This window comes from Stenotrophomonas sp. SMYL11, from assembly GCF_036320005.1.
GTDB lineage: Bacteria > Pseudomonadota > Gammaproteobacteria > Xanthomonadales > Xanthomonadaceae > Stenotrophomonas > Stenotrophomonas maltophilia_A.
On sequence record NZ_JAWIRS010000012.1, the window covers coordinates 45,981 to 102,451 of the forward strand.

Consider the following 56,471-nt stretch of genomic DNA (forward strand, 5'->3'; position numbering starts at 1 on the left):
CCGCATGGCCGGGGGTCCCCCCCCCCGCCCGCCTCGGCCGGGGGGGCCGGGGGGGGGGGGGGGGGGGCGCGCCCCCCCCCCCCCCCCACGGCCTTGCTCCTGGTACGTATCACGCGGAGTGTGGAAGGGATGGAAGACGCGGCCCGGATGTTCATGAATCCCGACATGGAAGTGACCGAGTTCGATTCGGACTCGGGAAAGCCGATGATGCTGTGCGTCATCCCGGCTGGTGGGGAACCGGTCCGTCTGGCAGTGCCTGCCATCTACGTTGAGCTGCTACGCCAGTTTGATGGTGAACGTACCCGCGATGAAGCCATCGCGTCATTCCGCGCGATACATGGGGAGGCATTCGAAACAGCCTGGCTGCAGCGGCTGATAGAGACATCCCTGCGCCCGCGCGGAATGCTGGTCGAGCAGGGCCAGGACCCCATGTTGGCCGGCGCGCCGGCACAGCCCCGCCGTTCGTTTCTCTTCGTCAAACTGCCGGTCATTCCCCCAGCGATCGTTGATCCGATTGCGCGTGTTCTCGGGTTCCTGTTCCATCGACCGATGCTGATTGCCGGCCTGCTTGCATTTATCGCCAGCCATGTTTACGTCTACGGGGTGCTGGTGCATGGGCAGCATGTCAACTTCAACAGCCTGGACGGTGGTTCGATCCTGCTGCTGATGCTGCTCTCTACCTTGGGAACCATCTGCCACGAATTCGGCCATGCCAGTGCAGCAGCGCATTTCGGATGCCGTCGCATGACCATTGGCTGGGGCATCTACATGGTTTACACCGTGCTGTGGACCAACGTGTCTGAAGCCTGGAAGCTTCCGCGTCGCCAGCGTGCCATCGTCGACATAGGAGGCGTGCATTTCGAGTCGATGTTCCTTCTACTGATGCTCGGGCTGCACCTGGCAACGGGTAACCCCATCTTTCTGTTCGCATTCATCTTCATCGATCTTTCCATCGCCAACACCTTCAATCCCTTCCTGCGCATGGATGGGTACTGGCTGATAAGCGATCTGTTCGGTGTGGTAAACCTGCGTCAGCAACAGAACCTGCTGCTTCAGGTAGCGGCGCACCGCTTGGTTGGAGCACCGCCGCCGGCCTCCCGACCCACGCTGAGTCCACGGGCGACCGTAGCGCTGGTGATCTATACGATCTTGGGGACGGTGTTCCTGGCGTACATCATGTATGCCATCTTCACATTTGCAGTGATGAGCGTGGCGGTGGAGTACCCCGGCATGCTACGCGCGTTCTGGGTCCAGATGCAGTCCGGCGCGGATCTAATGGCGTTGCTGGGAAGCGCGTTCGAGCTTCTATGGCGGGCACTGATTCTTACGGCGGCCACGGTGACGATCTGGAATTTGTCCCGCAGCGGCATCCGGACCGCAAGCAGAATCGTCTCGATGCGCAGCCCAAGGGCAGCCGCAGATGTTTGAGCGCGGCGTCGCGGTGGCAGGGTCGGCAACCCACGCAGCACCACCGGAGCTGCGATATGTCATGAACAGCGCACTGGTGATCGAGCAGAGCACTGCCCAGCACGTGATTCTGCTGGATATGGATACCAGCAGGCGCACCAAAGTCACTACGCCGCTCTATCAACTGGTCCGGAGATTTGCAGCCGCAGGAACGGCTAGCGCCGTGCTGGGTGAAACATGCGACCGCCGATTACGCGGTGCGCTCGATGCGTTGCTGGCTCGGGGGCTGTTGCAGGACGCGGATGCGGCCCCGCCTTCGCTGCCCCGCCGGCGACTGAACGTGGCCTACCGGTTCTGTAACGCGGCAGCCTGGAGCGAGAAGACGAAGTACGATTTTGTCGTGGTGGGCGCACCGTACGACATGGCGGGCGACAGGGAATGCCGCTTGGCACCCATCCACGTACGGCAGAAATCCTTGGATTACCCCTACAGACTGGATGTCCACAGCGCGCAGCCGGTGGGGTGGTTTGACTGCGCCACCGGCGGCTGGATCCTACGCGGCGCGAGCATGGCCGATGCAGGAGACGTCCCGGTCGATCATGCCGCCGCTGCCGTGGATGCCGAGGTTGCAGTCATCTCAGTGCTTGATGAGGTATGCGCACGCGGTGCAGTACCGGTGGTGTTGGGGGGCGATCAGGCAGGTGCAGAGGCGGTCCGGAGATGGTGCGCGCGGAATCAGCACACCGCGGCAGCAAGGATTGGCGCAGGAGAGAGCGAGACGGACAACGCAACGCATGGGCCGCACGCGCCCGGCTGGCTTCATTTCGATGTGCTTAATGCCAACGGTGAGCCCGAGGCGGTGGGCACACGGCTTCAGGGGGCCACGACGATACTGCTGAGCATTGATGCTGCCGCACTGCACGACTGCTACGTATCAGGCCCTGCCTCGACGCGTGAGTTGCGCATGGATGTGGCGCGGCAGGTGATTGCTGAAATCGGTCGGACGTGCAGGATCGTGGCCATACACCTCTCCGGGTGGGCGGCTGGCGGGGCCGCGTCGGACGTTACCAGCGCCGCCGCCTGTGACCTTCTGCTGCATGCGATGGATGCCGCTCTGGATACGGAGCGCCCATGAACGACATCCGCGATGATGCGGCAGGCCTTTTTGGCTGGTCGTTTCCCCCCGCGTCCGATGCCGCAAGCAGATTGTGCGTGCTGGGGGCACCATCCGATGCAGGCAATGCTGTCAGGCGGGGTGCCGCCGACGCCCCAAGCGCGCTTCGCACCGCATCCCATCGATGCACCACGCTGACTGGCGCGGGATGGGATCTTGGCGATCTTCCGCGAGTGCCCTGCGAACACCCCGAACGCTACATGCAGCGTCTTGGCGATGCCATCGGCCGGATCGTCGATAGCAGCCATATCCCGTTGCTGCTCGGAGGTGACCACTCACTCAGCTTCGCGTCCATCGAGGCTCTGCAGCGGCATGCCCCGCTTTGCGTGGTCTGGCTGGATGCGCATACGGACTTCAGCCCGTGGCAGGCCGGCAGCAGCCACAACCACCGCCAGGTGCTGCGCCGTGTCCTCACGCTGCCCGGCGTCTCGCGTGTCATCCAGATTGGCTATCGTGGCATCACTGTAGGCGATGAACGCCAGTTGGGTCCCCGCGCAAAGGTGATGACGACCCAACAGGCGCGTAGCCAACCGGTCGGCGCACTGCTGGAGTCGATACCGGCAGACATGCCGATCTACCTGTCGCTGGACATCGACGTCATTGATCCACAGTGGATTCCTGGAACCAGCGCCCCGGTGCCCGATGGGCTGCCGCCTGGCCAGGTGCTGGAGATCGCGTTGGCCTTGGTGGAGACCGGACGGCTGGTTGGCGTGGACCTCATGGAACTGAACCCCCGACTGGATATCAATGGAAGAAGCACTGACCTGGCCTGTCATCTGCTGGAGCGCATTGCCGGCATGTGGCCACGGGATCGGGCGATCAGTGACGAACTGAAAGGGAGCGGAGCAAGATGAAGGCGATGCAGATTCCGTCGTACGAAGTTGCCGAGTACTCAGCGCTGCTGAAGGAGGACCCGGACGTGCTGTCGGCGCATCCCTGCGTGGTGCGCGGGTTCGTGGAGCAGTGGTCAGCGGCGCGCAGCTGGTTGGAAATCGACCAGCTGAAAACACTGTTCGGCGCGCTGCCGGTAACAGCGGGGGCGCCCCAGTTCACTACGCACCGGGATCAGCGCATGTGCCAGGTACAGACCAGCTATGGCACCTATCTGGACTATGTACAGCAGCCTGAACGGATTGCAGAGCTGTTCCCAGAGCCGTGGCGAAAAGGCAGTCTGGAGGAACTGCGGCACATGCAGCTGCCGCTGTACTGCGGCAACCTGCGCCTTGTCCGCCATGCGGCAGAGCCGGTGCTCGAGCAGATCCAGCCGCTCGTCCCGGGCGGCATGGAATGCCTGAATGACCAGATCCCCTACTACTACCAGTCCGGGAATCATGTGTGGCTGTATGTCAGCCGCGCAGGCGCCCTGACGCCGCTGCATCAGGACAACAATGCCGTTATCGCCTACCTGGCCCAGTTGAGGGGGCGCAAGCGAGCCGTACTCTACGCGCCGTCCGACAAGGCGTACTTCCATACCTCCGGTGTGGGGTACATGGATCCGCTTGCGCCGGACGAACAGCAGTTCCCCCAATGGCATCTGGCACAGCCATGGGTGGCCACGCTCGAGCCAGGCGAACTGCTCATCTGGGGCGCCAACTGGGCCCACCATGTCATCACCGAAGAGGACTCGATCACGGTCAGCTTCGACATCGTCAACGCGACAAACCTGGATGCCTACGCGCGATCGTTTGACTGGCAGCATGAGCTCGGTCACTTCGCGAAAAAGAACGCCGACATGATCCGCACGCGGAGCGACGATTCACGCCTGCATGCCGCACTGGATGCTGGCATAGAGGCGCCCATCGGCCGCGCATTCATGCAAGCCACACTGCATGCAGCTCTGCGAGCCAACCCGGCCCATGCAGGCGCTGCCGTGCGTGAACAACTGCGACGTACTCTGGAAGAGGCCTGAACGATGGTGCAGACAGGCAAGCACAGTGCCGACACTACGCTGGGAATCCACCAACCGCTTCGGCTTTCGCGTTTCCTGCAGCTGGAGGCCCTGAGTGAGCGGGACGCGACCCTGTTCCTGTCTCACGATGGTGCGCGGGTGCGGATACCCAAGGCGCTGTATGCGCTGCTGATGCGTTTCGAGCAACCGCAGCGCGTAGACACCGTTGTGACTGGGCATTCCCAGGCGGAAAAGCTGGCAGAGGCGCTGCTGAACCTGGCGCGCAAGGGCTTTCTGCATGATGCCGGGATGGAGCAGGCCGGGCGCGAACGATGTGTCACCGATCCGCCCCAACGAATGTTCGATTCCCCGGCATTCAAGCCGGACATGACGCGCGTGAAGATGGTGGTCATCGGTGTGCCGAGTGACCATGCAGACCCACGATGCGCGGGTGGTCGGGCTGCACCGATGGCGTTGCGTGAGCTTTCATTGCATCTGTTGCACACGATCAATCGACGCACCGGCGGCGGACACGGCTGGTACGACGCAGATGAACTGCGGCCGCTGCTGCGCGGCGTATGTCTGGCTGATGCCGGAGACGTGTTCGTCGATCCCGGCGAAAGCCAGCATGCGGTTTTCCGACGGATGGCGCAGGTATTGGCCGGATTCGGCGATGCACTGCCCATCGTGGTTGGCGGTGACAGCACGGCGTGCTGGCCGGTGCTGACCCGATATGCGTCGCAGGAACCCGTCTGCCTGCTGAGGATCGGCGGGCCTGCACAGCGCGGGCCTGCGCAGGATGGGGTTGTTTCAGCCGCCACGTTGCTCGCCAGGGCGATTTCCCTTGACGGTGTCGCTGGCACGCTGCAGGTTGCGGCTACGGGTGGGCCGGGTCCATGGAAGCATCCCGATCATCGATACATGGATGCGTCCGTGCTGCGTGCAGGCAACTACGACCAGACACTGCATGAGTGGCTGGCAGGCAAGCCGGTCCACCTGGGTCTGAATCTGGACGCGTTGGACGCTCCCGGTGAACCGCTTGCCGACGAGCGGTTGCGCTATCAGGAAGTTGTCGACTTCATCGCGTGTATCGGCGCCCAATGCCGCATCGTGAGCATCGACATCACCGGTATGACGCCGATGCGCCCTGGATGGAATGTCGTGGCACCCACAGCACTCCACCTCCTGGTGCTGGCGATGGATGCCGCGCATCGCCGGGCTGCACAGGGAGTTGAACAGCATGATGCATGACCTGTTGGAGGCCGCAAACCCCGGCCTTTTCGGATGGTCCCGCGATGCCGGTACCATCGATCCGCGTATTGTAGCGCTCGGGGTTCCAAGCGATATAGGCAACGGCGGGGGTTCAGGCGCGCGTCTGGGCCCTGCCGCTATCCGTGCAGCGTCTCTGGCGCTGGCCGCGCCTGCCTTGCAGGCACTCGACCTGGGCGACGTGCGGCGACTGGACGAGATGGATTGGTCTGATGCGATCCAGCGTATCGAAATGATCGTAGGAGCAGTGATCGAGGCAGGTGGCTTGCCGCTGATGCTGGGCGGGGACCATTCGATCTCCTACTCGGCGATAGGCGCCATCGCGCGCCGACATCGCGTCAACATCGTCTGGTTCGATGCCCATACGGACTGCTGTGCATGGCAGGGCGGGGCGACGCACAACCATAAGCAGGTACTGCGACGCTGCGCATCCCTGCCCGGTGTGGGTCGCATCGTGCAGGTCGGCCACCGTGGCATCACCTACCACGACGAGCGCCACCAGGTGGCCGCGCTGCAGGTTGTTCCTGCCAGGCAGGCGCGAACGCTGCAGGCGGAAGCGCTGATCGATCTGCTTCCCGCGGCCGAACCGGTCTATCTGTCGGTGGACATCGACGTGCTGGATCCCCAGCTTGCTCCTGGCACGGGTCATCCAGTACCGGGCGGATTGGATGTTGGCACGGTGTGCAGGCTGGCGGCGGCGATCGCGCGTTGCCGCCCGCTTGCAGGCCTGGACCTGACCGAGGTCAACCCACTGTTGGACATCAACGGCAGCACCGCGATGGCAGCAGCCACTGTCCTGGACAGCGTGGTGCGCGCACTGCCGCAGCAGCCCAGCCCTCGCACAGCGCAGCGTATCGACGTGTTTGAAACGGAGGCGGGCACATGAAAGAGCGGGCCATACCGGTAATGGATGAACGCGAGTTCAAGGCCATGATGACCCGCGACCCAGAAGCGTTGCATCGCCAACCGTGCATCGTGACGGGCTACATCGAACGCTGGCCGGCCTTTGGTGAGTGGCAATGCCTGGACCACTTGCGGGCAAAGTTCGGCGCACTGGCAGCATTTGCCAAGGCACCCAATTTCGTCACCAACACCAGAGCGTCCCTGGTCAGCGTGGAAACCACCTTCGAACAATACCTGGACTACATCGAGCATCCAGAACGCGTGGAAGAGATCTATCGTGATTGCTGGCTCGAGGGCGACCACGCGTCGTTCGAGGCGCAGGGATTGCCGCTCTACTGTGGCACGCTGCGCTTGGTCCATGCCGCCACAGATCCCCTGTTCGACCTGCTGGCACCGCTCGTACCCGAGCCGATGCAGCCTTTGAATGCCTCGTTGCCCTATTACTATTCGCTCTTCAACCACCTCTGGCTGCTGGTCAGTCTGCCCGGATCGCTGACTCCACTACACACAGACAACAACGGGACCATCGCACTGGTTTCCCAACTGACAGGACGCAAGCGCGCCATCCTGTACGCACCGCACGATCTGCCGCACGTGAGAAACCCAAAGGTGGGGTTCATGGATCCGCTGTCACCCGACCCGGTCGACCATCCGACCTACCGGCAGGCCGTGCGCTGGACGGGCGACATCACCCCCGGCATGACGTTGTTCATTGGCACCCAGTGGGCCCATCACGTCACCACCATCGAGCCTTCCATCTCGGTCAGTTTCGACGTTGTTGATGCGACCAACATCGACCGCTACGCCGCTTCAAAGGACTGGGCCCGCGTCTTTGGCGAGCGCGTTGCGCGGCAACCGGCAGTTGCTGCGAAACTGGGGCTGGACCCCGAAGCGCTGGTCGAATGCGATCCGGTCATTGTCGGCCGCCGTGCCATGCAGGCCGTGCTACGCGCCTCGTTGGCCGAACCGGGATTGGATGCGGTGCACCGGCAGGCGCGTCAACGCTATCTGGCGGGTATCCCCGTCGAACCTGTCGGTCCTGCCGTCGATGCGAGAGTGTCCGATTCCGGACGCCGCAGTACGAATTCGGGCATCGAATGCTGTCCGAAAAGGTCGTGGGGATAGAGATATCCATCAGCGCCAGCCCTTCGCGCGCTTGGCACGATGTGTGCTTACTCCTTTGCCATGGACAGAATAAAGAGTACCAGTACCGCCTGGTGGCGGCGGAAGAAGGTGGTGTGGACCGGTGCCGCGGCGCTTTTGCTGTTGGGCGTCGGGTCGGCCACCGCGATGATGGGCAAGGCGTCGCCCGCCGTTGAGCGCACGTCCCTGTGGATTGATACAGCGGTGAAGGGCGAAATGCGCCGCGAGATCCGCGCCAATGGCATCCTGGTGCCAAGGCAGATCCGTTGGATCACCGCAGGCGCGCCGGCCTCCGTGCAGGAGACGCTGGTGGACCCAGGTGCCATGGTGAAGGCAGATACGATCATCCTGCGGCTGGCCAATCCAGAGCTGGCGTCCAAGCTGCAGCGTGCGCAGGCTGCCTTGAACGGGGCCGATGCGGAGGTGGCGGCGGCAAGGACCTCGCTGGCCTCGCAGTTGCTCGATCAGCGTGCGGCACATGTGCAGGCCGACTCGGAGTGGCGTATCGCGGACATCAAGCTGCGTGCGAACAAGCGCGCGCTCGACGCGGGAGTGATCTCCAACATCGAGTTCCGCCAGAGTGAAATCACCGAGCAGCAGACCGGCGCACGCGCAAGCCTTGAAGCGCAACGCGTTGAGTCCTTCAAGAGCAACATGCAGGCACAGCTGCGGGCGGCGCAGGCGCGGCGTGACGAACTGGCGAGCGAGCTCAACCTGGTGAGCCAGCAACTGGCCTCGCTGGAGGTTCGCGCGGGTATTGATGGCATCCTGCAGCAGGTTGACGTTGAGCCGGGTCAACAAGTGGAACTCGGTGCCAAACTCGCACGGGTAGCGCGACCGGATGAACTCATCGCGCGCCTGCAGGTGGCCGAGTTGCTGGCCAAAGACCTGCGGCTTGGTTTGCCGGCTACCGTCGATACACGCAATGGACTTGCCAAGGGCCACGTCATCCGTATCGACCCGGCTGTGCGCAACGCTACGGTGACAGTGGACGTTGCGATGGATGGCGCGATGCCCGCCGGTGCACGGCCGGATCTCTCCGTAGACGGCCGGATCCTTCTGGGCACGCTGTCCAACGTGGTCAATATTGGCAGGCCGGCCTCGGCCGTGCCAGGAGCGGAGTCGACGCTGTTTGTGATACGTGCGGGTGAGAGCACCGCCCTGCGCACGCCGGTGCGCTTCGGCGCAGTGTCCAGTGACCGGGTAGAGGTGGTGCAGGGGCTGGCGCCGGGTGACCAGGCGGTGCTGTCTGATGCAAGCCAATGGAGCGACCATGACAGCCTCAGGCTGCGGTGAAGACAGGAGAGAAGGGTGATCACGATGGATGCAATGCTGCTGCAGCTTGAAGGCGTGTCACGGGTGTTCCACACCGATGACATGGAGACCCACGCCCTGTCGGACATATCCATGGGGATTTCCGCAGGCGAGTTCGTCGCGATCACGGGACCGTCCGGCTGCGGAAAGAGCACGCTGCTGTCCGTGCTTGGGTTGCTGGACAAGCCCGACGGTGGACGCTATGTCCTGGACGGGGTGGACGTCGCAGGGCTGGGGCAGAGCGAACGGGCCCGGGTGCGCAACCAGAAGATCGGCTTCATTTTCCAGGCGTTCAATCTGATCGCAGACTTGACCGTGGAAGAGAACGTGGCACTGCCGCTCACCTATCGCGACGGGTACGACAAAGCAGAGGCCCGTCAGCGCGTGCGCGAGGTGCTGGAGCAGGTGGAGATGAGCCATCGAACACGGCACTATCCGGGACAGCTTTCCGGCGGCCAGCAACAACGTGTCGCGGTCGCACGCGCGCTGGCAGGCAGGCCACGCATTCTGTTCGCAGATGAGCCCTCGGGCAATCTCGACAGCCGCAACGGTGAATCGGTGATGCAGCTGCTGGAACAGTTGAACAGGGACGGTGCGACGTTGTGCATGGTGACGCATGATGTGGCGTTCGCGCAGCGCGCCGGCCGCCTCATCCACATGCTCGATGGCCGAATCCTGGATGAGGATGCTGCGGTGGATCTGCGTGATCCGCGTTCGGCGTCGCTGGCCGCTGTGGCAGGAGTGCCAGCGTGAACGTCGCCGCACTGCTTGACGACGTGCTACAGGCCTGGCGTGCGTTGGTCCGCAAGCCCGGCTTTGTGCTGCTGGCTACCCTGACGCTGGCCCTCGGCGTGGCGACAGTGACAACGGTGTTTTCGCTCATCGACCAGGCGTTGCTGCGCCCGTTGCCCTTCCCGCAGCCCGAGCGGTTGGTGACCATTGGCATCGAAAGCGAGCCGGGACAGACCGTCGCCGCGCCACGATACCTCAACCATGTTCGACAGATGCCCGGTGTGCAATCGGCAGGCATGATCATGGGCTGGACCAACAATGCCAACGTCGCCTTCCATGGTGACGCTGAAGTTGCCCGTGCGCTGCAGGCTGACAGAGGTTTCCTGGACGCGTTGGCGCTGCCGATGGCGGTGGGCCGCAATTTCAACGATGCGGAGAACACGCCCGGTGGGCCCCAGGGCGTGATCGTCAGTCATGCATTCTGGAAGTCGCATCTCGGAGCGGATTCAGCGGTGGTAGGCAAACCACTGCTTGTGGAAGGTCTGGCGGTGCCCATCGTGGGTGTGCTGTCGGAGCACTTCCAGTGGCCTGACACGTTCGACATCATCCAGAACATGCAACTGGACTCCGCAACCCGGGACCTGTCGACCAATCAGCTCATCGTTGCCCGGCTGAAGCCAGGGGTCCCTGTCGATACCGCTGCGGCGCAGGCCAGTACGGTGCTCAACGCCATGATGAATGAGGGGGCCGGGGCAAGCGAGAAGCAGCGTGCCTACCTGCAGCGCAATCCGCCCACCGCTTTGCCGCTGGAAGGCAGCGTGTTCGCACACCGAAGCGGCGAGGCTTTGTGGATGTTCCTGGGTGCTGGCCTCTGCGTGCTGGCCATTGCAGGGATCAACCTTGCCAGCCTCATGCTGCTGCGCGCGCTGTCCAGAACCCACGATAGCGCGGTGCGTACTGCATTGGGAGCATCGTCGATGCGGCTGGGACTGCCGCCGGTGGCCGAAGGGGCATTGGTCGGATTGCTCGGAAGCGCTGCCGGCCTCGCCATGGCGTGGGCGGGGCTGCAGGCGTTCGGGCGGCTGGTCCCAGCCGAATGGATGCGGGGGCAGCCGGTAGCCCTCACCGCGACGGCCATCGTGGTTGCGTTGCTGGCCGGCGTGCTCACCGCAGTGCTGGCCGCCTTGCTGGGCGTATTTAGGGCGAGGCGGGTGAACTGGTCGCGTGAGCTCGCAAGCGGTGGACGCACGGGCTGGGGCAAGAGTGCTACCCGCACGAGCAGGGCATTGGTAGTCGCACAGGTCGCGGTGGCCGTCGTGCTGCTGACGGGAGCGGCGCTGTTCGCCCGCAGCCTGCAGAAGCTCGAAGCGGTGCCGCTTGGTTTCCAGTCCACCCAGGTCACGACCTTTACCTTGGCGTTGATCAAGAACCGCTACAGCGAAGTGGATGCAGCGGTCGCGCAGACCGAGCGTATTCTTCAGCGCCTGGGACGCGTGCCGGGCGTGTCCGCCATCGGCGCGTCCACGAACCTGCCCGCAGGGTCGCAGTTGAACTACAGCATGCAGTTGCCCAGTGGTGCCACCGTTGACAGCCAGTACCGCCTGGCCAGTCCGGATTTCCTGAATGTGTTCAATGTGCCACTGCTGACCGGGCGCGGTTTCGAAGAATCCGACCGCGCGGGTTCCGAGCCGGTCTGCCTGGTCAGCGCCACGTTCGCCTCGCGTCACCTTGGTGGAGATCCGTTGGGCCAGATCGTCACCATGCCGATGGAGGGAGGCCAGGACATCCGGATGCGGGTTGTCGGTGTGGTGGGCGATGTGCGCCAGTTCGGCCCGGATAAGCCCGCGCCGGCTACGGTGTATGCGCCATTGGCACAGATGCCGGCGGACATCTGGGCACTACTGCGCGAGTTTGGTCCACTCAGCTACGCCGTACGGATGCGCTCCAACGATCTGGGCCAGGCCGAGGGGGCGCTGCGCACTGCGCTTGCGGAAGTCGCACCGCAGCAGCCCATCGCCAACGTGCAGCCGATGCAGGCCGTGGTGGCCAGTGCAACCGCCGCCCAGCGGCTTAACCTGGTGATCATTGGCGTGTTCGCCGCGTTGGCACTCTTGCTCGCATCGGTGGGCCTGTACGCCGTAATGGCCGTGGCCGTGGCGGGTCGCAGCCATGAATTCGGCGTGCGATCCGCGCTGGGTGCAACCCGCAGGCGGCTGGTGACGCAGATTCTCGGCGAATCCGGCAGGCAGGTGCTGCTGGGCATGGCGATCGGGCTCGCGTTGGCGATGGCCGTATCGGGCATGCTTCAGAAGCATCTGTACGGTGTGGGTGCCACGGACCCGGTAGCCATCCTGCTGGTGCTGCTGGCACTCGCCACAGCGGCGCTGCTGGCCAGTGTGGCACCGGCACTGCGCGCTGCGGCGGTTCAGCCGATGCAGGCATTGCGCAACGACTAGTACACAACGTCGGTCCCCTGGCTCTGGAGAGTCAGGGGACCTTGGCTTAAAGTGCTGCAATGGTTGATTCGCCTTCCGCCCATGCGCCGGTGCTGATCGTTGACGACGATCGTGATGTCCGTGAGGCACTGCAGCTGCTGCTCAAGGTCTCCGGCTACACCTCGGTGGGAGCGGACTCTCCGGCATCCGCACTCGCGCGCCTGCAGGAAATGTCCTTCCAGGCGGCGCTTGTCGACATGAACTACAGCCGGGATACCACGTCGGGTGGTGAAGGGCTGACACTGATCGCGGAGATGGTACGGCTGCGGCCGACGTTGCCGCTCATAGCGATGACGGCGTGGGCCAACATCCAGATGGCTGTGGAGGCGATGCGCAGTGGCGCAACCGACTTCATCGAGAAGCCATGGCAGAACGCGCGCGTGCTTGCGGTGCTGGAGGCCGTGATCGCCGCGGCACGCGTGCGCGGCAACGTCGGCGCGGCCATCGACGACCTGCGGCTACCGGACGATGCAGGCGTGATCGCGGAGTCCGCGTCCATGCGGCGGGTTCTGGACGAGCTGCACGCGGTGGCCGGCAGCGACGCAAGCATTCTGTTGCTGGGCGAGAACGGCACCGGCAAGACACTGCTTGCGAGCAGGCTGCATGGCGCGTCGCGGCGCGCGAAGGCACCCTTCGTGCGCGTGGACGTGGGTGGGCTGGCGCCAACGTTGTTCGAGTCGGAGATGTTCGGGCACGTTCGAGGCGCTTTCACCGATGCACGCAAGGACCGTGTCGGGCGCTTCGAAATGGCTGATGGGGGAACCCTGTTCCTGGACGAGATCGGCAATCTGCCTCTGGAGCAGCAGCCCAAGCTGTTGCGTGCCATTGAAGATGGCCAGTTCGAAAAGCTGGGCACTTCGCTGACACGGCGGGTGGATGTGCGGCTGGTCTCGGCCACAAATGCGTCGTTGCGCGACCTGGTGGATGAAGGCCGGTTCCGGCGGGATCTGCTGTATCGCCTCAATACCATCGAGATCCATATCCCTGCGCTCCGTGAACGCAGCGAGGACATCCTGCCGCTGGCGCGCAAGTCTCTGGAACACTCGTGCCGGCGCTACAACACGCCGGCGTTGCCGTTCTCGGCCGCGGCCGAGCGGGCGTTGCGCGAACACACATGGCCGGGCAACGTGCGCGAGCTTGAACACGCCATGGAGCGGGTTGCTCTGCTGGCCAGGGGCCCGCGGGTGGAGGTGGAGGATCTACGTCTGACGCCTGCGCAGTCCGCTCCACCCCCTCTGGCGAGCGGCGCCCTGGGAGGCATTACGCTGGAAAGCGCTGAGCTGCTTCTGTTGAGGCAGGCATTGCAGACCAGTGGCGGCAACCTGCAGAGCGCGGCGGAACAGCTGGGCATCACGCGCCAGAGCCTCTACCGGCGCCTGGAAAAGCATGGCCTGAGGGGCGGTGATGATCTGGCCGGGTGAGCATCGCCGGTTCGTGTGGATCGCTCTGCCTGCATTGGCCGCACTGGCGGTGGTTCTGTGCGCCGGAGCACCTGGTTGGCGCGAGTCTGTCACCCTCTTCGTCATCGTCGTCGCACTGACCTTGCTGGCCTGGCAAGCGCTTGGCCGGCATCCTGGCAGACTGCGAACGGTCGCCAATCTGCTGCACGCCCTGCACCGCGGTGATTACGCTGTGCGCGCAGTGGTTCCCGCCGGATCCGTTGACATGGCACAGGCGGTGGAGGCAGCCAATGCATTGGCCGAACGTCTGCAGCGCCTGCAGCGTGAAGCCCAGCAAGGCACCCGATTACTGCGCAAGACGCTCGCCGAGCTGGATACTGCGGTATTCGTGTTCGATGGAGACGGGACACTTCAGCTGGTCAACCCTGCAGGTGCGTACGTGATGCAGCAGCGAGCGGAGCGCCTGCTGGGCAGGACGGCGCAATCGCTCGGTCTGGCGGCGCACCTGCAGGCCGACGCCGGCTCCATGCAGCAACTGGCGTTGCCGGCTGGATCCGGTCGTTGGCAGGTGAATACAAAGGTGATCTGGAGCGGTGACACTCCTGGCCGATTGCTGATTCTCCAGCCGGTGGAGCGAGTACTGCGGCAGGAAGAGGCTCAAGCATTCCGCCGGTTGCTGCGGGTACTTGGGCACGAGATCAACAACTCCATGTCGCCGATCGCGTCGATGGCCGAAACGCTGCAACTGTTGCTGGGTCGCCAAGCTGAGGATGCCTCGCCGCCCGATCCTGATGTGTTGCGCGGGCTGGAAGTCATTGAGGCGCGCAGCCGCGCTTTGCAGCGCTTCGTGGGTGGCTACGCCCGGCTCGCTGCACTGCCGGATCCGCGGCCGTGCGCAACTGACCTGACTGCATTGTGCAAAGCGGTGGTGGCGCTGCTGGAGGCCCCTGCACTTGTACTGTCGTTGGGTGAAGCGGCAACAGTATGGGTGGACCGTGATCAGCTGGAGCAGGTGCTGATTAATCTCGTCAAGAATGCGGTGGAGGCAAGCCCGCATGGGCAGGTGGAGTTGCGGTGGATCCTGGACGGCAATAGCGCTGTGATCCAGGTGCTCGACGACGGGCCTGGACTACCGGCCAGCGGCAACATCTTCGTGCCGTTCTTTAGTACCAAACCCGGCGGCGCGGGGATCGGCCTGGTGCTGTCGCGAGCGATCGTCGAAGCCAATGGTGGCGATCTGCAGTTGGCACAGCGACAGGATGCGGCTGGGGTGGTTGCCAGCATCCGGCTACCCCGCCACGATCCGGCCAGTCGACGTTGAGGTTTCCGCCCGGCGCGCATGGCCGTCCCTTGGTGCTTCGGATACCCCTTGATGAAGTACACGGCGGCGGACGAATCCATCTGCAGGGAGAGCCCGTCGCTGCGCCAATGCCCATTGAGCGGACTCTGCGGGCCCGGCGGGCTGCCGATGCTGCCGGGCGAGCCGACCGCGGAACAACGTGCGCAGAGCGAACAGCGCCAGCCACTGCAGGATGCCGCGTTGAAGGAAGACAGCGCGCTCTGCGAGTAATGTGGTGCCGGCGGTAGCGCCGGGCCATGCCCGGCGGAACAGCAGGCGATGTTCCCTGCGTCACCCTTCCGGCCGCATGCGTGCGCTGACCTGCGCGGTCAGCGACAGGCTGGCCATCATCAAGCCCTCCATCACGCGGTCGCCCACGTACTCCTCGTCGGGACCGTTCTGGCGCACGCGCTCGGCGGCCAGCAGCATTTCCAGCGCCACGCGCAGCCCGGCCAACGCGCAGTCCGCGTCGGCCAGCGCCATGCGGCGGCCCGGCATCTGATGACGTTCGGGCCAGGGCTGGCCGTCGGCGGCCGCGCCCTGGCCGATGCGGTCGAGCGTGGCGATGAAACAGTGCGGATCGTGCGGGTGCGGTGCTTCCGAGGGCGCGTCCGCGTTGGCGGGCACATACTGCGCGCGCAGGCGGGAGGATTCGGGTGTGCTCATGGCAAAGGCTCCGTGCAGGACAGACGGCAGCCGCCACGCAAAGGTGGCGGGCGGAGACGTGGCTCGAAAACCGGGACAGTGCGTACAAGGCCGGCAGGCACAAGGCCTCCACGCTCCGCCCACCATGACCGGCAGACGAATTGCCCGCCGGCGCCACACTGGGTGACGCCGACGGGCAGGCGCAAACAACGTACGCATTGCCACGGGTTTTCGATGCCCGGCCACCCTTTTCCGGTGGCACGTCATCTGTACCGCCGTCGCTGCGCAACGCCAATCAGACAAGTTGCAAACAGCGTTCGATCGAAGACGCTTTCGGCATTCTTGCATGCTGTTAAGCCGTCGCAGACGCAGGCGCCGCAACGGCCGTAGCGGCATGGGGAATATGCGACATGGGTCGAAGTTGAGAGTGTTGCGCTCTGCTACGTCACCGGGCCGATGACGACAAGGCAGGTTGGAGGCAGCAAGATCGCCATGTTGGACTATCGAACAACCCTGATCGTCCAAAACACTGCGCTTCAGCAGAAGGGCTGCCTGCTTTCGGAGCAGGCGCAGACGGTGTTGTGCCTACTGGAGGACAGCGGTGGAATACTCTTCCATTGCAATGGTGTCGCAATTCGCACTTTAAGGGTCAGAGCCTGTTCGCTATAAACGGCTCTTCCTTTCCATGGCTGCGCACCATGAATCTGAGAGATTTGTTGGTCTCTGCTGCCTATTGCGACTACCTATGTGAACTGGAATCGCATCTGATCGGGCACCCTTTCAACCAAGACGCACCCATCAGGGCCGTCATTGTCCGCTTGCATGAAGAATGGATGGGGTACGCCGAGGTGACACCTGAAGCGCTGCTGGGCCTTATTGAAGCGGAACGTGTTCAGACCATCAGATACATTGCGCAGAAACTCACTGCATACATGGAAGCGGAAGGAGGGCCAGACAATATTGTCAATGAGCCCGCAAACCTGCACATGCCCATTGGTCATCTGATCGAGTACTGGTTGCACCGTGGCGAGGGCCCAGATCTAAGAAACTATCTGAGAAAAGTCCGCATGCCCGGCGCCACTGCCTATGCCAAGGAGACGGCAGTGATGTTCCGGATTGCCCGAGCGACCGACTTCAGTCAGTAGACCCGGGCCGTGGGATCCACGACCAACGCTGCCTGATGGATCACGCACCACAGTTCAAGCTCGTCTCTGAGCTGAGGCCAGAGATCGGCCGCCCACGAGGGGGCGTTGTTTCGGAATGCTTCTTCGGAAGGCAGGTAGGCCGTCAACCTGCCCATTGCCAGCTCAAGCACGAACGAGCCATGCGGGCCTGTGCAGACCAGCTCTTCTTTCCATCGCGCGCTGAATTCGAAGACGGACATGCAGATCTGACACCTGAACCAAGCTGTCCCCCGAAGCGGGTACCACCGGCGTGGAGTGTACGCCGGCGCCGCTACTTGCTCGCGCGCCGCGCACTTTTCTCGTCTTCGTTCTTTGCATCATGGGTCGAAGTTGATGACGTGGCGTACGGGTACTACACCAAGCCGATGACGACAGCGCGGAGTGAAGAGCGTAGATCGACTTCGACGCACTCCGGTATGTCAGCGCTCTTCGCGTCTCTCGTACCAGCCTTGAGTACGGTTCACGATCCGCACCACGGACAGCATCACCGGCACCTCGATCAGCACACCCACCACCGTCGCCAGCGCCGCCCCCGAATGCACACCGAACAGTCCCACCGCTGTCGCCACCGCCAGTTCGAAGAAGTTGCTGGCACCAATCAACGCCGAAGGACCGGCCACGCAATGCGCCACGCCCAAACGACGATTGAGCAGGTAGGCCAGGCCGGAAGTGAAATAGACCTGGATCAGGATCGGTACCGCAATCAGCGCGATCACCAATGGTTGTTCAACGATCTGCCGGCCCTGGAACCCGAACAGCAGCACCAGTGTGAGCAGCAGCGCGCACAACGAGACGGGCCCCAGCTTGCGAAGCACCCGCTGCAACGCCGCCTCGCCGCTACGCATCAGGATCCAGTGCCGCAGCAGTGCAGCCACCAGCACTGGCACCACGATGTAGAGGCCCACCGACAGCAGCAGCGTATCCCACGGCACGGTGATCGCCGACAGGCCCAGCAGCAGTGCCACCACCGGCGCGTAGGCAACCACCATGATTGCGTCGTTCAACGCCACCTGGCTCAGGGTGAAGTTGGCATCGCCACGGCACAGGTTGCTCCAGACGAACACCATGGCGGTACAGGGCGCCGCTGCCAGCAGGATCAGCCCGGCGATGTAGCTGTCGATCTGCTCCGACGGCAACCAGTCGGCGAAGGCATGGCGCAGGAACAGCCAGCCCAGCAGCGCCATTGAGAACGGCTTGACCGCCCAGTTGATGAACAGCGTTACGCCGATGCCCTTCCAGTGCTGCTGCAGCTGGCGCATCGCACTGAAGTCGACCTTCAGCAGCATCGGGATGATCATCAACCAGATCAGCGTGGCAACCGGCAGGTTGACCTTGGCCACTTCGGCGGCGGCCAGCACCGCGAAGGCATTGGGCAGGACGTGGCCCAGCAGCGTGCCCATCGCAATGCACAGCACAACCCACAGCGTCAGGTGCCGCTCGAACAGGCTCATGGCCGTGGCACCGTCACTGCGCGCCGTCGGTCGGCAGCAGCTGGCCGATCCGGTCCAGCACGTGCTGCAGCGTTTTGCGTTCGGACCACACCGGTTCGGGCAGTGCGAGCAGCGCGCGCAGGCGGGTTTTCACGATGGCATGAGCCAGCGCGAAGGCTGCGGCCTTGTCGGCATCGCTGCCCGCTACGGCGGCCGGATCGGGCAGACCCCAGTGACAGCGGATGAAGTCACCGAACACTACAGGGCAGGCTTCGGCAGCAGCGGAGTCACACACGGTAATCACCAGATCCATCGGGGCTGCATCCACGAACTCGTCCCACGACTTGCTGCGCAGCCCTTCAATGGGCATTCCTTCGGCCTGCAACTGGGCGAGCGCGAATGGATTGACCTGGCCGGTGGGCTGGCTGCCGGCACTGAAGGCGGTGAAGCGATCGCCGCCCCACGCGCGCAGGGTGGCTTCGGCAAGCACGCTGCGGGCGCTGTTGCCGGTACAGAGGAACAGGACATTGCGCGTCATGGAGCAACTGCCTTGAGGGGAGGGGATCTGTGCAGGTTCAGCACTTGCATGCAGGCGCAGTGGGCACGCATTGCTCGGTCGGCGAGCCCGCGCAGCAGTTGTGCGTCAGGTACTCGATCAAGCCGTTCATCGCATCGAAGTTGGCGCGGTAGCAGACATGGCGACCTTGGCTTTCGCTCTCCACCAGGCCGGCCTGCACCAGCTCCTTCAGGTGGAAGCTGAGTGTGGCCGGCGGTACCTGCAGGGCAGTTGAGATGTCGCCGGCCATGCGGCCTGCCAGGCCGGCCTCCACCAGCAGGCGGAAGGCGGCCAGTCGGGTGCCGTGGCCCAAGGCGGTCAGCGCAGCGATTGCATTCGATGTTTCCATATTTCTAGAATAATCGAATGAATGAGCCAGTCACAAGCCCTGACCTGCCAAACCTGGTGGAATCGTCATTGCCTCAGCCCGATCATCACCAGCGCGCCTATCCCCAACCAGTCGTCGGTGGCCAAGGCCTGGCAGGAATTCGATGACGACGGACGAATGAAGCCCTCGCCGTGCTACGACCGCGTGGTGGACGTGATGGAGGAGCTGGTGAAGTTCACGCTGCTGACGCGTGGCAGGGCGGACTACCTGGTGGACCGTTACATCGAGCGGAAGGGCGATGCGGTTGCGGCCGCACTCGCTCGGGCAGCCGGCGCCGCCGCTTCCTGAGTTCCGTTACGCAAACGCGCTCTATTTGCTCGCGCGCCGCGCGCCCTTCTCTTCTTCGTCCTTTGCATCGCCCCGGCTCTGCGCGAAATCCGGGAACGTCTTCGCGATCGAATCCTTGTCCGGAAGGATGTAGAACACACCGCCCTTCTCGAACGTGGATTGCACGATCTGCTCGTAGAACGCAGGCGTGACGTTGATGCAGCCGTGCGTAACGCGGTTGTCGTCCGGCGAAGGTGATGCCAGACGTTCGGCGCGCTTCTCTTTCGGCGTGCCCGGCGGCAGCGGGTGCATCGAAACCGCGGAATCGTAGTCCACCCACAGCACGCGACCGGCATCGTCTGAGGGGCCGTAGCCACCAATGAAACGGCCCGCCGGGGTGGTGCGGTCATGGCCTGGAATCGCACTCAGCGCGAGCTTGGCGACGCCGGGTGCGGAGTGATCACCGATGGCCGAACCGAACAGCGCCGGTGCTGCACCGCGCAGCTTGCCGTCTCCACCGAAGACCAGTACCTGCGCAGCCGCCTTGTCCATGATCGCAAATGGATAACCCTGGTTGTCCTTGCTGGCGACCACCCAGCCGGCCAGTTCGATCACTGTTTCGGACACGCTCTGGTCGGGCGGAAGTTCATCAACGGCGGCACTCCGCTGTTCAGGCGCTTCCTTGTCCTTGCCCTTGGCGTTGGCTGCGCCGCTGCACGCTACGGCCAGTGCCAACATCAACGCAGCAGGGAGGGCACGACGTGCAGGGGAGGAGGAGGTACGAATGGGACGGCTCCTTGCAATGCAATCTTGGGTGGAAGGACGCCAGTGGCCGGCGAAGGCCACTGGTTCCCGATACAGAGGTGGATCAATTCAAACAGTGAGGGAGCGATCAGCCGCGCGGCTTGCGGCCGACCGGTGCCCTTTCGAGCTGCTGTACGCGGCCTTCGATCTGGTCCAGACGCTGGTTGGCCTGCTGTGCCGACTGGTTGGCGGACTCGGCACTCTGGGCAGCACCCTGCACCTTGACGTCGAGCTGATCGAGGCGCGAGTTGATGGTTGCGAACTCGTCCTTGTAGGTGGCGCAAGCCCCGAGGCTTACGGTGGCGATGAGCGCTACAGCAAGTGCGCGGGCCGTCTTCATGTGTTGCGGGTTCAGGTTCATTGCACTCCCTCCTTCGTCTGGGGAAGCTGGAATATAGCGGCGTTTGTTCCCGGCGCTACCAAACGCTTTCAGCTGGAATTTGAGTACGTGGATGGGCTGTGAAGGCCTATGAATCAACAAACCTTAACAAGCGGGATCAAGCGATCTGATCTGCACCGGCGTATCGCCTTGTGCCTGTTAAACATCACCCATTCACCTGTATGAAGCCGGCATCACGGCATGTGCGTCTGCGTGCTTTCGCCTGCTCCGCACGCAGGTTGCCATCCACTTGCTTCCAGCAGCGCTGCAGCGTTCCCAGGCTGGACATCCAGCAGTTCGGCGATGGCGTTGTGCGTGTCGGGCGCGCGCGCAACATAGGCATGGGCAATGCGGTAGCCGATCCAGTAGCCGAGATCTCCACGGCGCGCATCGTCGCCGGGGCCGTTGTACAGCCACCTCGAAAGATCGGTGCCCATGCTGTCCTGCAGGAACGCGCGCTCCAGCGCACACTCACGACCCTGCGTCCAACGCTGCAGATGCGCGTTGGCCGGTTGCCCGGAGATCCGCTCGGTCACGTACTCGGCGCCGCCTTCCAGCAGCGTCTGATAGAGCAGGGTGGGCTGCTCGACCTCCACGCGTGCACCAGGCTGTTGCACGTGCACATACTCATGGGCGATCAGATGCACGAAGCGGTCACTCACATCGGCCTGCATCCAGTCGGCGTTGCACAGCGCTTCCAGGCCGATGACCACGCCTGCTTCGGTGGTCACGCCACCACTGTTGCCGCGGCCCACCAGTACGGTGACCGGAGGAAAGCGCGCAGACGGCAACAGGGCGCCCAGTTGATCGACGGCAGCGGCGACGCGCGTGCGGATCGATGGCAATGCGGTCGCGCAGGTTCTCGCTTTCGCAAACAGTGCCGGCTTGTCCTGGATGGCCCGGGCCAGCCGCTCCATCGAGCCGATACGGCTGTCGGTGAAGCTGCGCAGGGCATCCGTACCCGCATCCAGATAACCGTGTTGCAGTTCATCCGCGCTTGGGCGCCCATGATTGGCGTCCAGCACCTTGAAGAAGCGCGTGACATCGTCTGTCTGTACGACGATGTGCCCGGCAGGAACGATGCGCTCAGCCGCCTGTGCCTGCAGCAGCGCGAGCGCCGAGGCGACCAGGATCAGTGCCCGCATCAAGCGTCGAGCGTGATGCGCGTAAGAAGCCGACAGCAATGCCATGCGGAGTTCCCTGAACGCCAGCCTTATTTATACACCAGTCAGTTCAATATTCAGGGTCGATTAGACCCCCTAACGGATAATTCACACCTGTCGACCGTCTCCTCTCTCCCCCCCTCCCGGCAGGCGGTCGACGAAACCAAAATAATTAAAGGTGTGTCCCGATGAACAAGAATTCGCTGCTCGCCCTGGGTCTTCTGGCTGCTCTGCCGTTCGCTGCATCGGCAACCGATGGCCTGTCGTACAACTACGTTGAAGGCGGCTACGTGAACACCGATGCCAAGGGCGGCGACGCCGATGGCTGGAAGGTGAAGGGTTCCGTTGCGGTGCACCCGAACTTCCACATCTTCGGCGACTACAGCGCGCAGGAGACCGACAAGTTCAAGAATGACGTCGACCAGTGGCGCCTGGGTGTCGGCTACAACTACGGCATCGCACCGAACACCGACCTGGTGGCCCGTGTTGCGTACCAGAAGTACGACGAGAAGCGCGGCCTGGACTTCAATGGCTACTCCACCGAAGTGGGCGTGCGCACCGCGTTCAACCCGTACGTGGAAGGCTACGTCATGGCCGGCTACGAAGATTTCAGCAAGAAGCACGGCTACAACCCGGACGGCGAGTTCTACGGCCGTGTCGGCGCCACCGCCAAGTTCAACCAGAACTGGGGCCTGAGCGGCGAAGTGAAGCTGGCCAAGGCCGGCGACCGCGAGTGGTTCGTGGGCCCGCGCTTCACCTGGTAACAAACGCCTGTCGTTAGTGCGTGTTGTGCTGGCGTGTGACTCTCTCTCTCTCCCACACGCCAACCGAAGCCCGGCCTCGCGCCGGGCTTCACTTTCTCCCACACGCCAACCGAAGCCCGGCCTCGCGCCGGGCTTCACTTTTTTGCGGGCTGACTGGCGCCGTGCTGCGGCATCCCATACCGCTGCTGCACGCTTGGCTTCGATGGCACGGCGCCGGTCCTGCAAGCCGTGCTGACGCAGGAATAGTGCTGCAGCGCCGGCATCGGAACGAGAACCGCTCCGTCCCCGATCAGGCGGTTCCGCTATGATCGCCCGCACATCGCCACACGCGATGCGCCCGCCTCAAGCCAGCAGGAACCGCCGTGAACTCCCAGCCCGCACCGATCACCGCCCTCAATCACACGCTCGACAACGAGCCGCAGCAGATCACCGCGCCACTGACCCATTCGGCGGCGTTCCTGGTGCTGAAGGTGAAGGACGATGAGGCGTCGATCGCAAAGGCGCGCGAGGTACTGGCCAGCACCGATGACCTGATCAAGAACACCGCCATCCGCGAGATCGAGCGCACCTTCACCTGCAACGTGGCCATTGGCCACCGCGTGTGGCACCCGCTGGTGGGCACCACGCCGCCGCGTGAGCTGCAGCCGTTCCGCGAAATCAAGGGTGCGACCCACACTGCCGTGTCCACGCCCGGCGACCTGCTGTACCACATCCGCGCCCGCACCATGGACCTGATCGTGGCGTTCGAGCGCAACCTGCTGATGGCCTTTGGCGATGCGGTGGAGACGGTCGATGACGTGGCCGGCTTCCGCTATTTCGATGGCCGCGACCTGCTCGACTTCGTGGATGGCACCGCCAACCCGGAAGGGCTGTCGCTGCCGGAAGCCACCATCGTGGGCGATGAAGACCCGGCGCATGCCGGTGGCAGCTACGTGGTGGTGCAGAAGTACCTGCACAACCTCGATGCCTGGCGTGCGCAGAAGACCGAGGCACAGGAAGCGATCATCGGCCGCACCAAGCACGACAACATCGAGCTGGACGATGCGCCGGCCGATGCGCAGAAATCGCACAAGACGCTGTGCACCATCGAGGATGCCGACGGCGAGCACGAGATCCTGCGCGACAACATGCCGTTCGCCAACCCGGGCCGTGGCGAGTACGGCACCTACTTCATCGGCTACACGCGCCGCCTGTGGGTGATCGAGAAGATGCTCGAGCGCATGTTCATCGGCAATCCAGCGCCGCTGCATGATCGCATCCTCGATTTCTCCACCGCCACCACCGGCGTGACCTTCTTCGCGCCCTCGCGCAAGGTGCTGGCCGACCTGGGCGATTGATCGCACGGGGCAGTGCCGACCGCCATCTGCCTGTCATCTACCGCGCCGACCATCAGCCGTTGGATGAAAGCGCAGGGGCGGGCGATGGCGATGGCAAGGAACACAACCGGCGCACGCCGCTGGTGGCGGCCGCTGGCCGCATTGTTCGGTGCGCTGGCATTGGGGAGCGCCGGGGTGTCCGCGCAGGAAGCCCCTGCACACTGGATGGCCTATGCCGCCGCCGTGGGCAGCCAGCTGCAGCAGCGCCTGCAGCAGGAACAGGACCCGCAGGCGCAGCGCGTGCTGGAATGGCTGCAGGCACATCCGGATGCGCCGACGCCGCTGCCGGTGAGCGTATGGATCGCGGCGGACGGCCGCATCTCGAAACTGGAATTCGACAGCCTGGGTGATGCCCAGGTCGACGCCGATCTCCGCGCGACCCTGCAGAGTGCGCCCCTGCAGGCCGCGCCACCGGCCGACATGCGCCAGCCGCTGCGGCTGGGCCTGCTGCTTACCCAGTAGATCACGCCATGCGTGGATGCGCCCGGTAGATACGACCCTGGTCGGCAGGCGCGCCAACCAAGGTTGGCGACTACCGGTAAACCCCAGCCACGCATGGCGTGGCTCTACTGATCTTGCGGGTGCAGTAGATCCACGCCATGCGTGGATGTGTTGGGTAGATGCCGACCCTGGCCGGCAGGCGTGCGCCAACCAAGGTTGGCGACTACCGGTAGCCCCAAGCCACGCGTGGCGTGGCGCTACTGCGTTGCCACCTGTGGTTCACGGGCTGCCGCGCTCCACGCGCGCAGGCCGAACACGGCCAGGCCGAGGAAGAACACGTACAGCGCGGCGGTCACGTGCAGCGACTTGAACAGGTAGGCACCCACGTAGACCACGTCCACCGCGATCCACACCCACCAGCAGGCCACGTGGCGGCGTGCCTGCCACCACTGGCCGACCAGGCTCATCGCGGTCAGCATCGCATCCAGCCACGGCAGCGCGGCATCGGTGAAGGTGTGCATGGCCGCACCCAGCGCCACGCCGCCGCACAGGCCGATGGCCAGGTCGCGCAGCAGCTTGCCGCGTGCCAGTGGCACGATGCGGACGCTGCCCTCGTCGGCGGCGTGCTGCCGCCAGTTGAGCCAGCCGTAGACCAGGAAGCCACCGAAGGCGACCTGCAGCAGGGTGTCCGAGTACAGCTTGGCCTCGGCGAACACCAGGCCATACAGCGTCACCGACAGCAGGCCGACCGGCCACGCCACCAGCCGGCGCTTGGCCATCAGCCAGACGCCGAGGATGCTGCACAGCGCGGCGGTCCACTCGAGCATGACGCCGCTCACAGCGCGAACGTCACCGACAGGCGAGCCTGTCGCGGTGCGCCGGGGAACAGGTAGTAGTCACCGCCGCTGCTGCCGGTATCGCGCCAGTAGAAGCGGTTGAACACGTTGTCCACCGACAGGTTCCAGGTCACCGCGCGCTCGTGCAGGCGATGCTGGAAACGCAGGCCAGCGTCGAACACCGAGTAGTCCGGTGCGCGCACGCCACCGTCGGCGCGGGCAACGTTGGCACCGGCATAGCGCCAGCCACCGGTTACATCCAGGCCCTGCACGAACGGCAGCGCATAAGCCACGTGCACGCTGGCGCGCACCTTCGGCACGTTCACCAGCTGATGGCCTTCATAGGCCGGTGTGCCGGTGTCGCGCGCGCGCGCCTGCAGCACGCTGGCGCTGGCCACGATCTGCAGCGCATCGGTCAGCTGGCCGTTGGCGGTCAGCTCCAGGCCGGTGTGGGTCTGCGTGCCTTCCTCAACGAAGGTGTAGCCGACCTCGCTGTTGTCGGGCTTGGCGTACTGGTACGGCTGCGAAATGCGGAACACCGCCGCGCCCAGCGTCAGCGCCTCCACCGGCACGTACTTCACGCCCACTTCCAGCTGCCGCGACTGCACCGACGGCAGGAAGGTATCGGCGTTGCTGGTCCAGAACGGCGCTTCCTGGCCCAGCGAGATGCCGCGCACGTAGCTGGCATAGGCGTTGAGCTGGTCGGTAGCCTTCCACACCACCGCGGCCTGCGGCAGGAAGCGCGACAGGCGGCTGTGCCGCTGCGGGGTACCACGCTTGTCGTAGGCACGCTCGTCCAGGCGCACGAAGCGGCCGCCGGCCAGCCACTGCCAGTCATCACCGAAGCTCATCCGGTCCAGCGCGAAGAACGCGGTCTGGCGGCTGTCCAGGCGTCGAGCGGACGGCCCGGGCATCTTCGGCGACGGCGCGAACACCGGCACCTGCGCGTCGTGGATGTTGCTGGTGCCGACGTACTCGTTGACGCTCGGGCGCTTGTCCACGGTGCGGCGGAAGTAGTCGGCACCGATGGTCAGCTCATGGCCGACGCTGCCGGTCTCGAAGCGGCCACGCAGCTCGGCACGGGCCTGCTGGTTGCGGCGGGTGTCGTCCGGGCTGCGGTAGTCGTAGACGTCGTAGTCGCCATTGGGCGCGAAGTAGTTGCCCGGCACGCTGCCATCGGCGCATTGCGTGGCGTAGTAGCAGCCGTAGGCGAAGGCGACGTTGTCATCGATCACCGAGCGGCTGTGGCCGACCGAGACGCGCGACTGCCAGGCCTCGTTGAAGTCGTAGGTGTGCAGGGCGGTGATGTTGGTACTGGCGATATCCACCGGGCGCTGCCACGGCTGGTAGCCGAGCAGAAATTCGCGATCCACGCCGTGCGGCAGTTCGCGCGCGCCCAGCAGCTGGTAGCCCGACACCGAACGCTGCGAGCTGGTCTGGTAGTTGGCATCCACTTCCAGCTTGCCGCGTTCGCCGATCAGCCAGTCGGCCGCCAGCGAGTAGAAGTTGCGACGGCCATCGGCGTGCTCGACGTAGGAATTGCTGGAATCCCATGCGGCATTCAGGCGCAGGCCGAAACGCGGGGTGATCCAGTGGCCGACATCGACGGCGACGTAGCGCGAGCCTTCCGAATCGGTGCCGAGTGTGGCGGTGCGCACTTCGGCCGGGCGCTTGCCGATGTAGTTGATGATCCCGCCGGGCGCCATCACGCCTGCGGCCAGGCCGGCTTCACCCTTGAGGATCTCAACCGACTGCACGTTCTCCAGCGCCAGGCGCTGTTCGCCGGCAATGGACAGGCCGTTGAAGCGGTAGCCGGTGGCGGCATCCAGCGCAAAGCCGCGGATGGCGATGTTCTGGTAGTAACCCACCGGCGCATACGCATCACCCAGCGAGGCATCGTTGCTGGCCAGCTCGGACAGCGAACGCACCTGGCGGCGGTCGAGGTAGTCGCGCTCGAGCACGTTCACCGACGCCGGCGTGTCCTTCCAGGAACCACCACCGAAGGCGTTCACGCGTGAGGTATCGGCCTTGGGCTTGCCGGCCTGCACGCGCACTGCTGCCAGTTCGGTGGGCGAGCGCTCGGCGCCGGTGGCAGCCGCATCGGGGGACGCCTCGGCCTCGCTGGCGTGCAGCGGCAGCGCGGCGCAGAGGGCGAGGGAGAGCAGGGTGGGGCGCAGGCAGCGGTTCATTCGGTTCGTCTTCGGACAACAAGGGAGACGAAGCGACGGCGCGCAGGTGCATCGGCCCATGACGAGGGTGTGACTGCGGCTCAAAGCTCCCTACGCCGGTGCAAACCGGATCAGGTTCCAAGGGACTCTCTCAGCCTGGCAGATCCAGGCACCCCCGCTTCAGGTGACCATTTCACTACAAATGGTACGGATTTGCGAGCCGGTGCCCTTCAGGCTGCCGCGTGCAGCGCCTGCAGCAGTGCCTGCCCCGGCGCGCTGTGGAACCACGCCGGGTGCCCCAGCATGAAGGGCTGCCAGGCCACATCCGCGTTCGCGGTCGAGCCGGTGACGCCTTCGAAGTACTCCACTTCGGACAGTGCGAAGTCGAAATGGACCATCGGCAGCAGGTCGGCCAGCAGGTGCACGCGTGCCGCCGACAACGGCAGCACCTGGCGGTAGCCGTCGAGCAGGGCCAGCGCGATATCGATGCGCACCGCCTCCATGCCGCGCTCCAGTTCCAGCCACGCCACCGCATTGCGCTCGATCGCGGTGGCGAGGTCGAACAGGGCGCTGGTGGGTGAGGCCAGGCCGAAGTCCAGCACGGTGCTGACCTGTCCATCGCGCCACAGCAGGTTGGAGACATGCCAATCGTTGTGCGCCCATAGTCGCGGTTCGTCGCGCAGGCGCTCGGCCAGGCCGGCATGCCACGGCAGCACGTCGCGCTGCAGCTGTGCTTCCCAGGGAATGCGCGCGAGATAGCGGGCCAGCCCGGGGCGCTCGTGCAGACCCGCCTTGATGGCCGCGATCGGATCGTCGGCGCGGATCAGATCGTCGCGCGCGACCAGCACATGAGTACTGCGCTGCGCCGCGTGGTAGCTGGCCGCAGCACGGTGCAGCTGTGCGAGTGCGCGCCCGGCTTCGCGGGCCTGCGCGACATCGGTCAGCAGCGACCACGACACGGCATCGCGGTACAGATCCTCGCCGACGCCAACCGCATGCAGCTCGAAGGTCCATTCACCATGCTCGACGGCGCTGTGGCCATCAGCTGATGGCAGCACCTGCACCACTGGAACGCCCGCTGCGGCGAGATGGGCGATGAAGCGGTGCTCTTCTTCCAGGCAGGCCGCGCTGCGCACGCTGTGGTGGTGGCGCTTGATGAACACCGCGCCGTCCCTGCCATTGACGATGGCAGCGGCCGAGAGTGGCCGCGGGCTGTGCCAGTGCGGGTGGCTGTCTGCATCCAGCTGAGGGTAGCGCCGGCGCAGCCACGCAATGTCCGCCGCGCTGATCGGTGGCCAGTCGGCAGCAACCTCGTCGTTGTTGAGGCCCTGCACGCGGTGGGAGGAAGAAGTCATGCCGCAGCCCCAGTGGGGAAAGTCACATCCAAGGCTGCGCATTCAACGCCATGCACGCGGCCAACGCAAACGGGCGGGTCATCGACCCGCCCGTCCGTGCATCGGCATGGGGATGCCGCGCCGCTTACCAGCCGCGATGGCGGCCGCGGTCGTGGTAGTAGCGGTTGTCGTAGTAGCGCTGGCGCTGCCAGCGACGGTCGTCACCGCGGTCGTAGTAGCCGCTGCGGTAGTAGCCACGGTCGTAACGGCGATCGTAGCGGTCGTCGTAACGGCGATTGTCGTAGTAACGACGGTCGCGGCGGTCGGAGGTGGTCAGGTTGCCGATCGCGCCGCCGGCCACGGCACCGCCCACGGTGGCAGCCGGATCACCGTTGGAGAGCAGGTTGCCGGCCACGCCACCGACCACGGCGCCGACCAGCGTGCGCTTGTCCTTCCTCGACATCGCGCTGGCATCGCTGACCACGGCGACACCGGCCAGCAGGGCCAGGGCCATCGCCAGACCACGGAAGCTGAGTGCGGAAGTACTGAGCATGTTCGGTTCTCCTGTGAGGTGCATGCCACGCTGGGCAGGGAGGGCGCGGGGCGCCCCGGCTGCCGTGATGTCCACGCTGGCGTTCCAACATTGCCGGAACATTGCCTGGTCCACCGTGCGGCTTGCGCATTCATCTAGCGGCAGGCGGCATGAAGCAAGGCTGAAAGCGGCCTCGGCCGCTCAGCTGGCAGAAAGGGAAAAGGCCACGCGGACGTAGCCCTCCCTTCTCTGCCAAGGCGCCGCGGGCTTAGACGCCCATCGCCTTCTGGGCCTGCCGGGCCTGCTCCTGCTGGGCGTCCTGCTGCTGATGCAGCACGTTCGGCGCGCCCTGCACGGCACCGCTGCTGAGCGCCAGGCTCTGCTCGCTGGCGGCACGGGTCTCTACTGCCACGCGGCTGGCGGCGGGGTCGCCAATGGTGCCCTGCACGGCGAACAGGCGCTCACCGTTCGGGCTGGGCACCACCGAGTCGATGCGCTGCAGGCCGGCGGCATGCGCCTCCTTGGTCAATGCCGCAGCAGCGCTTTCCAGCGCGTGGCGGTCCTTGAAGGTCCCGGTCGGCAGCAGTTCCAGACCCTTGCTGGCTTGGATGAACAGCGGATTGCGCGGGTGCCGTTCGTCGTTCAGCAGCGGGCGCTCGCGGGCGTCCTTGATCGCTTCCAGCGTCTTCGCCCCGACAATGCCGTCGACCACCAGGCCGTTGTCCTTCTGCAGCTGGCGCACCGCCGCGTCGGTGTTGCGGCCGAAGCGGCCATCTTCGACCAGCGGCTTGCCGTCGGCGCCGACGTAGCCCAGGTGGCCCAGCTGCTCCTGCACCTTGCGCACGCCCTCGCTGTGCGCGCCCTGCTTGTACAGTTCGGCGTGCGGCGTGGCAGCGGCCTTGTGCTCGGCCGCAGGCTTGCCCTGGGTCTGCTCGTGCGACTGGGTGCGGTTTTCCAGCAGGTCGCGCGCCTTGGACAGCGGATCGGAGGCGTACAGCTTCCAGTTCGGGTGGTCCTTCACCTGCTTGAGGTAGTCCTCGACCGGCATGGTGTGCACGCCCTTGCTGCCGGTGGACTGGCTGATCAGCAGCTTGTCGGTGTTGGGGTCGCGCACCACCATCACGATGTGGTCGATGCCGTTCCAGTGCTCATGGCGGGTCCTGGCCGTATCCAGGCCGATGATCATGCCTTCCTTCAGCGCATCGGGCTTCAGGATCGCGTCGCGGTCCAGCAGCACGCCGGACTGGTCGAACGCCTTGCGCACGATCCCACCGGAACCGAGGTTGCCCAGGTCGATGCGATCAGCCTTGCTGAACACCGCGTGCCCGGCCTTCTGGTTGATCTCGTCCATGGTCCGGTTCTGCAGCGTGCCGACCCAGCCGGAACAGTCGATGTAACCCTGCTCCACGTTCTTGCCGGTCTTGCCCGGTACGTATAGTGCGTGGCCCGGAATGTTGATGGCGTACTTGACGTCGTCGTACTTCACGCCGGCCTCGTAGGCGGCCTGCAGTTCGATGCCTGGCTTCGGTGTGGCAGCTGCCGTTGCGGTTGCCGCCAGCGTGGCTGCACCCGCCGCCACGGCTGCGCTGGCCTGTACAGGTGCTGCCGGGGTCTGGCCCTGGCCCTGCGCTACCGCCTGCGGTTCGATGTTCTTTTCCGGAATGCTGATCGCCGCGTACTTGTGGATGTAATAGCTGGAGAACGTCCGCGCCAGGTCGCCGTCGTTCATCCCGCGCATCTCGGCCAGGGTGTGGCCGGTCAGCGCCTTCGCGTCGGAGCCGATCTGGTTCAGCACGTTGCGGCGCATGTTGATCTCGTCGCCGTGGCTGTTGCGGACCACGCCGAAGGTGCCGGTGGCAATGGCAGTCTGCACCGAGCCGTAGCCGGCGCTGCCCTGCTGGTGGGCCAGGTACAGGTCCAGGCCGGTGGGCGTGTTGCCCCCGGACAGGTACGGGTTGCCGGTGCGCTCGTTGCGGCGCGCCATCGAGTCCAGGTTGTCCTGGTACATCTGTGCGGCCGCTTCGGTGTTGCGGGTGGGGTCGAACTCGTGGCCGGTCAGGTGGTACTGGCGCGCGGAGCCGGGCACGAACTGGAACAGGCCCTTGGCGCCGGATGAGGTGTTGTGGGCGCGCTCGTTGAAGGTGCCGCCGGTCTCGATGTGCGCGAAGCGCATGAAGTCATCCACAGGGATGCCCTTCTGCCTGGCGACCTGCTCGACGATGTCCAGGACTTCCTTTCTGCTGTAGTCATGCTGTGCCATGACGTTTTCCTCGGGGTTGATGGAGCGGCGCATGCCGCGAATCGCCAACCGGACTCATCCGTGAGTCAAGAACATGTCGGTCAACACGGAACCCGCGCGTGGCGGGTGCTATCAGGGCGCGACGTACTGCTGGGTCGCGCTGTCGAAGGTGTAGTGCACGGCGTCGCCGGCACCCAGTGCGCGGGTCTTGCCGGGGCCTTCGATGGTGGTGCCCTTGAAGGTCACGGTCAGTCGCGGCAGGCCGTTGCCGTCGGCAGCGAAGGCCAGTTCGCCATCGCTGTCGGTGCAGGGCATCACGTTGCCTTCGTCGCAGGCGGCGCTGTTGTCCTCACCCGTGCGCACTGAACCGACATAGCGCCAGACCTTGCTGTCCACGTCGTCTTCGCTGCGCCTGGGGTTGAACAGCAGCAGCGCATAGCCGGTGCTGCTGATGCCGCGGTCGAAGCTGCTGGTCGGCACCGCCAGCAGCAGGCGACCATCGGCCGTGCGATGTTCAAGCGGCTTGCGCCGCGTATCGACATCGTCGGCCTTGTCGTACGCGCCCAGTGCGCCGATGGTCCATTCCTGGCCACGGAACTTCCATGGCTTCCTGGCGTCGGTGCCGGCCAGCACGAAGGTGGCCTCGGCAAGGTTGGCGCGGTCATCCGGACCGGCCGGCGTCTGCTCGCCCGGCTTGCCGTAGTGCTCGCGGGTATCCCAGGAGAAACCCGTGTAGTACGTGGTGCCATCGAGAGTGAAGGTGTGGCCGAACCAGAAGGTCGCCACGCTGCCGTTCTGGACCTCATAGGAGGTCGCGCCATCGCCGTCCACCTGGTAGGTGAAATACATCACGGTCGGCGCGTCGGGCGGGGTGGCGGCGGCATCGGGGGTGGGGGTCTGCATCGGGGCAACATCCTGTCGGGGCGCATTGGCAGCCTGCGCAGGGGCGCCGGGCTGGGAGGACGAGGGGGCCGGATCGGCGGCGCTGCAGGCGGCAGCGGAAAGAGAGACGAGCAGGCACGCCGCGAATGCGCGCAGGGGTCGCAACGGCAGGGTCCAACGTAGCTTGGGGGGATGATGCATGCGCCTCTCCATGGTCAGCGTTGCCGGGCCAGACGGCCGGCAGGAAACCGCACCCCATCCACCAGGGACGGGAGCGAGGACATGAGCCGGTCGATTCCTTCGACCTCGCATTGAGAACTCATGCCGGACCATCTTGGCACAGATCGGCGGCCGGTCAAAGAGGGCGGTGGCAGCTGCCCTTCTTGTGTGATCTGGCTCTCAGATCTTGCCGTCGCGCAGGTAATCGAACAGCTCGGCGTCGCCCTTGAGGCCCAGTTTGAGCATGGCGTCACCCTTCTGCCGGCTGATGGTGCTGACGCTCTTGTGCAGCTGCAGCGAGATCTCCTTCACGGTCATGCCGGTGCCCAGCAGCCGCAGCACCTCCACTTCGCGTGGCGACAGTGGCTTGCCGTCGCCCTCGCGCATGCGCCAGCTGCCAGCGGCCTCGACCCGCTCGCGCAGGCTGCGGCTGATGTAGGGCTGGCCCCGGTAGACCGCCTGGATGGCCTGTGGCAGTTCGTCCATCGACGAACTCTTGTCGACCAGGCCGAGCACGCCGCTGTCGAGCACCATGCGCAGGATTGCCAGGTTGTTGGAGACACTGAGCATCAGCACCGGCAGGTCGGGATGACGGCGGCGGATCATGCCGATCATGGCGAAGCCGTCGGCCTGGGGACTGCCCGGCATGGAGTAGTCGGTTACCAGCAGGTCACAGGGTTGGCTGCCGAGCAGGGCCATCAGCGCCTGCGCGCTGTCGGCTTCGCCGACCACGCGGCCAACCCCGCTCGATTCGATGACGGCACGGGTACCGATACGGACCACCGGGTGGTCGTCTGCGATGATGATGCGCAAGCTCATGCTCTAGTATGGCCACCGGGCACGCCGGACCGCGACCATCGCGGTTCCTGGCAGATTCTAGGAGATCAACGCCGATGCGTAGCTGGGCTGTTCGCGGGCTGGTCCTGCTGCTGGCCGTGCTGGTGCTGCCTGCGGCGCTGGCACAGGCGGTGCCTGGGCTGTTGCCGCTCAGCCCGCTGCAGCGCGAGTACCTTGCCGCGCATCCGAGCATCGTCGTGGGCCAGTATGACAGTGGCTGGCCGCCGTTCGAGTCCCTCCGTGATGGCCAGCAGGTCGGCCTGGGCCCGGATTATCTGTCGCTTCTCGCCCGTCAGCTGGGCGTGAAGGTGGAGGCGCGGCGCTATCCCGACTGGACATCCGTGCTGGATGCGGCATGTCGTGGCGAGATCGATGTAGTGATGAATGTCGGTCTCAGTGCCGACCGCACCCGCTGCATGGTCTATACCGCGGCCTATGGCGAGGCACCTCTGGCCTTGGTGGGACGCCCGGATGACCTGCGTGCCTCCGATATCCCCGACCTGGATGGACTGCGGGTGGTGATCGAGCAGGACTTCCTGACCGGCCCGCAGGTGCGGGCGCGCTTTCCCCGGGCACGACAGCTTGTCGCAAACAGCTCGTTGGCGGCGCTGGAGATGGTCAGAGACGACAAGGCAGACGTTTACATCGGCAATGCCTACGTGGCCACCGAACTGATCGCACGCGAGGACCTGCAGGGGGTCGTGCTGCTGCGCCCCAGCGATCTGCCGCCCGAACGGCTGCACTTCGGTGTTCCCAACAGCAAGCAGCCGTTGGCCGAAGCATTGGACCTGGCACTGGCTGCGACCAGCCAGGCCCAGCGCGATGCGCTGGTGCAGCGCTGGCTGCCACCTCCGCAGTGGTCGGCATCGGCACAGCTGGCGTTGAGCCAGGCCGAGAAACGGGTACTGGAGCAGCCGTTGAAGATCGGCTTCGCGCCGAACGCGGCGCCGCTGTCGTTCGCGGACCAGGATGGCAAACCCAGTGGCCTGGCCAGCGAATACCTGCGGCGCTTGCTGCAGGCTGGCGCCAACCTGCAGGTGGAAAACAGCCATGACTGGTACGAGGTGCGCGAGAAGGCGCGCCGCGGCGAGCTGCAGGCGGTGATGGGCATTCCTGCCGATTCTCGTTACCTGGGCCCGGACTGGGTGTTCAGCCAGCCCTTCATCAGCGTGCCGAACGTTATCGTCAGCCGGCGTGACAGCCCGGCGTTGCTGGGCCTGTCCGACCTGCAGGGCAAGCGGGTGCTGCTGTCCGATCCGGAACGTGTGCGTGGCTATGTGCTGCAGCAGGCGCCGCAGGCGCGCATCATCGCGGCACGCAGCGCGGAACAGGCCCTGCAGCGCCTGATCAATGGCGACGCCGATGCCTACGTAGGCAACCTGGCACTGGTTGACCATCTGCTGCGCAGCCGCTTCCCGGGGCGCCTGCAGGTGGCGGCACCGGCAGGTTTCAACGATCAGCTGGTGCTGGCGGTTGAGCGCCGCCATGCCGCCCTGGCCACCACCTTCGACCGCCTGCTGCTGCAGATGACGCCGCGCAAGCGGGAGGCGCTGCGCGGCGACTGGTTGGCGGTGGAATACCGCAGCGGCGTCGACTGGACCACCGCGCTGCGCTGGGGCGTGCCGCTGCTGCTGGTGCTGCTCACCGCGCTGCTGGTGCACGCCATCGGGCATTGGCGGCTGCGCCGCGAGGTGGCCGGACGGCGTCACCTGGAACAGCGCCTGGCCGAAGTCACCGACAACCTGCCCGCCGTGGTCTATCAGGCTCGCCGCGCGGCAGACGGAACCCTCAGCTTCCCGTTCATTGCCGGTGACCTGCAGGCATTGTTCGGGATCAGCCGGCAGCAGGCCGAACAGGATGCAATGTGCCTGCTGGAGCGCATCGAGGAAGACGACCGCGAGCACATCCTGCATGCGGTCGAGCAGGCGGCGCGCCAGTTCGCACCGCTTGTTCTCGAGTTCCGGCTGCGACCTGAAGGCACCGGCGCGCGCTGGGTGCGCAGCCAGGCCCATCCCTATGCGGCCGAAGCGGGCGTGGTCACCTGGAGTGGATACTGGGTGGATGTCAGCGAGGCGCGTGCACAGGCCGAGGCCCTGACTGCGGCCAAGGCCGACGCCGAACAGGCGGCGGAGGCGAAGTCGCGTTTCCTGGCGACCATGAGCCATGAAATCCGAACGCCGATGAGTGGCGTGCTGGGCATGCTGGAAGTGCTGGCGCATTCGCCGCTGGATGCCGAGCAGCAGCGCATCCTTGGGGTGATCGAGGATTCGGCGCAGATGCTGCGGCAGATCCTCGACGATATTCTTGACTACTCGCGGCTGGAGGCCGGCGCGCTGCGCCTGGAACCGGTGCCGCAGCCGCTGCGGCCATTGCTGGAAAGCGTGTGCCGGTTGTTGTCGGCGCAGGCCAGTGCACGTGGGCTGGACGTGCACGTGCAGATCGACCCGCAGCTGGCGGCCGCGCACGAAGTGGATGGCGTGCGCCTGCGCCAGATCGTGTTCAACCTGCTCAGCAACGCCATCAAGTTCACCGTGCGCGGCGAAGTGCGGCTGCAGCTGGACGTGCTGGGGCCGACCGCCGAAGACGGCAGCCAGCCGCTGTGCCTGAGCGTCACCGACACCGGCATCGGCATCGCGCCGGAACAGCTGCAGCACCTGTTTGCGCCGTTTACCCAGGCCGGTGCCTACATCCAGCGCGACCATGGGGGTACCGGCCTTGGCCTGAGCATCTGCCAGCGCCTGGTGCAGATGATGGACGGCGAGCTGGAGCTGCACAGCACGCTGGGCGAAGGGACCCGCGTCGAGGTGCGGCTGTCGCTGGTGGAAGCCGGCAGTGGCGATGTCGAGGCCCTGGTGGCCGAGCAGGATGAGGCGGCGCTGCTGCCGGCGCCGCTGCGCGAGGCACGGGTGTTGGTGATCGAGGACCACCCGACCAACCAGGCGATGATGGCCTGGCGACTGCAGCAGCTGGGGGTGCCGCATGTGATGGTCGGTGACGGCCAGCAGGGCTTGGATCGGCTGTCGTCGGAGAGCTTCGATCTGGTGATCACCGACTGCCGGATGCCGGTGCTGGATGGTTTCGGCTTCACCCGCCTGCTGCGCGAGCGCGAAGGCCGCAATGGCCAGCCGCGGCTGACCGTGCTGGCGCTGACCGCCAGCGTGCTGGATGACGATGCACGTCGCTGCCGTGAGGCGGGCATGGATGAGGTGCTGGCCAAGCCGCTGTCACTGGCAACGTTGCGCGCCGCGCTGCTGCGCTGGTTGCCACAGGCGCAGGGCCAGTCGTTCGAGGTGCCGGTGGTCGAGGTGGCGGCCGACGATGGCGATACGCTGCCCGATCTGGCGGCCCTGCAACAGCGCTTCGGCTCGCGCGCGGTGGCCGAGCAGCTGCGTGACAGCCTGCTGCAGGCCAGCGAAGGCGATCTTGCCGCCGTGCAGCGCGCGCTGCAGGCTGGAGATCGCCAGGCGGCCGCACTGCACCTGCATCGCCAGGCCGGTGGGTTGGGCGCGGTGGGAGCGACAGTGCTGGCCGGGCAGGCCAATGCGTTGGTGGAGCGTCTGCAGGATGCGGCGGAAACCGATCCGGCGCCTGTGTTCGCGGCGGTGGCGGAATTTGTGGCACGGCTGCAGCAACAGCTGCAGCGCCTGGCTCACTGAGCCGACTGCTGCTGCAGGTAGGCGATCACCAGCGCGCGGCGTTCGGCGCTGGGGAAGGCGTTGTACATGCGTGTGCCGGGCACCACGTGGGTGGGCGACTGCAGGAACGCATCCAGGGTCTGCGCGGTCCAGGTGATATCGGCGCTGCGCATGCCGTCGGAATAGCCATAGTCCGGCAGGCTGCCAGCGCGGCGGCCGATCACGCCGTGCAGATTGGGCCCGAAGCGGTGGATGCCACCAGGTTGCACGGTGTGGCAGCCGGCGCACAGCTCGAACGCGCGCTGCATGGCCTGCTGCTGCGCCTGTTCCGGCGTGGCCGGTGCCGCAGGCGGGCGCTGGCAGGCCGTGGCCGCCAGCGCCAAAGCAATGGTGATGAGCAGGCGGAAAGCACGCATGGGCGGGCAGGATAGCGATGCAGCGGGGCAGGTGGGCTGCGACACGCGGTCGCAGCCCGGAGCAATCACATGCCCGAATAGTTCGGGCCGCCACCGCCCTGCGGGGTCACCCAGACGATGTTCTGGGTCGGGTCCTTGATGTCGCAGGTCTTGCAGTGCACGCAGTTCTGCGCGTTGATCTGCAGGCGCGCGTTGTCGGCTTCACCGACGAACTCGTACACACCCGCCGGGCAGTAGCGGGCTTCCGGGCCGGCGTACTCGGCCAGGTTCACCTTCACCGGAATGCTGGGGTCCTTCAGCGTCAGGTGGCTGGGCTGGTTCTCGTCGTGGTTGGTGCTGCTGAGGAACACCGAGCTGAGACGGTCGAAGGTCAGCACGCCATCCGGCTTCGGGTAGGCGATGCGGGTGTGCTTGGCCGCCGGCTCCAGGCAGACGTGATCCGGCTGCGTGCGGTGCAGGGTCCACGGCGGATTGCGCACGCCCAGCTTCGGCAGCAGCCACTGCTCCACGCCGGTCATCAGCGTGGCCACGGTCTGGCCCTTCTTGAACCACTGCTTGAAGTTCTTGGCCTGCTGCAGTTCGGTGAACAGCCAGCTGGCTTCGAACGCCTTCGGGTAGGCGCTCAGTTCATCGTGCTGGCGGTCGGCGGCCAGCGCGTCGAACGCGGCATCGGCGCACAGCATGCCGGTCTTGATCGCGGCATGGCTGCCCTTGATGCGGCTGGCGTTGAGGTAGCCGGCCTCGCAGCCGACCAGCGCGCCACCCGGGAACACGGTCTTGGGCAGCGACAGCAGGCCGCCGGCGGTGATCGCACGCGCGCCGTAACCGATGCGCGTGCCACCCTCCAGGTGCTTGCGGATGGACGGATGGGTCTTGAAGCGCTGGAACTCTTCGAACGGGCTCAGCCACGGGTTCCTGTAGTCCAGGCCAACCACATAACCGATGGCGACCTTGCCGCCGTCGGCGTGGTACAGGAACGCACCACCGTAGGTGTCGCTGTCCAGCGGCCAGCCGGCGGCGTGCACCACCAGGCCCGGCTCATGCTTGGCCGGGTCGATCTGCCACAGTTCCTTGATGCCGATGCCGTAGGCCTGCGGGTCCTTGCCTTCATCGAGCTTGTAGCGCGCGATCAGCTGGCGGCCGAGGTGCCCGCGTGCGCCTTCGGCGAAGATCGTGTACTTGGCCTGCAGCGCCATGCCGCGTTCGAAGGCCGGGCCGATGCTGCCGTCCTTCGCGATGCCCATGTCGCCGGTGGCCACGCCGATCACTTCACCGTTGTCGCCGTACAGCACCTCGGCTGCGGCGAAGCCGGGGAAGATCGCCACTTCCAGCGCTTCGGCCTGCTGCGCCAGCCAGCGGGTCACTTCACCCAGGCTGATGATGTAGTTGCCTTCGTTGTGGAAGCACTCCGGCAGCAGCGCGTTGGGCGTGCTGCGCGCGCCGGTTTCGCTGAGGAACAGGAATTCGTCGCGGGTGACCTTCTGCTTCAGCGGTGCGCCGCGCTCGGCCCAGTCCGGGAACAGCTCGGTCAGCGCGCGTGGATCCATCACCGCGCCGGATAGCACGTGCGCGCCCGGTTCGGAGCCCTTTTCCAGCACGCACACCGACAGTTCACGGCCGGCTTCGATCGCACGCTGGCGCAGGCGGATCGCGGTGGCCAGGCCGGCGGGGCCGGCGCCGACGATCACCACGTCGAACTCCATTACTTCACGCGGGGGCAGGGCGTTGGCTTCAGCGCTCATCGATTGCATGACTCGTGGGTAGGGCCGGCATCGGGGCCACCGGCGGTGCCTGGGAATCGCGCGTGCAGCCACGAGCGAAACGGTTGTTTGAATGTGTCAGGGTACCGGGCCGCGCGTGATCGAGCTAGATCGACGATGTTCACGTCATGATTGCTGCGGTGCAGCGTAGGGCTGCAGCTCTGGTGGGTGCCGACCTTGGTCGGCACGCTCTGCCCGGATGACCGACAATGGCCGGGTCCTGACTGCGCGTGAGTGCCATGGCTTTGCATCCGTACGATCTGTTCGATGTCCGTTCCCTGCTCAACGAGGAAGAGCGCGCGGTGCAGGAGAGCGTCGCCCGCTTCACCAACGAGCGCGTGCTGCCGATCATCGGCGATGCCTTCGACCAGGCCCGCTTCCCTTCAGAGCTGGTGTCGGAGATCGCCGCGCTGGGCCTGCTCGGTGCCACTCTTCCGGCCGAATACGGCGGCGGCGACCTGGGTGCGGTCAGCTATGGCCTGATCTGCCAGGAGCTGGAGCGCGGCGATTCGGGCCTGCGCAGCTTCGTCTCGGTGCAGAGCTCGCTGTGCATGTACCCGATCTATGCCTACGGCAGCGAGGAGCAACGCCAGCAGTGGTTGCCGGCGATGGCGCGCGGTGAGCTGATCGGCTGCTTCGGCCTGACCGAGGCACACGGCGGTTCCGATCCGGCCAGCATGAAGACCCGCGCGGTGCGCGACGGCAGCGACTGGCGCATCAGCGGCAGCAAGATGTGGATCACCAGCGGCCCGGTGGCCGATCTGGCCATCGTCTGGGCGCAGACCGAGGACGGCATCCAGGGCTTCGTGCTGGAAAAGGGCATGGCCGGCTTCACCACGCAGGAGATCAAGCACAAGATGAGCCTGCGCGCGTCGCTGACCGGCGCGTTGTTCTTCGACGACGTGCGCGTGCCCGACAGCCACCGCCTGCCGAACGTGAAGGGCCTGAAGGGCCCGCTGGGTTGCCTGACCCAGGCCCGCTACGGCATCAGCTGGGGCCCGATCGGAGCGGCCATTGCCTGCCTGGATGAAGCGCTGGGCTATGCCAAGGAACGCGTGCTGTTCGGTCGCCCGCTGGCGGCCACGCAGAGCGCGCAGATCAAGCTGGCCGAAATGGCCCGCCGCATCACCACCGCGCAGCTGCTGGCGCTGCAGCTGGGCCGCCTGAAGGAAGCTGGCCAGCTGCAGCCGCAGCAGGTCAGCCTGGCCAAGTGGAACAACTGCCGCATGGCCATCGACATCGCCCGCGAGTGTCGCGATCTACTGGGCGGCGCCGGCATCACCACCGAGCATGTAGCGATCCGGCATGCGCTGAACCTGGAATCGGTGATCACCTATGAAGGCACCGAGACCGTGCACCAGCTGGTGATCGGCCGCGAACTGACCGGCATCAACGCGTTCTGAGCGGTGCGGGGAACACCATCCACGCATGGCGTGGATCTGCTGCACATGGCACCTGCCACGGCCACCTGGGATGTGCTTTGGTAGGTGCCAACCTTGGTTGGCACATTGCTTGAGCGCGCGACCGGGCATCGGTGCGGACCAGGGTCCGCACCCACCAGAAGCGATCCACAGCCATCAGAGGTTCTCGGTGCCTGCCTGGACCTGCCTTTGGTAGGTGCCAACCTTGGTTGGCACATTCCTTCAGCGCGCGACCGGGCATCGGTGCGGACCAAGGCCCGCACCCACCAGAAGCGGGTCCCCACCCACCTGAGGCGGTTTACGCGCCGCCCGCAAACCCGTGCTGCCGCCACGCTTCGTACATCACCACCGCAACAGTGTTGGAAAGATTGAGGCTGCGGTTGTCCGGCCGCATCGGCAGGCGCAGGCGGCGGCCATCGGGCAAGGCATCGAGCACGTCCTGCGGCAGGCCGCGGCTTTCCGGGCCGAACAGGAACGCATCACCATCTTCAAAGGCCACGCTGTCGTAGCGCACGCTGGCACGCGTACTCAGGGCAAACAAGCGCTTCGGTGCGATCCGCGCCAGCGCGGTGTCCAGGTCGGGGTGCACCTGCAGGCGCGAGTATTCGTGGTAGTCCAGGCCGGCGCGCTTGAGCTGCTTGTCTTCCAGTGCGAAGCCGAGCGGCTCGACCAGGTGCAGCTGCGCGCCGGTGTTGGCGCAGAGCCGGATCACATTGCCCGTGTTGGGCGGGATTTCCGGTTGGAACAGGATCACATGGAACTGGGGCGCGGCATTCATCGGCGCAGTGTACCTGCGACGACCGCCGCCTTTACGGCGCACGCCCTGCGCTGGGCAGGGCGGCACCGCTTACGGGCGCAGCAGGACTTGGGCGGTTTCGGTGGCCAGGGCCTGCAGGTCGGCGGCGCTCGGGCGCACCTGCAGGGCCGGCAGGTTGACGATGACCGAGTTGGCGACGTTGGTGGCGGCGGCAGCCAGGGTCGCGGCGTAGCGCTGGGCTTCCATTTCGGCGGCCAGGGCGACGCGCTGTTCCAGGCTGGGGCGCACTTCGACGGCGGCCAGGGTGGTGATCGGCATCGCGGCAGCAACCGGGGCGGCAACGTAGCCGTTGCGCTCGGCCAGCTGGTCGGCGCTCGGGCGCACTTCCACGGTGGCCAGGGTCGGGATGCCGCTGGCCTGTTCCCAAGCCTGCTGGGCCAGCTGGTCGGCGGCCGGGCGGACCTGCACGGTGGCCAGGGTCTGGATGGATTCGGAGGCCTGCACCGACGAAACAACCGCGGTGCCGGCGATCAGGGCGATGGCGATGGCAATGGTCTTGGCGTTCATGACGGGGCCTGTTTAGTGTTGGTGATCAGTGGTGTGGTAGTAAGGTAGTACACCAATTCTGGGCATGCAAGGAAAATTTTCGGCTTCCTGCAGTTGTTCAGTCTTCAGTCAGCTTTCATCTGAAGCCCTTCCTGGCGCAGGAAGTACCAAGCAATCCCCGTGCCAACTTTTAGTTATTGATTTACAAGGATTTTGTATTCTTCGAAAAGTGTCCGGTGGGCGGACACCTGTCCATTCAATGTGCTGCGGACACTGTCCGGACGGTCCTGGCGGGCGCTTGTGACCGGTCAGGCACAGCAGATCGGCGCTGCGGATGGGGCACAGGGGCAAACACCCCCAGTGACTGCTGGCCGATTCCTGCCGCTGCGTGCGCAGGCTAGGATCAGGGTTCACCTATGTGACCAAGGATCCGGATATGTCTCTCGCCCTTCGCCCGCGCGCTGCACTGCTGGCCGTCGCCCTCAGCACTGCCTTGGGCACGCTTGTGCCTTCCCATGCGCTGGCGGCCAAGCCGGCCGCACCGGCCAAGGTCGATATCCCGTATGAGCAGTTCACCCTGCCCAACGGCCTGCGCGTGATCGTGCATACCGATCGCAAGGCGCCGATCGTCGCGGTCAACGTCTGGTACCACGTGGGCAGCAAGGACGAACCGGCCGGCCGTACCGGCTTCGCGCACCTGTTCGAACACCTGATGTTCCAGGGCAGCGAAAACCACGACGGCGAATTCTTCGAACCGTTCAAGCAGGTCGGGGCCACCAACCAGAACGGCACCACCAATACCGACCGCACCAACTACTTCGAGAACGTGCCGACCACCGCCCTGGACATGGCGCTGTGGATGGAGTCGGACCGCATGGGCCATCTGGTCGGTGCGATCGACCAGGCTGCGCTGGACGAGCAGCGCGGCGTGGTGCAGAACGAGAAGCGCCAGGGCGAGAACCAGCCCTACGGCCAGGCCTGGGACCAGCTCAACAAGGCGCTGTACCCGGTAGGCCACCCGTATCACCACGGCGTGATCGGTTCGATGAACGATCTGAACGCGGCGTCGCTGGATGACGTGAAGACCTGGTTCCGCACCTGGTACGGCCCGAACAACGCGGTGCTGGTGCTGGCCGGCGACATCGACCTGGCCACTGCCAAGGAAAAGGTCGGCAAGTACTTCGGCAGCATCCCGGCCGGCCCGACCATGGCGCAGCCGGCAGTGAACGTGGCCAAGCGCAGCGCCGACACGCGCGAGACGATGACCGACAAGGTGCCGCAGGCGCGCATCTACCGCGCCTGGAACGTGCCGCAGGTCGGCACCACCGATGTCGATCAGCTGCAGCTGTTCGCGCAGGTCCTTGGCGGTGCCAAGTCCTCGCGCCTGAGCCAGCGCCTGCAGCACCAGGACAAGCTGGTGGACAGCATCGCCTCGGGCCTTTCGACCTCGCAGCTGGGTTCGAACTTCGTGATCATGGCGACGGTCAAGCAGGGCCAGGACCCGGCCAAGGTCGAGAAGATCATCGACGAGGAACTGGACCGCCTGATCAAGCAGGGCCCCACCGCGGCCGAGCTGGAGCGCGCCAAGACCGGTGCCCGCGCCGGCTTCATCCGCGGCATCGAGCGCATCGGCGGCTTCGGTGGCAAGGCCGACGCACTGGCCGAGTGCGCGGTGTTCACCGGCGACCCGGGCTGCTTCCGCACCTCGCTGGCCAACATCGAGAAGGCCAGTGCCGCTGATCTGAGCCGGCTGGGCGCGCAGTGGCTGGACAAGGGCAGCCACACCCTGGTGATCGCACCGGGTGAGCGTGTGGCGCTGAAGGAAGACCCGAGCCAGGCACCGAAGCCGTTCAACGTTCCCGCGGTGGACCCCAAGTACAGCACCCTGCCGGAGCAGGTTGACCGCAAGGCCGGCGTGCCGCAGACCCGCGAGTTCCCGCAGCTGAAGTTCCCGGCGCTGCAGCGCGCCACGCTGAAGAACGGCACCCAGGTGATCCTGGCCGAGCGCCACGAGATTCCGGTGGTGCAGTTCAGCTACCAGTTCCCGGGCGGCTTCAGCGCCGACCAGGGCCGCAAGCCGGGCACCGCCAACTTCACCATGAGCCTGATGACCGAAGGCGCCGGCAAGCTCGGCTCGCTGGCCTTCGCCGATGCTGCCGATGCGCTGGGCGCCAGCCTGGATGCCTCGGCCGGCCTGGACTCGATGAGCGTGGACCTGTCGGCACTGAAGGAAAACCTGGCACCGTCGCTGGCGCTGTACCGCGACCTGCTGCGCGAGCCGCGCTTCGAGCAGGGCGAGATCGACCGGGTCAAGGCGAGCTGGATCGCCGGCATCCAGCAGGAGAAGGTCAACCCGGGTGCGGTGGCGATGCGCGTGCTGCCGCCACTGCTGTATGGCAAGGGCCACCCGTATGCCATTCCGTTCACCGGCAGTGGCGACGAGGCGGCGATCAGCGGCCTGACCCGCGAGGATCTGGTTGATTTCCACCACGACTGGCTGCGCCCGCAGAACGGCACCCTGATCGTGGTCGGTGACACCACCCTGGCGGAAATCGTGCCGCTGCTGGACAAGCAGCTGGGCGACTGGAAGGCTGCCGGCGATGTCCCGCAGGTGAAGGCGGCGACCGACGTTGCATTGCCGAAGGGCCCGCGCGTGTTCCTGATCGACCAGCCGGGCGCGGTGCAGGCCAACCTGTTCGCCGGCCAGGTGGTAGCGCCGTCCAGCGCCACCAGCTCGACCCGCTTCGATATCGCCAATGGCGTGATCGGTGGCGACTTCACCTCGCGCCTGAACATGAACCTGCGTGAGGAAAAGCACTGGTCGTACGGTGCGCGCAGCAGCGCGATCAATTCGGTGGGCCAGCGCCCGTGGATGGCCAGCGCACCGGTGCAGATCGACAAGACCGGCCCGGCGATGGCGGAAATGCGCAAGGAAATCGCCGCGTTCGCCGACGGCAGCAAGCCGGCCACCGCGGCCGAGGTCAACCGCATCCGCAACATCCAGACCCTGAGCCTGCCCGGTGCCTACGAGACCGCCAGCGCGGTGGCGTCGACCATCGGTTCGATCGTGCAGTTCAAGCGCCCGGATGACTACGTGCTGCGCCGCAAGGCCGAGATCGAGGCGATGACCCCGGCACAAGTGCAGCAGGCCGCCGCCGAGATCAAGCCGCAGGCGCTGACCTGGGTGGTGGTGGGTGACCTCAAGCAGACCGAAGCGGCCGTGCGTGCGCTGAACCTGGGCGAGGTGACGGTGATCGATGCCGAAGGCAACCCGGTCAAGAAGTAAGGCAATACCCGGCCCGCCATGGGGTGGGCCGGCTCCCCTGGTAGTGCCGGCCGCTGGCCGGCAACCCCATGACCCGAAGGCGGGGTCAGAACCCCCTGCAGGGGATCTGACCCCCACCGGCTACCCCCGATTCAGGCTGTTCAGGCAGAATCCCCCCCATACCCTTCCAGGATCTGCCCATGCGCGTTCTGCTGCTTTCCTCCCTGCTGCTCACCGTCACCGCCTGTACCTGGGTGCCGATCGAACCGGCCGGCAAGGCGACCCGCGTGCTGCCGGCAGGCCCCGTTCCGGCCGGCTGCATCGCCAAGGGCGAGGTGGTGGTCACCGTGAAGAGCAAGGTCGGCTTCTACAACCGCAACCCGCTGCGCGTGCAGGAAGAACTGGAAACCCTGGCCCGCAACGAGGCCCCCAGCGCCGGTGCCAACGCCGTACAGGCCGCCGCCGCGCCTGCGGATGGCAGCCAGCGCTTCGCCGCGTTCCAGTGCCCGCCGCGCTGAACGCTTCACCATACGGCCAAGCCTGAATTCGTAAAGATGCGGTGAAAGCCCGGGGGTTATAGAATAGCGCCCCCTTTTGCCTGAGCCTTGGCGCTAACCTCGATGCTCTTCAAGAATGTCTCGATCGCCGGCCTGGCACACGTCGACGCGCCGCATACGCTGACGACCAAGGAAATCAACGAACGCCTGCAGCCGACGTTAGATCGCCTCGGCATCCGCACCGATGTGCTCGGCGACATCGCCGGCATCCACGCACGCCGCCTGTGGGACAACGGTGTGCTGGCGTCGGACGCCGCCACCATGGCCGGCCGCAAGGCACTGGAAGACGCGGGCATCACCGCGACCCAGGTCGGCCTGCTGGTCAACACCTCGGTCAGCCGTGACTACCTGGAGCCGTCCACCGCCTCCATCGTGTCGGGCAACCTCGGCGTCAGCGACGAGTGCATGACCTTCGACGTCGCCAATGCCTGCCTGGCCTTCATCAACGGCATGGACATCGCGGCGCGCATGATCGAGCGCGGCGACATCGACTACGCGCTGGTGGTGGATGGCGAGACCGCCAACCTGGTGTACGAGAAGACCCTGGAGCGCATGACCGCTCCGGACGTCACCGCCGATGATTTCCGCAACGAGCTGGCCGCCCTGACCACCGGTTCGGGTGCTGCGGCCATGGTGATGGCGCGCTCGGAACTGGTGCCGGACGCCCCGCGCTACAAGGGTGGCGTGACCCGCTCGGCCACCGAGTGGAACCAGCTGTGCCTGGGCAACCTGGACCGCATGGTCACCGACACCCGCCTGCTGCTGATCGAAGGCATCAAGCTGGCGCAGAAGACCTTCAGCGCCGCCAAGATCGCACTCGGCTGGGCCGTGGAAGAGCTGGACCAGTTCGTGATCCACCAGGTCAGCCAGCCGCACACTGCCGCGTTCATCAAGAACTTCGGCATCGACCCGAAGAAGGTCATGACCATCTTCGGCGAGCACGGCAACATCGGTCCGGCCTCGGTGCCGATCGTGCTGAGCAAGCTCAAGCAGCTGGGCAAGCTGAAGAAGGGCGATCGCATCGCGCTTCTGGGCATTGGCTCGGGCCTGAACTGTTCGATGGCCGAAGTGGTCTGGTAAAAAAGTCACCGCTGAGCTGCTGCGCGATTGCCTGGCCAACCGCTCGCGACGGGCAGCGATGAGTTTTCCAAGTGTCCAAGGGCCGGTTCTACCGGCCCTTTCTACAGGTGCGATTCGATGTCCCAGCTTCCCGGTTACCCCGCCCACCCGCAGCGCTTCGAGGTCCGCCCCGGCCTGTCGATGAACTATCTCGACGAAGGCCCGCGCGATGGCGAGGTGGTGGTGATGGTGCACGGCAACCCGTCGTGGAGCTATTACTGGCGCACGCTGGTGGCTGGCCTCTCGGACAGGTACCGCTGCATCGTGCCGGACCACATTGGCATGGGACTGTCGGACAAGCCCGATGACAGCCGCTACGAGTACACGCTGCAGTCGCGCGTGGACGACCTTGATGCGCTGCTGAAGCACCTGGGCATCACCGGTCCGGTGACCCTGGCCGTGCACGACTGGGGCGGCATGATCGGCTTCGGCTGGGCGCTGTCGCATCACGACCAGGTGAAGCGCCTGGTGGTGCTCAACACCGCCGCGTTCCCGATGCCGGCGGCGAAGAAGATGCCGTGGCAGATCGCGCTGGGCCGGCACTGGAAGATCGGCGAGTGGATCATCCGCACCTTCAACGCGTTCTCGTCCGGTGCCTCGTGGCTGGGTGTGGAGCGGAAGATGCCGGCCGATGTGCGCCGCGCCTACGTGTCGCCTTACAACAGCTACGCCAACCGCATCAGCACCATTCGCTTCATGCAGGACATCCCGCTGTCGCCGTCCGACAAGGCGTGGTCGCTGCTGGAACGCGCCGGCAAGGCACTGCCGTCGTTCGCCGACCGCCCGGCCTTCCTCGGCTGGGGCCTGCGCGACTTCGTGTTCGACCACCACTTCCTGAAGGGCTTCCAGGCCGCGCTGCCGCAGGCCCAGGTGCATGCCTTCGAGGATGCCGGGCACTACGTGCTGGAAGACAAGCACGAGGTGCTGGTGCCGGAGATCCGCGCGTTCCTGGACAAGAACCCGATCTGAGGGGGCGGCCGGGTTCATGAGGTTGCCGGCCAGCGGCCGGCACTACCTCTACGCGGCGACCGGTGCCTGTGGCGGCGAAGACGGGCTGTTGCCGTTGTCGTCCGGATGGTCGTCGTCGTTGTCGGCCGCGTCGCGCCAGCGCCAGTCGGCCAGCGTCAACGGATCCAGGCCATAGGAGATGCGCGCCTTATCGCACTGCGGGCTGGCCTTGCCGTACTCCCACGATGCATCCACCTCGCGGCACACGCTGGGCCGGTTGGGGTGGATGGTGCAGCGTGAATACACGCCGATCTGCGCATCCAGCGCCACGCAGCGCACCGGCTTGGAGTGGGTGCCGCGCATGCACAGGCGATGCGGGTCCAGCACCTCGGTCAGCTGGTGCGGTACGCCGCCGGGGGTGACCTCGTCTGATTCCATCCAGTGGAAGGCCACGCGGTATTGGGTGCAGCAGGCGCCGCAGGTCATGCAGGGATGTTGCATGGGCAAGCCGCCTCGGGCGGCAGTCGGAATCAGGAACGAGGGTGCGGATTTTCCACGAAGTGGGCCGCCGCGCAAGAAATTCCGTAAGCGGCGACAATGAACGGATGAACCGACCCTGCAATATTGCCGCCCGTTTGCCTGAACTGGCGCGTGAACGGCCCGACCAGATCGCCATCCGCTGCCCGGGCCGCCGTGGCGCCGGCAACGGCATGGCCGCCTACGACGTGACCCTGGATTACCGCCAGCTGGACGCCCGCAGCGACGCCATGGCGGCTGGCCTGGCCGGCTACGGGATCGGCCGCGGGGTGCGCACGGTGGTGATGGTGCGGCCGTCGCCGGAGTTCTTCCTGCTGATGTTCGCCCTGTTCAAGCTGGGCGCGGTGCCGGTGCTGGTCGACCCGGGCATCGACAAGCGTGCACTGAAGCAGTGCCTGGACGAGGCGCAGCCGGAGGCCTTCATTGGCATTCCGCTGGCACACGTGGCGCGGTTGGTGCTGCGCTGGGCGCCCTCGGCGACCCGCCTGGTCACCGTCGGCCGCCGCCTCGGCTGGGGCGGGACCACGCTGGCCGCACTGGAGCGCGCCGGTGCCAACGGGGGGGCGATGCTGGCCGCCACCGATGGCGAGGACATGGCCGCGATCCTGTTCACCAGCGGCTCCACCGGCGTGCCCAAGGGCGTGGTCTACCGCCACCGTCATTTCGTCGGCCAGATCCAGCTGCTGGGCAGTGCCTTTGGCATGGAAGCGGGCGGCGTGGACCTGCCGACCTTCCCGCCGTTTGCCTTGTTCGACCCGGCGCTGGGCCTGACCTCGGTGATTCCGGACATGGACCCGACCCGGCCGGCGCAGGCCGACCCGGCACGCCTGCACGATGCCATCCAGCGCTTCGGCGTGACCCAGCTGTTCGGATCGCCAGCATTGATGCGGGTGCTGGCCCGTCACGGTCGGCCGTTGCCGACCGTGACCCGGGTGACCTCGGCCGGTGCCCCGGTGCCGCCGGATGTGGTCGCCACCATCCGCAGCCTGTTGCCGGCCGATGCGCAGTTCTGGACCCCGTACGGCGCCACCGAGTGCCTGCCGGTGGCGGTGGTGGAAGGCCGCGAGCTGGAGCGCACCCGCGCGGCCACCGAGGCCGGCGCCGGTACCTGCGTGGGCAGCGTGGTTGAACCGAATGAGGTGCGCATCATCGCCATCGATGACGCACCGTTGGCCGACTGGTCGCAGGCGCGCGTGCTGGCCACCGGCGAGGTGGGCGAGATCACCGTGGCCGGACCGACCGCTACCGACAGTTACTTCAACCGCCCGCAGGCCACCGCGGCGGCGAAGATCCGCGAGTCGCTGGCCGATGGCAGCACGCGCGTGGTGCATCGCATGGGTGACGTGGGCTACTTCGATGCGCAGGGCCGCCTGTGGTTCTGCGGGCGCAAGACCCAGCGCGTGGAAACCGCGCGCGGGCCGCTGTACACCGAACAGGTCGAGCCGGTGTTCAACACGGTGGCCGGCGTGGCACGTACTGCGCTGGTCGGCGTTGGCCCGGCGGGTGCGCAGGTGCCAGTGCTGTGCGTGGAGCTGCAGCGTGGCCAGGCAGACAGCCCGGCGCTGCAGGAAGCGCTGCGTGCGCATGCCGCAGCCCGCGTGGCAGAGGCCGGCCTGCAGCACTTCCTGGTGCATCCGGCGTTCCCCGTCGATATCCGTCACAACGCCAAGATCGGCCGCGAGAAGCTCGCCGTCTGGGCCAGCGCCGAACTGGAGAAGCGCGCATGAAGATCCTGGTCACCGGTGGTGGTGGTTTCCTTGGCCAGGCGCTGTGCCGTGGGCTGGTCGAACGTGGCCATCAGGTGCTGGCGTTCAACCGCAGCCACTATCCGGAGCTGCAGGCGATGGGGGTGGGACAGATCCGTGGCGATCTGGCCGATGCGCAGGCGGTGCTGCACGCGGTCGCCGGCGTCGATGCGGTGTTCCACAACGGCGCCAAGGCCGGCGCGTGGGGCAGCTATGACAGCTACCACCAGGCCAACGTGGTCGGCACCGACAACGTCCTCGCGGCCTGCCGTGCACATGGCATCAGCCGCTTGGTCTACACCTCCACGCCCAGCGTGACCCACCGCGCCACCCATCCGGTGGAAGGCCTGGGTGCCGACGAAGTGCCGTACGGCGAGGACTTCCAGGCGCCGTATGCGGCCACCAAGGCGATCGCCGAACAGCGCGTGCTGGCTGCCAACGATGCGTCGCTGGCGACGGTGGCACTGCGCCCGCGCCTGATCTGGGGCCCGGGCGACCAACAGCTGGTGCCACGCCTGGCAGAACGTGCGCGGCAGGGCCGCCTGCGCCTGGTGGGCGATGGCAACAACAAGGTGGATACCACCTACATCGACAACGCCGCGCTCGCGCATTTCCTCGCCTTCGAAGCGTTGGCACCGGGTGCCGCGTGTGCGGGCAAGGCCTACTTCATTTCCAACGGCGAACCGCTGCCGATGCGCGAGCTGGTCAACAAGCTGCTGTCCGCCGTGGGTGCACCGACGGTGGACAAGGCAATCAGCTTCAAGACTGCTTATCGCATCGGTGCGGTCTGCGAGCGGCTGTGGCCGCTGCTGCGCCTGCGTGGCGAGCCGCCGCTGACCCGCTTCCTGGCCGAGCAGCTGTGCACGCCGCACTGGTACAGCATGGAGCCGGCGCGCCGCGACTTCGGCTACGTGCCGCAGGTCAGCATCGAGGAAGGGCTGCGCAGGCTGAAGGCTTCATCTGCCGCATAGGTCGCCATCACTGGTTGCACACCGCCAGATCGGGAGGATGGACCCACGCCATCCAACGGCCCGGACATCTGCGAGGAGCACCATGCTGCATTACGCCGTTATTTTCTTCGTCATCGCCATCATCGCTGCCGTGCTCGGCTTCTCCGGCATCGCCGGTGCCGCCAGCAATATCGCCTGGATCCTGTTCGTTGTGTTCCTGGTACTGGCAGTGATTTCGATGTTCCGCAAGCGCGGCTAGAAGACCGCTGGGTAGTGCCGGCCGCTGGCCGGCACTGTTCTTTCCGGTGGGTGCCGACCGTTGGTCGGCACGCCATCGTCCGGTAGATGCCTACCTTGGTAGGCACGCCATCGCCCGGTAGGTGCCTACCTTGGTCGGCACGCTTTTTGTAGAGTCGAGCCATGCTCGACTGCTCTTCATGAGTCAAGCATGGCTCGACTCTACAGAGACACAGAGCGCCCCTACTACACGGCGCTGTGCAATCCGCGATCGGCTGCATGGCGCTCCAGCGCCAGTTCGATCAGGCGCGTGATCAGCGTGGTGTAGTCCACACCGCTGGCGCCCCACAGCTTCGGGTACATGCTGATGCGGGTGAAGCCCGGCAGCGTGTTGACCTCGTTGATGACGATCTCGCCGTCTGCGGTGAGGAACACATCCACGCGCGCCATGCCCGCACACTCCAGCGCCTGGTAGGCCCGCAGCGCGATCTGCTGGATACGCGCCTGGGTTGCAGCATCGATATCCGCCGGCACCACCACCTCGGCGCCATCATCGTTGATGTACTTGGTGTCGTAGGCGTAGAACTCATCGTGCACCACCACCTCGCCGCACAGGCTGGCCTGCGGCTGTTCGTTGCCCAGCACCGCGCACTCGATCTCACGGCCGACCACCGCCGATTCGACCAGCACTTTGTGGTCATAACGCAGCGCCAATGCAAGTGCCTCGGCGAAGCCCGCAGCATCCTTGACCTTGCTCACACCCACCGACGAACCCTGGTTGGCCGGCTTCACGAACAACGGCAGGCCGAGCTGAGCGATCACCGCATCGACATCGACGTCGGCGGCCTGGTGACGCCGGATGCACAGCCACGGCGCCACCTGCAGGCCAGCGTCGCGCAACAGGCGCTTGGTCACGTCCTTGTCCATCGCCACCGCCGAGCCCAGCACCGGCGAACCGACGAAGGGCAGGTTCGCCATGCGCAGCAGCCCCTGCAGCGCACCGTCCTCGCCCAGCGGCCCGTGCACGATCGGCAGCACCACATCGATCTGGCCCAGCGCACTGGCCGCATTGGACGGCTGCAGCTGCGCCTGTTCCGCACCCGGGCGCACCGCCAACGACTGGCCTGAGCGATGCAGCGCGATGCGCGACGGATCATCGGCATTGATCAGGAAGGTATCCGGCTGGCTCAGATGCCACTGGCCCTGCTTGTCGATACCGACCAGCACCGGCTCGAAGCGCTTGCGATCAAGCGCATCAAGGATGTTCTTCGCCGACTGCAGCGAAACTTCGTGCTCGGAGGACTTGCCCCCGAAGATGATGCCGACCCGGGTCCGTGCCATGGTGTTGCGATGTCCTGTGCGTTGCGTGGCCGTACAGCATGAACCTTCCATTGCCGCACAGGTGAGGCACAGATGAACCGCCTGGCGGTCGGCTCGAGTAGCGGCCAACCCTGGTTGGCACCCCCGGAAATCCAGCGCCGACCAAGGTCGGCATCTACCAACGCGAGATACCCCGGATAGTCCGACAGATCGCTGGAACCTGTCGAAGGCGGGGTGGATCCGGTTGCGGGGGTGTCCGCGGCATGGGCCCGAGGCATGCCTCGGGCGGGTTGGGCAGGACGCCCAACCCCGGTCTTGCCGTGTGCGCAGGACAGCGCACACGAGCAAGCCGCGGCCAAGCCCCCAGGGACGGGTTTACGGCGTCCCCCGCAACCGGACCCACCCCGACATCCCACGGAATGCACGCCGTTGCTTCGGCTGTTGCCGTTGCCGTTGCCGTTGCCTGTGCGGGTGCCGGGCGGCAGCCCGGCCCAAGCCCCCCACCCACGCAGGTAGAATGCGCACATGGCTCTCTCCCTGCTCAAGTCTCTCAAGCCGGTCGCTGGCCGCGCCCTGCAGATCGCCCTGAACCGCGCGCTGGCGCTGGATCCGGATACCCGCCATGCACTGGCCAGCCTCGACGGCCGGCATATCGACCTGACCCTGGAAGCGCCGTCGCTGGCCATGCGCATCAGCGTCGATGGCGACCAGTTGCGGGTCGGCCCGGTGGACGCGCAGGAAGCCGACCTGGCCGTGCGCAGCAGCCTGGCCGGCGTGCTGGCGCAGCTGCCGCTGCTGGCCCACGCACGGCGCGGCGACAACAACGGCAAGGGCCGCGTGCGCGTGGCCGGTGATGCCGAACTGGCGCGCCGCCTGCAGCAGCTGGCCAAGGGCTTCGACCCGGACTGGCAGCAGCCGTTCGTCGGCGTGTTCGGCGACGTGCTGGGCGTGCAGGTGGCCAACACCCTGCGCAGCGCCCTGCAGCATGCGCGCCAGGGCGCCATCGACCTGGCCCACAGTGCCGCCGAGTTCATCACCGAGGAATCGCGTGACGTGGTGCCGCGCGCCGAGCTGGATGCTTTCCACGATGACGTGGACGTGCTGCGCGACGACGTCGAGCGCCTCGGTGCACGCGTGCAGCGTCTGCGGGGTGCCGCATGAAGGCCGTGCTGCGTGCCAGCCGCATCGGCCGGGTGATCCTGCGTTACCGCCTCGACGACCTGCTGCAGGGCACTCCCGCCGAGCGCTGGCTGCGCCTGGCCAAGCCGTTCGTGCCGCGCGCCTCGGCCGACATCGCCGCTCAGTCGCGCGGTGCACGCCTGCGCCTGGCGCTGCAGGATCTGGGCCCGATCTTCGTCAAGTTCGGCCAGATCCTGTCCACCCGCCGCGACCTTGTGCCGCCGGATGTGGCCAATGAACTGACCCTGCTGCAGGACCGGGTCAAGCCGTTCGATGGCGAGACCGCGCGTCGCATCGTCGAGGAAGCGCTGGGCCTGCCGGTCAGCGAGGCCTTCGCCAGCTTCGACACCGAACCGCTGGCCTCGGCGTCGATCGCACAGGTGCACGCGGCGACGTTGGCCGATGGCCGCCAGGTGGTGGTCAAGGTGCTGCGCCCGGGCATCGAGAAACAGATCGACGCCGATATCGCGTTGCTCAATTCGCTGGCTGCCCTGGTCGAGCGCACCCACCCGCGCGCCGACAAGATCCGCCCGCGCGAAGTGGTGGCCGAAGTCGAGAACACCCTGGCTGCCGAGCTGGACCTGCAGCGCGAAGGCGCCAATGCCAGCGTGCTGCGCCGCTTCTGGGAAAACAGCGACGATCTGTACGTGCCGGAAGTGATCTGGAGCCACACCGCCGAGCGGGCACTGACCCTGGAGCGCGTGTGGGGCATCCCGTCCGATGACATCGCCGCACTGGACAAGGCCGGCATCGACCGCAAGGCGCTGGCCGCCAAGGGCGTGCGGGTGTTCTACACCCAGGTGTTCCGCGACAACTTCTTCCATGCCGATGCGCATGCCGGCAATATCTGGGTCGACACCGATCCGGCGCGCCGCGCCAACCCGCGCTTCATCGCGCTGGACTTCGGCATCATGGGCCAGCTCTCGCAGGAAGATCAGTACTACCTGGCCGAGAACTTCATGGCCATCTTCAACCGCGATTACCGCCGCATCGCCGAACTGCACGTGCAGGCGCGCTGGATGCCCGACAACGTGCGCATCGACGATCTCGAGGCGGCCGTGCGTTCGGTGTGCGAGCCGTACTTCACCCGGCCGCTGTCGCAGATCTCGCTGGCCGAAGTGCTGATGAAGCTGTTCCGCGTGGCCCAGCGTTACCAGCTGACCCTGCAGCCGCAGCTGATCCTGCTGCAGAAGACCCTGCTGAACATCGAAGGCGTCGGCCGCCAGCTCGACCCGCAGATCGACATCTGGGCGGTGGCCAAGCCGGTGCTGGCAAAGATCCTGCGCGAGCGTTACAGCCCGCGCCGGGTGGTGCGCGAGATCGGCAAGCGCCTGCCGGAAATCATGACCCACGCGCCGGACATGCCGCGCCTGGTGCACGCCTGGCTGACCCAGCAGGTGGAAGGCCGCCACGAACTGGCGATGCGTTCGCGGGATCTGGTCGCGCTCGACGCCAGCCTGCAGCGCCTGCAGAAGCGCGCGGTGGGAGCGATCACCGGCGTCGGCCTGCTGGCCATCGCCGCGCTGATGTACGTGCTGCAGCCGCCGGGCTGGTACTGGGGCGACGTGCCGGCGTGGAGCTGGCTGTCCGGTGCGCTCGGCGCAGTGGCGCTGCTGCGCGCGTGGTGGAAGTAGGCCCCATGCTGCAGGCACTCAAGGACGAACTGGCCCGCTTCGGCGCCGACAACGACGCACGCGAAAGCGAGCGCGGCCGACGCATGCTCAACATCACGCCCGACACCGGTGAATTCCTGTCGGTGCTGGTGCGCTTCGGCAACACTCGCCGGGTGCTGGAAATCGGTACGTCCAATGGCTATTCCGCGCTGTGGCTGGCCGAGGCAACCGCCGCCATCGACGGCCACGTGACCACGCTGGAATACGCCGAGGACAAGGTGGCGATGGCGCGTGATACCTTCGCGCGCAGTGGCCTGGCCGATCGCATCACGCTGGTCCACGACGATGCCGGGCTCTGGCTGGTACAGGCCGCCGATGCCAGCATTGACCTGCTGTTCCTCGATTCGGACCGCGGGCAGTATGCCGGCTGGTGGCCGCAGCTGCGCCGCGTGCTGCGCCCGGGTGGCCTGCTGGTGGTGGACAACGCCACCTCGCATGCGGAAGAGATGCAACCGCTGCGCGTGCTGCTGGACGCTGATCCAGACTTCAGCACCAGCCTGGTGCCGGTGGGCAATGGCGAGCTGCTGGCCGTGCGCAGCGCCTGACCGCGCTACAGGTAGGTGCCAACCTTGGTTGGCACGCTGTTGCCGGTCGTGCAGAGCAGCCGAGCATGGGCTCGGCTCTACAGGAAGCAGGCCCTTATAATCCCGCGGTGAGCACCGAACCCGATACCCTCGCCGCGGTCGAGACCGACACCGCGCCCCTGCAGCTGCTGCACCTGGATGAGCGCCTGGCCGTGGTCAACAAGCCTGCCGGGCTGATGGTCCACGACAGCAAGCTGGCCCGTGGCGAAGACGACTTCCTGGCCGACCGCCTGCGCGAGCAGCTGGGCCGCCCGATCTTCCTCGTGCATCGCCTGGACCGGGCCACCAGTGGCTGCCTGCTGCTGGCCTTCGAC

51 protein-coding genes, 1 pseudogene and 1 riboswitch (1 of these 53 only partly in view) are annotated in these 56,471 nt (G+C 65.9%); of the genes and pseudogenes, 31 read left to right on the top strand and 21 right to left on the bottom strand.

All coding sequences use genetic code 11. The features are described from left to right. Positions 1-129: 129 nt before the first annotated feature. The 13 genes from V3B46_RS16115 to V3B46_RS16175 all read left to right on the top strand — a co-directional run bounded on the left by V3B46_RS16115 (position 130) and on the right by V3B46_RS16175 (position 15,295). Positions 130-1,428, top strand: coding sequence for a hypothetical protein (locus V3B46_RS16115; protein ID WP_329892327.1), 1,299 nt, complete (start codon positions 130-132; stop codon positions 1,426-1,428). A 61-nt stretch (positions 1,429-1,489) separates the two neighbouring features. Then, positions 1,490-2,542 (top strand): arginase family protein, encoded by a 1,053-nt coding sequence (locus V3B46_RS16120; RefSeq protein ID WP_329892328.1) that lies wholly within the window; start codon positions 1,490-1,492, stop codon positions 2,540-2,542. Continuing rightward, positions 2,539-3,435 (top strand): arginase family protein, encoded by an 897-nt coding sequence (locus V3B46_RS16125; RefSeq protein ID WP_329892329.1) that lies wholly within the window; start codon positions 2,539-2,541, stop codon positions 3,433-3,435. The genes V3B46_RS16120 and V3B46_RS16125 overlap by 4 nt, the downstream gene beginning before the upstream one ends. Continuing rightward, on the top strand, positions 3,432-4,490 hold the full coding sequence (locus V3B46_RS16130) for a cupin-like domain-containing protein (RefSeq protein WP_329892330.1): 1,059 nt from the start codon (positions 3,432-3,434) through the stop codon (positions 4,488-4,490). The genes V3B46_RS16125 and V3B46_RS16130 overlap by 4 nt, the downstream gene beginning before the upstream one ends. Positions 4,491-4,493: 3 nt before the next feature. Beyond that, positions 4,494-5,720, top strand: coding sequence for an arginase family protein (locus V3B46_RS16135; RefSeq protein ID WP_329892331.1), 1,227 nt, complete (start codon positions 4,494-4,496; stop codon positions 5,718-5,720). Continuing rightward, a complete protein-coding gene (locus tag V3B46_RS16140) occupies positions 5,710-6,624 on the top strand; it encodes an arginase family protein (protein ID WP_329892332.1) in 915 nt (304 codons plus the stop codon). The genes V3B46_RS16135 and V3B46_RS16140 overlap by 11 nt, the downstream gene beginning before the upstream one ends. Beyond that, on the top strand, positions 6,621-7,766 hold the full coding sequence (locus V3B46_RS16145; RefSeq protein ID WP_329892333.1) for a cupin-like domain-containing protein: 1,146 nt from the start codon (positions 6,621-6,623) through the stop codon (positions 7,764-7,766). The genes V3B46_RS16140 and V3B46_RS16145 overlap by 4 nt, the downstream gene beginning before the upstream one ends. A 111-nt stretch (positions 7,767-7,877) precedes the next feature. Beyond that, positions 7,878-9,080, top strand: a complete 1,203-nt coding sequence (locus tag V3B46_RS16150; protein ID WP_329892334.1) for an efflux RND transporter periplasmic adaptor subunit — start codon at positions 7,878-7,880, stop codon at positions 9,078-9,080. Positions 9,081-9,104: 24 nt separating this feature from the next. Next, on the top strand, positions 9,105-9,851 hold the full coding sequence (locus tag V3B46_RS16155; RefSeq protein ID WP_329892371.1) for an ABC transporter ATP-binding protein: 747 nt from the start codon (positions 9,105-9,107) through the stop codon (positions 9,849-9,851). Continuing rightward, entirely contained in the window at positions 9,848-12,286 is a 2,439-nt protein-coding gene (locus V3B46_RS16160) for an ADOP family duplicated permease (RefSeq protein ID WP_329892335.1), read from the top strand. The genes V3B46_RS16155 and V3B46_RS16160 overlap by 4 nt, the downstream gene beginning before the upstream one ends. Positions 12,287-12,345: 59 nt before the next feature. Continuing rightward, positions 12,346-13,746 (top strand): sigma-54-dependent transcriptional regulator, encoded by a 1,401-nt coding sequence (locus tag V3B46_RS16165; protein ID WP_329892336.1) that lies wholly within the window; start codon positions 12,346-12,348, stop codon positions 13,744-13,746. 793 nt (positions 13,747-14,539) lie between these two features. Continuing rightward, positions 14,540-15,046, top strand: coding sequence for a sensor histidine kinase (locus tag V3B46_RS16170; RefSeq protein ID WP_329892372.1), 507 nt, complete (start codon positions 14,540-14,542; stop codon positions 15,044-15,046). 51 nt (positions 15,047-15,097) lie between these two features. After that, positions 15,098-15,295, top strand: a complete 198-nt coding sequence (locus V3B46_RS16175; RefSeq protein WP_329892337.1) for a hypothetical protein — start codon at positions 15,098-15,100, stop codon at positions 15,293-15,295. 60 nt (positions 15,296-15,355) lie between these two features. Here the strand turns inward: V3B46_RS16175 and V3B46_RS16180 are convergent, their stop codons facing one another. Further along, entirely contained in the window at positions 15,356-15,730 is a 375-nt protein-coding gene (locus V3B46_RS16180; RefSeq protein WP_329892338.1) for a hypothetical protein, read from the bottom strand. Positions 15,731-16,407: 677 nt separating this feature from the next. On the opposite strand from V3B46_RS16180, the gene V3B46_RS16185 reads away from it, so the two are divergent. Next, positions 16,408-16,854: a hypothetical protein gene (locus V3B46_RS16185; RefSeq protein ID WP_329892339.1), complete on the top strand. Its 447-nt coding sequence runs from the start codon at positions 16,408-16,410 to the stop codon at positions 16,852-16,854. Here V3B46_RS16185 and V3B46_RS16190 read toward each other — a convergent pair. The 4 genes from V3B46_RS16190 to V3B46_RS16205 form a co-directional block, all read right to left on the bottom strand. Continuing rightward, entirely contained in the window at positions 16,848-17,093 is a 246-nt protein-coding gene (locus V3B46_RS16190) for a hypothetical protein (protein WP_329892340.1), read from the bottom strand. The genes V3B46_RS16185 and V3B46_RS16190 overlap by 7 nt on opposite strands. A 219-nt stretch (positions 17,094-17,312) precedes the next feature. Next, positions 17,313-18,344 carry an ACR3 family arsenite efflux transporter gene (gene arsB / locus V3B46_RS16195; protein ID WP_329892341.1) on the bottom strand — a complete coding sequence of 344 codons (1,032 nt, stop codon included), beginning with the start codon at positions 18,342-18,344 and terminating at the stop codon, positions 17,313-17,315. Between the two features lie 13 nt (positions 18,345-18,357). Beyond that, the gene (locus V3B46_RS16200) at positions 18,358-18,861 is read right to left on the bottom strand and encodes an arsenate reductase ArsC (RefSeq protein ID WP_329892342.1); all 504 of its coding nucleotides are present in this window, start codon (positions 18,859-18,861) and stop codon (positions 18,358-18,360) included. 37 nt (positions 18,862-18,898) lie between these two features. Continuing rightward, positions 18,899-19,228 carry an ArsR/SmtB family transcription factor gene (locus V3B46_RS16205; RefSeq protein ID WP_262228362.1) on the bottom strand — a complete coding sequence of 110 codons (330 nt, stop codon included), beginning with the start codon at positions 19,226-19,228 and terminating at the stop codon, positions 18,899-18,901. Between the two features lie 99 nt (positions 19,229-19,327). Here V3B46_RS16205 and V3B46_RS16210 point away from each other — a divergent pair. Then, positions 19,328-19,555, top strand: a pseudogene (locus V3B46_RS16210) (arsenical resistance protein ArsH); the annotation flags it as partial. Positions 19,556-19,576: 21 nt separating this feature from the next. On the opposite strand, the gene V3B46_RS16215 reads toward V3B46_RS16210, so the two are convergent. The 3 genes from V3B46_RS16215 to V3B46_RS16225 all read right to left on the bottom strand — a co-directional run bounded on the left by V3B46_RS16215 (position 19,577) and on the right by V3B46_RS16225 (position 21,862). Beyond that, a complete protein-coding gene (locus V3B46_RS16215; protein WP_329892373.1) occupies positions 19,577-20,269 on the bottom strand; it encodes a hypothetical protein in 693 nt (230 codons plus the stop codon). A gap of 157 nt (positions 20,270-20,426) precedes the next feature. Then, positions 20,427-20,699, bottom strand: coding sequence for a hypothetical protein (locus tag V3B46_RS16220; RefSeq protein ID WP_005420910.1), 273 nt, complete (start codon positions 20,697-20,699; stop codon positions 20,427-20,429). A gap of 212 nt (positions 20,700-20,911) precedes the next feature. Beyond that, positions 20,912-21,862: a DUF2268 domain-containing putative Zn-dependent protease gene (locus V3B46_RS16225; protein ID WP_329892343.1), complete on the bottom strand. Its 951-nt coding sequence runs from the start codon at positions 21,860-21,862 to the stop codon at positions 20,912-20,914. 206 nt (positions 21,863-22,068) lie between these two features. Between V3B46_RS16225 and V3B46_RS16230 the strand changes: the two genes are divergently transcribed. From V3B46_RS16230 to V3B46_RS16240, 3 genes are all read left to right on the top strand, one after another. Further along, a complete protein-coding gene (locus V3B46_RS16230; RefSeq protein ID WP_004153562.1) occupies positions 22,069-22,644 on the top strand; it encodes an OmpO family porin in 576 nt (191 codons plus the stop codon). 362 nt (positions 22,645-23,006) lie between these two features. Then, complete coding sequence (locus V3B46_RS16235) at positions 23,007-23,981, top strand: Dyp-type peroxidase (protein WP_329892344.1); 975 nt, start codon at positions 23,007-23,009, stop codon at positions 23,979-23,981. Between the two features lie 84 nt (positions 23,982-24,065). Beyond that, positions 24,066-24,482: a hypothetical protein gene (locus tag V3B46_RS16240; RefSeq protein ID WP_154261901.1), complete on the top strand. Its 417-nt coding sequence runs from the start codon at positions 24,066-24,068 to the stop codon at positions 24,480-24,482. A 236-nt stretch (positions 24,483-24,718) separates the two neighbouring features. Here the strand turns inward: V3B46_RS16240 and pnuC are convergent, their stop codons facing one another. The 7 genes from pnuC to V3B46_RS16275 all read right to left on the bottom strand — a co-directional run bounded on the left by pnuC (position 24,719) and on the right by V3B46_RS16275 (position 33,490). Beyond that, positions 24,719-25,288: a nicotinamide riboside transporter PnuC gene (gene pnuC / locus V3B46_RS16245; RefSeq protein ID WP_154261902.1), complete on the bottom strand. Its 570-nt coding sequence runs from the start codon at positions 25,286-25,288 to the stop codon at positions 24,719-24,721. 8 nt (positions 25,289-25,296) lie between these two features. After that, on the bottom strand, positions 25,297-27,486 hold the full coding sequence (locus tag V3B46_RS16250; RefSeq protein ID WP_329892345.1) for a TonB-dependent siderophore receptor: 2,190 nt from the start codon (positions 27,484-27,486) through the stop codon (positions 25,297-25,299). A 70-nt stretch (positions 27,487-27,556) separates the two neighbouring features. Next, positions 27,557-27,652, bottom strand: a riboswitch (TPP riboswitch). A gap of 43 nt (positions 27,653-27,695) precedes the next feature. Further along, the gene (locus V3B46_RS16255) at positions 27,696-28,820 is read right to left on the bottom strand and encodes a phosphotransferase enzyme family protein (RefSeq protein ID WP_329892346.1); all 1,125 of its coding nucleotides are present in this window, start codon (positions 28,818-28,820) and stop codon (positions 27,696-27,698) included. A gap of 124 nt (positions 28,821-28,944) precedes the next feature. Next, positions 28,945-29,352 carry a glycine zipper 2TM domain-containing protein gene (locus tag V3B46_RS16260; protein WP_154261905.1) on the bottom strand — a complete coding sequence of 136 codons (408 nt, stop codon included), beginning with the start codon at positions 29,350-29,352 and terminating at the stop codon, positions 28,945-28,947. A 247-nt stretch (positions 29,353-29,599) separates the two neighbouring features. After that, a complete protein-coding gene (locus tag V3B46_RS16265) occupies positions 29,600-31,591 on the bottom strand; it encodes a peptidoglycan-binding protein (RefSeq protein ID WP_329892374.1) in 1,992 nt (663 codons plus the stop codon). Positions 31,592-31,702: 111 nt separating this feature from the next. Beyond that, the gene (locus tag V3B46_RS16270; RefSeq protein WP_154261907.1) at positions 31,703-32,473 is read right to left on the bottom strand and encodes a hypothetical protein; all 771 of its coding nucleotides are present in this window, start codon (positions 32,471-32,473) and stop codon (positions 31,703-31,705) included. A 378-nt stretch (positions 32,474-32,851) separates the two neighbouring features. Then, positions 32,852-33,490 (bottom strand): response regulator, encoded by a 639-nt coding sequence (locus tag V3B46_RS16275; RefSeq protein ID WP_032130138.1) that lies wholly within the window; start codon positions 33,488-33,490, stop codon positions 32,852-32,854. A gap of 74 nt (positions 33,491-33,564) precedes the next feature. Between V3B46_RS16275 and V3B46_RS16280 the strand changes: the two genes are divergently transcribed. Further along, a complete protein-coding gene (locus tag V3B46_RS16280; protein WP_329892347.1) occupies positions 33,565-37,164 on the top strand; it encodes an ATP-binding protein in 3,600 nt (1,199 codons plus the stop codon). Here V3B46_RS16280 and V3B46_RS16285 read toward each other — a convergent pair. Beyond that, entirely contained in the window at positions 37,158-37,559 is a 402-nt protein-coding gene (locus tag V3B46_RS16285; protein WP_317218337.1) for a c-type cytochrome, read from the bottom strand. The two genes, V3B46_RS16280 and V3B46_RS16285, sit on opposite strands and share 7 nt — an antisense overlap. Positions 37,560-37,624: 65 nt before the next feature. Then, positions 37,625-39,301, bottom strand: a complete 1,677-nt coding sequence (locus V3B46_RS16290) for an electron transfer flavoprotein-ubiquinone oxidoreductase (protein ID WP_329892348.1) — start codon at positions 39,299-39,301, stop codon at positions 37,625-37,627. Positions 39,302-39,558: 257 nt separating this feature from the next. Here V3B46_RS16290 and V3B46_RS16295 point away from each other — a divergent pair, with 257 nt between their 5' ends. Next, a complete protein-coding gene (locus V3B46_RS16295) occupies positions 39,559-40,722 on the top strand; it encodes an acyl-CoA dehydrogenase family protein (protein WP_049398617.1) in 1,164 nt (387 codons plus the stop codon). 316 nt (positions 40,723-41,038) lie between these two features. Here the strand turns inward: V3B46_RS16295 and V3B46_RS16300 are convergent, their stop codons facing one another. Both V3B46_RS16300 and V3B46_RS16305 read right to left on the bottom strand, forming a co-directional pair. Beyond that, positions 41,039-41,518: a tRNA (cytidine(34)-2'-O)-methyltransferase gene (locus V3B46_RS16300; RefSeq protein WP_005407625.1), complete on the bottom strand. Its 480-nt coding sequence runs from the start codon at positions 41,516-41,518 to the stop codon at positions 41,039-41,041. A 69-nt stretch (positions 41,519-41,587) separates the two neighbouring features. Continuing rightward, positions 41,588-42,064 (bottom strand): XAC0231 family protein, encoded by a 477-nt coding sequence (locus tag V3B46_RS16305; RefSeq protein ID WP_154261914.1) that lies wholly within the window; start codon positions 42,062-42,064, stop codon positions 41,588-41,590. Positions 42,065-42,479: 415 nt separating this feature from the next. Between V3B46_RS16305 and V3B46_RS16310 the strand changes: the two genes are divergently transcribed. From V3B46_RS16310 to V3B46_RS16325, 4 genes are all read left to right on the top strand, one after another. Beyond that, positions 42,480-45,329, top strand: a complete 2,850-nt coding sequence (locus tag V3B46_RS16310) for a M16 family metallopeptidase (protein ID WP_329892349.1) — start codon at positions 42,480-42,482, stop codon at positions 45,327-45,329. Between the two features lie 179 nt (positions 45,330-45,508). After that, positions 45,509-45,826: a DUF4156 domain-containing protein gene (locus tag V3B46_RS16315; protein WP_005407628.1), complete on the top strand. Its 318-nt coding sequence runs from the start codon at positions 45,509-45,511 to the stop codon at positions 45,824-45,826. Positions 45,827-45,928: 102 nt separating this feature from the next. Further along, complete coding sequence (locus V3B46_RS16320; RefSeq protein WP_010487115.1) at positions 45,929-46,945, top strand: 3-oxoacyl-ACP synthase III; 1,017 nt, start codon at positions 45,929-45,931, stop codon at positions 46,943-46,945. Between the two features lie 117 nt (positions 46,946-47,062). After that, the gene (locus V3B46_RS16325; RefSeq protein ID WP_329892350.1) at positions 47,063-47,953 is read left to right on the top strand and encodes an alpha/beta fold hydrolase; all 891 of its coding nucleotides are present in this window, start codon (positions 47,063-47,065) and stop codon (positions 47,951-47,953) included. Positions 47,954-48,001: 48 nt separating this feature from the next. On the opposite strand, the gene V3B46_RS16330 is transcribed toward V3B46_RS16325, so the two are convergent. After that, positions 48,002-48,433: a YkgJ family cysteine cluster protein gene (locus tag V3B46_RS16330; RefSeq protein ID WP_329892351.1), complete on the bottom strand. Its 432-nt coding sequence runs from the start codon at positions 48,431-48,433 to the stop codon at positions 48,002-48,004. Between the two features lie 104 nt (positions 48,434-48,537). Between V3B46_RS16330 and oleC the strand changes: the two genes are divergently transcribed. From oleC to V3B46_RS16345, 3 genes are all read left to right on the top strand, one after another. Next, complete coding sequence (gene oleC, locus V3B46_RS16335) at positions 48,538-50,196, top strand: olefin beta-lactone synthetase (RefSeq protein ID WP_329892352.1); 1,659 nt, start codon at positions 48,538-48,540, stop codon at positions 50,194-50,196. After that, a complete protein-coding gene (oleD, locus tag V3B46_RS16340; protein WP_182267038.1) occupies positions 50,193-51,185 on the top strand; it encodes a 2-alkyl-3-oxoalkanoate reductase in 993 nt (330 codons plus the stop codon). The genes oleC and oleD overlap by 4 nt, the downstream gene beginning before the upstream one ends. A gap of 82 nt (positions 51,186-51,267) precedes the next feature. Continuing rightward, positions 51,268-51,423 (top strand): DUF1328 domain-containing protein, encoded by a 156-nt coding sequence (locus V3B46_RS16345; protein WP_004153593.1) that lies wholly within the window; start codon positions 51,268-51,270, stop codon positions 51,421-51,423. A gap of 224 nt (positions 51,424-51,647) precedes the next feature. Here the strand turns inward: V3B46_RS16345 and ddlA are convergent, their stop codons facing one another. After that, positions 51,648-52,742, bottom strand: coding sequence for a D-alanine--D-alanine ligase (gene ddlA / locus V3B46_RS16350; protein WP_329892353.1), 1,095 nt, complete (start codon positions 52,740-52,742; stop codon positions 51,648-51,650). Positions 52,743-53,246: 504 nt separating this feature from the next. Here ddlA and V3B46_RS16355 point away from each other — a divergent pair. The 4 genes in view from V3B46_RS16355 to V3B46_RS16370 are tightly spaced (at most 5 nt apart) and all read left to right on the top strand, a layout consistent with a single transcriptional unit that may run on beyond the window. Continuing rightward, complete coding sequence (locus tag V3B46_RS16355) at positions 53,247-53,882, top strand: ubiquinone biosynthesis accessory factor UbiJ (protein WP_329892354.1); 636 nt, start codon at positions 53,247-53,249, stop codon at positions 53,880-53,882. Further along, a complete protein-coding gene (gene ubiB / locus V3B46_RS16360) occupies positions 53,879-55,534 on the top strand; it encodes a ubiquinone biosynthesis regulatory protein kinase UbiB (RefSeq protein WP_329892355.1) in 1,656 nt (551 codons plus the stop codon). The genes V3B46_RS16355 and ubiB overlap by 4 nt, the downstream gene beginning before the upstream one ends. A 5-nt stretch (positions 55,535-55,539) precedes the next feature. Then, positions 55,540-56,118 carry an O-methyltransferase gene (locus tag V3B46_RS16365; RefSeq protein WP_329892356.1) on the top strand — a complete coding sequence of 193 codons (579 nt, stop codon included), beginning with the start codon at positions 55,540-55,542 and terminating at the stop codon, positions 56,116-56,118. Further along, a protein-coding gene (locus V3B46_RS16370; RefSeq protein ID WP_489686296.1) for a pseudouridine synthase crosses the window boundary here: on the top strand, positions 56,115-56,471 show its 5' portion. The gene runs 498 nt beyond the window's last position; 357 of the gene's 855 nt are visible here — the first part of the coding sequence; its start codon is at positions 56,115-56,117; its stop codon lies off the right edge, out of view. The genes V3B46_RS16365 and V3B46_RS16370 overlap by 4 nt, the downstream gene beginning before the upstream one ends.

Coding starts and splice junctions, on each gene's coding strand:
- V3B46_RS16115 (WP_329892327.1), top strand. CDS start 130: ATGGAAGACGCGGCCCGGATGTTCATGAATCCCGACATGGAAGTGACC.
- V3B46_RS16120 (WP_329892328.1), top strand. CDS start 1,490: ATGAACAGCGCACTGGTGATCGAGCAGAGCACTGCCCAGCACGTGATT.
- V3B46_RS16125 (WP_329892329.1), top strand. CDS start 2,539: ATGAACGACATCCGCGATGATGCGGCAGGCCTTTTTGGCTGGTCGTTT.
- V3B46_RS16130 (WP_329892330.1), top strand. CDS start 3,432: ATGAAGGCGATGCAGATTCCGTCGTACGAAGTTGCCGAGTACTCAGCG.
- V3B46_RS16135 (WP_329892331.1), top strand. CDS start 4,494: ATGGTGCAGACAGGCAAGCACAGTGCCGACACTACGCTGGGAATCCAC.
- V3B46_RS16140 (WP_329892332.1), top strand. CDS start 5,710: ATGATGCATGACCTGTTGGAGGCCGCAAACCCCGGCCTTTTCGGATGG.
- V3B46_RS16145 (WP_329892333.1), top strand. CDS start 6,621: ATGAAAGAGCGGGCCATACCGGTAATGGATGAACGCGAGTTCAAGGCC.
- V3B46_RS16155 (WP_329892371.1), top strand. CDS start 9,105: ATGGATGCAATGCTGCTGCAGCTTGAAGGCGTGTCACGGGTGTTCCAC.
- V3B46_RS16165 (WP_329892336.1), top strand. CDS start 12,346: ATGGTTGATTCGCCTTCCGCCCATGCGCCGGTGCTGATCGTTGACGAC.
- V3B46_RS16175 (WP_329892337.1), top strand. CDS start 15,098: ATGAAGTACACGGCGGCGGACGAATCCATCTGCAGGGAGAGCCCGTCG.
- V3B46_RS16180 (WP_329892338.1), bottom strand. CDS start 15,730: ATGAGCACACCCGAATCCTCCCGCCTGCGCGCGCAGTATGTGCCCGCC.
- V3B46_RS16185 (WP_329892339.1), top strand. CDS start 16,408: ATGAATCTGAGAGATTTGTTGGTCTCTGCTGCCTATTGCGACTACCTA.
- V3B46_RS16190 (WP_329892340.1), bottom strand. CDS start 17,093: ATGTCCGTCTTCGAATTCAGCGCGCGATGGAAAGAAGAGCTGGTCTGC.
- arsB (WP_329892341.1), bottom strand. CDS start 18,344: ATGAGCCTGTTCGAGCGGCACCTGACGCTGTGGGTTGTGCTGTGCATT.
- V3B46_RS16200 (WP_329892342.1), bottom strand. CDS start 18,861: ATGACGCGCAATGTCCTGTTCCTCTGTACCGGCAACAGCGCCCGCAGC.
- V3B46_RS16205 (WP_262228362.1), bottom strand. CDS start 19,228: ATGGAAACATCGAATGCAATCGCTGCGCTGACCGCCTTGGGCCACGGC.
- V3B46_RS16220 (WP_005420910.1), bottom strand. CDS start 20,699: ATGAACCTGAACCCGCAACACATGAAGACGGCCCGCGCACTTGCTGTA.
- V3B46_RS16225 (WP_329892343.1), bottom strand. CDS start 21,862: ATGCGGGCACTGATCCTGGTCGCCTCGGCGCTCGCGCTGCTGCAGGCA.
- V3B46_RS16230 (WP_004153562.1), top strand. CDS start 22,069: ATGAACAAGAATTCGCTGCTCGCCCTGGGTCTTCTGGCTGCTCTGCCG.
- V3B46_RS16240 (WP_154261901.1), top strand. CDS start 24,066: ATGGCGATGGCAAGGAACACAACCGGCGCACGCCGCTGGTGGCGGCCG.
- pnuC (WP_154261902.1), bottom strand. CDS start 25,288: ATGCTCGAGTGGACCGCCGCGCTGTGCAGCATCCTCGGCGTCTGGCTG.
- V3B46_RS16250 (WP_329892345.1), bottom strand. CDS start 27,486: ATGAACCGCTGCCTGCGCCCCACCCTGCTCTCCCTCGCCCTCTGCGCC.
- V3B46_RS16255 (WP_329892346.1), bottom strand. CDS start 28,820: ATGACTTCTTCCTCCCACCGCGTGCAGGGCCTCAACAACGACGAGGTT.
- V3B46_RS16260 (WP_154261905.1), bottom strand. CDS start 29,352: ATGCTCAGTACTTCCGCACTCAGCTTCCGTGGTCTGGCGATGGCCCTG.
- V3B46_RS16265 (WP_329892374.1), bottom strand. CDS start 31,591: ATGGCACAGCATGACTACAGCAGAAAGGAAGTCCTGGACATCGTCGAG.
- V3B46_RS16270 (WP_154261907.1), bottom strand. CDS start 32,473: ATGCAGACCCCCACCCCCGATGCCGCCGCCACCCCGCCCGACGCGCCG.
- V3B46_RS16275 (WP_032130138.1), bottom strand. CDS start 33,490: ATGAGCTTGCGCATCATCATCGCAGACGACCACCCGGTGGTCCGTATC.
- V3B46_RS16280 (WP_329892347.1), top strand. CDS start 33,565: ATGCGTAGCTGGGCTGTTCGCGGGCTGGTCCTGCTGCTGGCCGTGCTG.
- V3B46_RS16285 (WP_317218337.1), bottom strand. CDS start 37,559: ATGCGTGCTTTCCGCCTGCTCATCACCATTGCTTTGGCGCTGGCGGCC.
- V3B46_RS16290 (WP_329892348.1), bottom strand. CDS start 39,301: ATGAGCGCTGAAGCCAACGCCCTGCCCCCGCGTGAAGTAATGGAGTTC.
- V3B46_RS16295 (WP_049398617.1), top strand. CDS start 39,559: ATGGCTTTGCATCCGTACGATCTGTTCGATGTCCGTTCCCTGCTCAAC.
- V3B46_RS16300 (WP_005407625.1), bottom strand. CDS start 41,518: ATGAATGCCGCGCCCCAGTTCCATGTGATCCTGTTCCAACCGGAAATC.
- V3B46_RS16305 (WP_154261914.1), bottom strand. CDS start 42,064: ATGAACGCCAAGACCATTGCCATCGCCATCGCCCTGATCGCCGGCACC.
- V3B46_RS16310 (WP_329892349.1), top strand. CDS start 42,480: ATGTCTCTCGCCCTTCGCCCGCGCGCTGCACTGCTGGCCGTCGCCCTC.
- V3B46_RS16315 (WP_005407628.1), top strand. CDS start 45,509: ATGCGCGTTCTGCTGCTTTCCTCCCTGCTGCTCACCGTCACCGCCTGT.
- V3B46_RS16320 (WP_010487115.1), top strand. CDS start 45,929: ATGCTCTTCAAGAATGTCTCGATCGCCGGCCTGGCACACGTCGACGCG.
- V3B46_RS16325 (WP_329892350.1), top strand. CDS start 47,063: ATGTCCCAGCTTCCCGGTTACCCCGCCCACCCGCAGCGCTTCGAGGTC.
- V3B46_RS16330 (WP_329892351.1), bottom strand. CDS start 48,433: ATGCAACATCCCTGCATGACCTGCGGCGCCTGCTGCACCCAATACCGC.
- oleC (WP_329892352.1), top strand. CDS start 48,538: ATGAACCGACCCTGCAATATTGCCGCCCGTTTGCCTGAACTGGCGCGT.
- oleD (WP_182267038.1), top strand. CDS start 50,193: ATGAAGATCCTGGTCACCGGTGGTGGTGGTTTCCTTGGCCAGGCGCTG.
- V3B46_RS16345 (WP_004153593.1), top strand. CDS start 51,268: ATGCTGCATTACGCCGTTATTTTCTTCGTCATCGCCATCATCGCTGCC.
- ddlA (WP_329892353.1), bottom strand. CDS start 52,742: ATGGCACGGACCCGGGTCGGCATCATCTTCGGGGGCAAGTCCTCCGAG.
- V3B46_RS16355 (WP_329892354.1), top strand. CDS start 53,247: ATGGCTCTCTCCCTGCTCAAGTCTCTCAAGCCGGTCGCTGGCCGCGCC.
- ubiB (WP_329892355.1), top strand. CDS start 53,879: ATGAAGGCCGTGCTGCGTGCCAGCCGCATCGGCCGGGTGATCCTGCGT.
- V3B46_RS16365 (WP_329892356.1), top strand. CDS start 55,540: ATGCTGCAGGCACTCAAGGACGAACTGGCCCGCTTCGGCGCCGACAAC.